This is a genomic window from Streptosporangium sp. NPDC001681 (assembly GCF_040298085.1).
Lineage (GTDB): Bacteria > Actinomycetota > Actinomycetes > Streptosporangiales > Streptosporangiaceae > Streptosporangium.
Map to the genome: position 1 here is coordinate 1 of NZ_JBEOZN010000006.1, position 57,671 is coordinate 57,671.

38 protein-coding genes, 1 pseudogene and 1 riboswitch (1 of these 40 running past the window's edge) are annotated in these 57,671 nt (G+C 70.7%); of the genes and pseudogenes, 23 read left to right on the plus strand and 16 right to left on the minus strand.

What is annotated here, in order from left to right; genetic code table 11:
* Positions 1-277: 277 nt before the first annotated feature.
* Positions 278-1,177 (plus strand): hypothetical protein, encoded by a 900-nt coding sequence (locus ABT130_RS03950; protein ID WP_350929461.1) that lies wholly within the window; start codon positions 278-280, stop codon positions 1,175-1,177.
* Positions 1,178-1,199: 22 nt separating this feature from the next.
* On the opposite strand, the gene ABT130_RS03955 is transcribed toward ABT130_RS03950, so the two are convergent.
* Genes ABT130_RS03955 through ABT130_RS03970 form a run of 4 tightly spaced genes read right to left on the minus strand, consistent with a single transcriptional unit; the run spans position 1,200 to position 5,962 of the window.
* Positions 1,200-2,996 carry a glycoside hydrolase family 127 protein gene (locus ABT130_RS03955; protein WP_350952636.1) on the minus strand — a complete coding sequence of 599 codons (1,797 nt, stop codon included), beginning with the start codon at positions 2,994-2,996 and terminating at the stop codon, positions 1,200-1,202.
* Positions 2,989-3,774 carry a carbohydrate ABC transporter permease gene (locus tag ABT130_RS03960; RefSeq protein ID WP_350952638.1) on the minus strand — a complete coding sequence of 262 codons (786 nt, stop codon included), beginning with the start codon at positions 3,772-3,774 and terminating at the stop codon, positions 2,989-2,991. The genes ABT130_RS03955 and ABT130_RS03960 overlap by 8 nt, the downstream gene beginning before the upstream one ends.
* Positions 3,771-4,703 (minus strand): carbohydrate ABC transporter permease, encoded by a 933-nt coding sequence (locus tag ABT130_RS03965; RefSeq protein WP_350952640.1) that lies wholly within the window; start codon positions 4,701-4,703, stop codon positions 3,771-3,773. Before ABT130_RS03965 ends, ABT130_RS03960 begins: the two co-directional genes overlap by 4 nt.
* On the minus strand, positions 4,700-5,962 hold the full coding sequence (locus ABT130_RS03970; protein ID WP_350952642.1) for an ABC transporter substrate-binding protein: 1,263 nt from the start codon (positions 5,960-5,962) through the stop codon (positions 4,700-4,702). The genes ABT130_RS03965 and ABT130_RS03970 overlap by 4 nt, the downstream gene beginning before the upstream one ends.
* 207 nt (positions 5,963-6,169) lie before the next feature.
* On the opposite strand from ABT130_RS03970, the gene ABT130_RS03975 reads away from it, so the two are divergent.
* Positions 6,170-7,192, plus strand: coding sequence for a LacI family DNA-binding transcriptional regulator (locus tag ABT130_RS03975; RefSeq protein ID WP_350929472.1), 1,023 nt, complete (start codon positions 6,170-6,172; stop codon positions 7,190-7,192).
* Between the two features lie 63 nt (positions 7,193-7,255).
* Here the strand turns inward: ABT130_RS03975 and ABT130_RS03980 are convergent.
* Positions 7,256-8,152: pseudogene (locus tag ABT130_RS03980) on the minus strand (serine hydrolase).
* A gap of 143 nt (positions 8,153-8,295) precedes the next feature.
* Here ABT130_RS03980 and ABT130_RS03985 point away from each other — a divergent pair.
* The 3 genes from ABT130_RS03985 to ABT130_RS03995 all read left to right on the plus strand — a co-directional run bounded on the left by ABT130_RS03985 (position 8,296) and on the right by ABT130_RS03995 (position 11,078).
* A complete protein-coding gene (locus tag ABT130_RS03985) occupies positions 8,296-9,303 on the plus strand; it encodes a LysR family transcriptional regulator (RefSeq protein WP_350929476.1) in 1,008 nt (335 codons plus the stop codon).
* A gap of 524 nt (positions 9,304-9,827) precedes the next feature.
* Positions 9,828-10,040, plus strand: a complete 213-nt coding sequence (locus tag ABT130_RS03990; RefSeq protein ID WP_350952644.1) for a DUF5999 family protein — start codon at positions 9,828-9,830, stop codon at positions 10,038-10,040.
* A gap of 339 nt (positions 10,041-10,379) precedes the next feature.
* A complete protein-coding gene (locus ABT130_RS03995) occupies positions 10,380-11,078 on the plus strand; it encodes a DsbA family oxidoreductase (RefSeq protein WP_350929480.1) in 699 nt (232 codons plus the stop codon).
* Between the two features lie 25 nt (positions 11,079-11,103).
* Here ABT130_RS03995 and ABT130_RS04000 read toward each other — a convergent pair whose 3' ends face one another.
* Both ABT130_RS04000 and ABT130_RS04005 read right to left on the minus strand, forming a co-directional pair.
* Positions 11,104-11,745, minus strand: coding sequence for a thymidine kinase (locus tag ABT130_RS04000; RefSeq protein WP_350929482.1), 642 nt, complete (start codon positions 11,743-11,745; stop codon positions 11,104-11,106).
* A 263-nt stretch (positions 11,746-12,008) separates the two neighbouring features.
* Positions 12,009-12,647, minus strand: a complete 639-nt coding sequence (locus tag ABT130_RS04005) for an SRPBCC family protein (protein ID WP_350952646.1) — start codon at positions 12,645-12,647, stop codon at positions 12,009-12,011.
* 302 nt (positions 12,648-12,949) lie between these two features.
* Here ABT130_RS04005 and ABT130_RS04010 point away from each other — a divergent pair, with 302 nt between their 5' ends.
* The 7 genes from ABT130_RS04010 to ABT130_RS04040 all read left to right on the plus strand — a co-directional run bounded on the left by ABT130_RS04010 (position 12,950) and on the right by ABT130_RS04040 (position 21,964).
* A complete protein-coding gene (locus tag ABT130_RS04010) occupies positions 12,950-13,393 on the plus strand; it encodes a hypothetical protein (protein WP_350929487.1) in 444 nt (147 codons plus the stop codon).
* Between the two features lie 214 nt (positions 13,394-13,607).
* On the plus strand, positions 13,608-15,713 hold the full coding sequence (locus ABT130_RS04015; protein ID WP_350952648.1) for a hydantoinase/oxoprolinase family protein: 2,106 nt from the start codon (positions 13,608-13,610) through the stop codon (positions 15,711-15,713).
* Positions 15,691-17,553 (plus strand): hydantoinase B/oxoprolinase family protein, encoded by a 1,863-nt coding sequence (locus ABT130_RS04020; RefSeq protein WP_350929491.1) that lies wholly within the window; start codon positions 15,691-15,693, stop codon positions 17,551-17,553. Before ABT130_RS04015 ends, ABT130_RS04020 begins: the two co-directional genes overlap by 23 nt.
* A gap of 409 nt (positions 17,554-17,962) precedes the next feature.
* Positions 17,963-18,166: a cold-shock protein gene (locus ABT130_RS04025; RefSeq protein WP_350929493.1), complete on the plus strand. Its 204-nt coding sequence runs from the start codon at positions 17,963-17,965 to the stop codon at positions 18,164-18,166.
* Positions 18,167-18,281: 115 nt separating this feature from the next.
* On the plus strand, positions 18,282-18,941 hold the full coding sequence (locus tag ABT130_RS04030; protein ID WP_350952650.1) for a histidine phosphatase family protein: 660 nt from the start codon (positions 18,282-18,284) through the stop codon (positions 18,939-18,941).
* Between the two features lie 316 nt (positions 18,942-19,257).
* Positions 19,258-20,415 carry a CaiB/BaiF CoA transferase family protein gene (locus ABT130_RS04035; RefSeq protein WP_350952652.1) on the plus strand — a complete coding sequence of 386 codons (1,158 nt, stop codon included), beginning with the start codon at positions 19,258-19,260 and terminating at the stop codon, positions 20,413-20,415.
* Positions 20,416-20,467: 52 nt separating this feature from the next.
* Entirely contained in the window at positions 20,468-21,964 is a 1,497-nt protein-coding gene (locus ABT130_RS04040; protein ID WP_350952654.1) for a carboxyl transferase domain-containing protein, read from the plus strand.
* A gap of 100 nt (positions 21,965-22,064) precedes the next feature.
* On the opposite strand, the gene ABT130_RS04045 is transcribed toward ABT130_RS04040, so the two are convergent.
* Genes ABT130_RS04045 through ABT130_RS04060 form a run of 4 tightly spaced genes read right to left on the minus strand, consistent with a single transcriptional unit; the run spans position 22,065 to position 24,703 of the window.
* The gene (locus ABT130_RS04045) at positions 22,065-22,496 is read right to left on the minus strand and encodes a hypothetical protein (RefSeq protein ID WP_350952656.1); all 432 of its coding nucleotides are present in this window, start codon (positions 22,494-22,496) and stop codon (positions 22,065-22,067) included.
* On the minus strand, positions 22,493-22,954 hold the full coding sequence (locus ABT130_RS04050) for a hypothetical protein (RefSeq protein ID WP_350952658.1): 462 nt from the start codon (positions 22,952-22,954) through the stop codon (positions 22,493-22,495). The genes ABT130_RS04045 and ABT130_RS04050 overlap by 4 nt, the downstream gene beginning before the upstream one ends.
* A gap of 10 nt (positions 22,955-22,964) precedes the next feature.
* Positions 22,965-23,759 (minus strand): carbon-nitrogen hydrolase family protein, encoded by a 795-nt coding sequence (locus tag ABT130_RS04055; protein WP_350952660.1) that lies wholly within the window; start codon positions 23,757-23,759, stop codon positions 22,965-22,967.
* Positions 23,756-24,703, minus strand: coding sequence for a DUF418 domain-containing protein (locus ABT130_RS04060; protein ID WP_350952662.1), 948 nt, complete (start codon positions 24,701-24,703; stop codon positions 23,756-23,758). The genes ABT130_RS04055 and ABT130_RS04060 overlap by 4 nt, the downstream gene beginning before the upstream one ends.
* Before the next feature lie 335 nt (positions 24,704-25,038).
* Between ABT130_RS04060 and ABT130_RS04065 the strand changes: the two genes are divergently transcribed.
* Both ABT130_RS04065 and ABT130_RS04070 read left to right on the plus strand, forming a co-directional pair.
* Complete coding sequence (locus ABT130_RS04065; protein WP_350952663.1) at positions 25,039-25,236, plus strand: FitA-like ribbon-helix-helix domain-containing protein; 198 nt, start codon at positions 25,039-25,041, stop codon at positions 25,234-25,236.
* A complete protein-coding gene (locus ABT130_RS04070; protein WP_350952665.1) occupies positions 25,233-25,613 on the plus strand; it encodes a type II toxin-antitoxin system death-on-curing family toxin in 381 nt (126 codons plus the stop codon). The genes ABT130_RS04065 and ABT130_RS04070 overlap by 4 nt, the downstream gene beginning before the upstream one ends.
* A gap of 90 nt (positions 25,614-25,703) precedes the next feature.
* Here ABT130_RS04070 and ABT130_RS04075 read toward each other — a convergent pair whose 3' ends face one another.
* The 3 genes from ABT130_RS04075 to ABT130_RS04085 form a co-directional block, all read right to left on the minus strand.
* Positions 25,704-26,996: a serine hydrolase domain-containing protein gene (locus ABT130_RS04075; protein ID WP_350952667.1), complete on the minus strand. Its 1,293-nt coding sequence runs from the start codon at positions 26,994-26,996 to the stop codon at positions 25,704-25,706.
* 230 nt (positions 26,997-27,226) lie between these two features.
* A complete protein-coding gene (locus ABT130_RS04080) occupies positions 27,227-28,072 on the minus strand; it encodes an SWIM zinc finger family protein (protein WP_350952669.1) in 846 nt (281 codons plus the stop codon).
* Between the two features lie 46 nt (positions 28,073-28,118).
* A complete protein-coding gene (locus ABT130_RS04085; protein WP_350952814.1) occupies positions 28,119-31,244 on the minus strand; it encodes a DEAD/DEAH box helicase in 3,126 nt (1,041 codons plus the stop codon).
* 209 nt (positions 31,245-31,453) lie between these two features.
* Between ABT130_RS04085 and ABT130_RS04090 the strand changes: the two genes are divergently transcribed.
* From ABT130_RS04090 to ABT130_RS04100, 3 genes are all read left to right on the plus strand, one after another.
* A complete protein-coding gene (locus ABT130_RS04090; RefSeq protein WP_350952671.1) occupies positions 31,454-32,626 on the plus strand; it encodes a pyridoxal phosphate-dependent aminotransferase in 1,173 nt (390 codons plus the stop codon).
* Between the two features lie 43 nt (positions 32,627-32,669).
* Positions 32,670-32,752, plus strand: a riboswitch (ZMP/ZTP riboswitch).
* A gap of 14 nt (positions 32,753-32,766) precedes the next feature.
* The gene (locus ABT130_RS04095; RefSeq protein WP_350952816.1) at positions 32,767-33,681 is read left to right on the plus strand and encodes a bifunctional 5,10-methylenetetrahydrofolate dehydrogenase/5,10-methenyltetrahydrofolate cyclohydrolase; all 915 of its coding nucleotides are present in this window, start codon (positions 32,767-32,769) and stop codon (positions 33,679-33,681) included.
* A gap of 198 nt (positions 33,682-33,879) precedes the next feature.
* Positions 33,880-34,383: a ricin-type beta-trefoil lectin domain protein gene (locus ABT130_RS04100; protein ID WP_350952672.1), complete on the plus strand. Its 504-nt coding sequence runs from the start codon at positions 33,880-33,882 to the stop codon at positions 34,381-34,383.
* Positions 34,384-34,488: 105 nt separating this feature from the next.
* Here the strand turns inward: ABT130_RS04100 and ABT130_RS04105 are convergent, their stop codons facing one another.
* Positions 34,489-36,072 carry an MDR family MFS transporter gene (locus ABT130_RS04105; protein WP_350952674.1) on the minus strand — a complete coding sequence of 528 codons (1,584 nt, stop codon included), beginning with the start codon at positions 36,070-36,072 and terminating at the stop codon, positions 34,489-34,491.
* Positions 36,073-36,153: 81 nt separating this feature from the next.
* On the opposite strand from ABT130_RS04105, the gene ABT130_RS04110 reads away from it, so the two are divergent.
* Positions 36,154-36,714 (plus strand): TetR/AcrR family transcriptional regulator, encoded by a 561-nt coding sequence (locus ABT130_RS04110; RefSeq protein WP_350952676.1) that lies wholly within the window; start codon positions 36,154-36,156, stop codon positions 36,712-36,714.
* Here the strand turns inward: ABT130_RS04110 and ABT130_RS04115 are convergent.
* Positions 36,704-37,600: a cation diffusion facilitator family transporter gene (locus ABT130_RS04115; protein WP_350952678.1), complete on the minus strand. Its 897-nt coding sequence runs from the start codon at positions 37,598-37,600 to the stop codon at positions 36,704-36,706. The two genes, ABT130_RS04110 and ABT130_RS04115, sit on opposite strands and share 11 nt — an antisense overlap.
* Positions 37,601-37,852: 252 nt before the next feature.
* Here ABT130_RS04115 and ABT130_RS04120 point away from each other — a divergent pair, with 252 nt between their 5' ends.
* The 5 genes from ABT130_RS04120 to ABT130_RS04140 form a co-directional block, all read left to right on the plus strand.
* A complete protein-coding gene (locus ABT130_RS04120) occupies positions 37,853-39,589 on the plus strand; it encodes a fatty acyl-AMP ligase (RefSeq protein ID WP_350952680.1) in 1,737 nt (578 codons plus the stop codon).
* 2 nt (positions 39,590-39,591) lie between these two features.
* Positions 39,592-39,864 (plus strand): acyl carrier protein, encoded by a 273-nt coding sequence (locus ABT130_RS04125; RefSeq protein WP_030923661.1) that lies wholly within the window; start codon positions 39,592-39,594, stop codon positions 39,862-39,864.
* Positions 39,861-42,254, plus strand: a complete 2,394-nt coding sequence (locus tag ABT130_RS04130; RefSeq protein ID WP_350952682.1) for an MMPL family transporter — start codon at positions 39,861-39,863, stop codon at positions 42,252-42,254. Before ABT130_RS04125 ends, ABT130_RS04130 begins: the two co-directional genes overlap by 4 nt.
* Before the next feature lie 182 nt (positions 42,255-42,436).
* Complete coding sequence (locus tag ABT130_RS04135; protein WP_350952684.1) at positions 42,437-55,147, plus strand: non-ribosomal peptide synthetase; 12,711 nt, start codon at positions 42,437-42,439, stop codon at positions 55,145-55,147.
* Positions 55,144-57,671, plus strand: the 5' portion of a protein-coding gene (locus tag ABT130_RS04140; RefSeq protein WP_350952686.1) for a non-ribosomal peptide synthetase. It continues 1,264 nt past the right edge of the window; the window shows 2,528 of its 3,792 coding nt (coding positions 1-2,528); the start codon lies at positions 55,144-55,146; its stop codon lies beyond the right edge, outside the window. The genes ABT130_RS04135 and ABT130_RS04140 overlap by 4 nt, the downstream gene beginning before the upstream one ends.

Below are 57,671 nucleotides of genomic sequence, written 5' to 3' on the forward strand. Positions count from 1 at the left end.
ACTCTCCCCACTCTCCCCCCAAATCTTTTTTTTTTTTTTTTTCGCTTTTTTTCTGGTGTTGCTTAACTATTTGTCTCGCCCCCCCCCCCCCCCCCCGGCGGGCCCCCCCCACGGCGGGCCGGTGCGCGACCTGATCATGCCGGCCGGGGTGCTCGGGGCGGTGGCGCAGACCGCTCGGCCACATCGGTGTACCTCGCCGTGTCACCGCAGGACGACGGCACGGCGGTAGCGCCCGGTGACGCTCGCGCCTAAGGATCTCCCGGCGTACCGTGTCGGTATGCGTGAGGGACGTGCGGAGGACGCGAGGACCGAGGCCAGACGACTGATCCGTGACCTACTGGGCGAGGCGCGGCCGGACGCCGCCCTGCTGCTGGGCGAGGCGGGAGCGGCGCTGGGCGCCGACCGTGTCGCGCGTTCCGTCGAACTCGCCCGAGGCGCCCCCCTCACCCGCAGATCCACCGAGCTCGCCGCGCTGGCCGCCCTGCTGGTCGGCACCCGCGAGCTCGGCGAGCGGTGGTGGCGGCGCGAGCGCGGCGGCAAGCTGCCCGCGCCGGACGAGGTGCTGTGGAGCTCCACCGCGATCGAGCCGTGGACCGACCTGACGGTTCTGGAGATGCTCGCCGCCTGGATCGCCGACGACGCGGCGGACGAGACCTGGGGCCGCCCCGCCGCCGTCACCGACCTCAACTCCTGGCAGGCCGAGGACCGGGTCGAACTGCCACCCGACGCGCGCCCCGGCCAGCGGATCGTGGTCTCCTTCGACGCGGGCGGCCGCCTCGACGCGCTGGTGCTGCGCCGGGCGGACAACGAGCTCGGTTCCAACCTCGACTTCGACTCCCTGCGCTACTCCCGTCCCGCCGAGGCCCAGTGGAGCTGGGGCGTCGCCGCGGGGCTGGGCCCGCACCGGCTGGACGAGCATCCCGACCCGTACGAGCAGCCGGTCGACACCGAGGCCGCCGAGACCCTGCACACCTGGGCGCTGCGCCAGGGCGCCTCCGCGGAACAGGCGGGTGCGGTCTGGCGCAACAGGGGCGACGTCATCGCCGCCATCGAGCGGATCGACTGGATGTGGCGCAGCGGCGAGTGGTTCGCCTGGTGGCGCGGGGTCTCGGCGCTGGTCGACGGCGAGCCGGAGCAACTGGCCGCCCGGCTGTGGGAGATCGCCGACGCCTCCTAGATGACCGCCTGCGGCGTGGAGATCAGGTCAGCGGCAGCCACACGCGCATGCTCGCGGGGCCCCGGTTGCCCCAGCGGTGATAGGGGACCAGCCGCAGGGACGTCTGCCGGCCCGCGGCCGCCCGCCGATCGGCCCGGTACGGCCAGGCGTCGTCTTCCGGCGCCGTCAGGCAGGCCGGGACGTCCAGCTCGACGGCCCCGTCGACGTGCCGCTCGACCGGCGTGAGGGGTTCCACCGTGACCTGCGCCAGCGGAGGCTCGTCGCCGGTGGACTCGGCGCAGTAGACGAGCGGGCCGCGTTCGACGGCGGCGCACCCGCGGACCGCGTCCACCCGCCGGTCGGGGAAGGTCCAGCGGGGCCGCATCGGCAGGTCGAGCCGGATCCGGTCTCCCGGCCGCCAGTCGGCCTCGGCCGTGGCGTAGCCGGGCTCGGCCGGATGCGACACGCCGCCGTAGGTCAGGGTCGCGCCCTGGGCCCAGGGCGGTACGCGCAGCGAGATCCGGCCGGCCCGGCCCTCGATGACGTGCGCGGTCACCGTGCCCGACCAGGGGTAGTCCGTCTCGATCCGGAGCGCGAGACCGTCGTGGTGGATCTCGCCGGGCGTGTAATGGTGGATGCGCAGGGCGTCGCCGTCCGCCGCGGCCAGGTAGGCGGGGAGCGAGGCGAGGGTACGGGCGATGTTGTTGGGGCAGCACGACACGTCGAACCAGGGCGAGCGCAGGCCACCCTCGGAACCGTGGTTGACCCCCTCGCGCGGCTCGGCCGGGACTCGTACCTGCAGCGGGTTGACATAGAAGAACGAGCGCCCGTCCAGCGCCACCGCCGTGGCGAGCACGTTGTACATGGTCCGCTCGGCCAGGTCGGCGTAGCGCACGTCGCCGGTGGCCAGCAGCAGCCGGTGCGACAGCATGATCGAGGCGATGCAGGCGCAGGTCTCGGAGTAGGCGCGGTCGGCCGGCAGCTCGAAGTCCTCGCCGAAGGCCTCGTCCGAGTGGTGCGAGCCCACCCCGCCGGTCAGGTGGACGCGCCGGGCGACGGTGCGCTCCCACTGTGTCTCGACCACCCGCAGCAGCTCCGTGTCACCGGTCTCGACGGCCACGTCCACCGTGCCGCAGGCGAGATAGAGGGCGCGCACCGCGTGCCCGCGGAACACCCGCGCCCGCCGTACGGGCAGATCGTCCTGGAAGTACGCGGGATGGAACTGGATCTCACCGAGGGCGGGCCTGCCGCGCCGCTCGACGAACCTGCGGGCCATCTCCAGGTAGCGCTCGGTCCCGGTGACCCGGTACAGCTCGACCAGCGCCGTCTCCACCACGGGATGACCGCAGGTCTCCTCGGTGTCCATGAAGCGGGCGCAGACGTGGTCGGCGGCCCGGCGGGCCACCTCGGTCAGCGTGTCCTCGCCGTGCGCGCGGAGCCGGGCGACGCCTGCCTGGATCAGGTGGCCGTAGCAGTACAGCTCGTGGCCCCACTCGAAGTCGGTGTAGCGCCGCCCGCTCCAGCGGGTGTTGAGGTAACCGTCCTCCTCCTGCGCCCGCGCCACGGTCGCGGCCAGCTCGTCCAGGGCGGGGTGGTCCGACCAGGCCATCCCCTCCAGCAGCTTGTAGATCTCCGAGTCGGAGAACTCCCGGCCCCGGCGGGGAGTCACGCCGCGGAAATTGCCGATCCAGCCGACCCGTTCCATCCACTCCTGGCAGTGGGCGATGACGACCTCGCGGTTGAGCGCCATCCGGTCACCCCAGAAACCCGGGGTGAGCCGTACGGCATCGAGGCCGAGCGGGGACAGTGCCCCCGCCGAGGGCATGACGGGACTAACCACGCAGGGCTCCTGACATGAATCCGCGCACGTAGTGGCGCTGGAGGACGATGAAGAGGATCAGGCAGGGCACGGCCATGACCATGACGCCGGCCTGCAGCATGCCGTAGTCGACGGCGCCGAACGTGCGCTGGGTCATGCTGACCACGGCCACCGGCAGGGTGAAGCTCGCACCGTCGTTGAGCAGGATGAGCGGGGCGAAGAAGTCGTTCCACGAGGCCAGGAAGGCGAACAGGCCGACCGTGACCAGGGCGGGCCGCACCGCGCGCAGCAGGATGCGGGCGAAGGCGCGGAACGTGCCGCAGCCGTCGACGAGGGCGGCCTCCTCCAGCTCGCGCGGGATCGCCTCGAAGGCGTTGCGCATCATGAACAGCGCGAACGGCAGCTGGAACATCACGAAGACGAGCGCGAGCCCGATCAGCGAGTTCTGCAGCCCGATGTAGCCGAGCAGGACGTAGAGCGGGATCAGGATGGTCGCGTACGGCACCATCAGGATCGCCAGCGTGGTGAGGAAGAGCAGGTTCTTGCCGGGGAAGTCGAAACGGGCGAAGGCGTAGCCGCCCAGGGCGGAGACTCCCAGCGTGCCGGCGACGGTCATCGCCGAGACCAGCACGCTGTTGGTCAGGTAGGTGCCGACGCCCTCGCCGAAGCGGGCCATCTCCAGGTAGTTCCCGACCCCGCCGTCGAAGGAGGACCAGCCGCTCCACAGCAGGGGGAACAGGAAGAGCACCGCCAGGGCCGACATCGTGGTGTAGTAGGGCGTTCTCACCGGTCTGCTCACTTCGACCTCCTGAGTACCCGCATCTGCAGGGCGTTGAGCGCGACCAGGGCGACCAGCAGCACGACGGACAGCGCCGCGGCGCCGCCCAGATCGAAGCGGAAGAACGCGTCGCGGTAGACGACCATGACCATGGAGACCGTGCTGTTGTCCGGGCCGCCGTTGGTGAAGATGAAGAACTGGTCGAAGGCGAGCAGGGAGCCGGTGACGCTGAGGACGAGCATCAGCGCGAGCGTGGGACGGAGCAGCGGCAGCGTGATCCTGGTGAAGATCTGCCAACGGCCGGCGCCGTCACTCCTGGCCGCCTCGTAGACCTCGACCGGGATCGACTGCAGCCCGGTGAGCAGGATGAGCATGTTGAACCCGGCGAACCGCCACAGCACCAGCGCGATCGTGGAGAACAGCGCCATGTTCGGGGTTCCGGTCCACCTCACCGGCTCGTCGGTGAGGCCCAGGGCCCGCAGGATCGGGTCGATCGGCCCGAAGTCGTTGTTGAGCATGCCGTAGAAGAGCAGCGCCGCCGCGGCGAAGCCGACCGCACCCGGCAGGAAGAACGCGGTACGGAAGAAGCCGACACCGGGCCTGCGCTCCTGCACCAGCAGGGCCAGGCCGAGCGCCATGGCCGACAGCAGCACGGTCGTGATGGCGGTGTACTTCAGCGTGAAGCCCACCGCGTCGAGGAAGAGGGGATTGTCGGCGATCTTGAGGTAGTTGTCCGGCGCGTTGAACGTCGCCCGGCCGAGCAGCGGCCAGTGGTTCAGCGACATCCAGACGACCAGTGCCAGCGGTGCCAGGAACAGCACGCCGACGATCAGGGCGGTCGGGGCCGCGTAGACCCAGCCCTGCGCCCGCCGGGTCCGCCACCAGGGGGGCGGCGCCGGGACGGCTCCCCGCACCGCCTTCCCGTCATGCCTGGTCAGTGTCACCGTCATTGCTGCAGCGACTTGGTGATCTCGGAGTTGAGCTGGGCGACCTTGCCCGCGTCACCGAACACGGCCTCCCTGGCCAGGCGCAGCCACGGCCCCTGCGGGTCGTTGAAGGTCTGCCCGAACCGCAGCGCGTACGGCGTCCGCCCCTTGGCGACCATGGAGTTCATCAGCACCACCCTCGGGTCCTGGGCGGAGTACTTGTTGTCGGCCAGGTCGGTGCGGGCTGGAATGTCCTTGTTCTTGGCCATGACCTCGACCTGTGCCTCGTCGGAGACCGTCCAGGACAGGAAGTCCCAGGCGGCGTCGGCGTTCTCGCTGGTCGACGAGATGCCGACCGAGTCGCCGCCGACGAAGGTGGACTCTCCGCCGTCGGGGCCGGCGATGGGCGCGACGCCGATCCTCATCTCCTTCGGCATCGAGCCGAGCGTGGTCGAGGGCATCGGCATCACGCCGATCTCCCCCTTGGGGAAGAAACCGGTCCAGGTCGGTCCCTGCTCCTCCTTGGCGGTCGGGCCGGTGACGCCCTTGGCGTAGAGGTCGCGGTAGATCTTGAACACGTCCGTCATGGCGGCCTGGTCGTTGAGCGAGGTCGTGCCCTCGGCGTCCATGACCTGGGCGCCCGAGGCCCACACCGACGGCCAGAAGGTGAACACGTAGCAGCCGCCGCAGTTGCCGCCGAAGAAGGTGCCGTGCACCTTGCCGTCCTTGCCGAGCTTCTCGTCGACGACCGTGGCCTGCTCGGCGAACTCCTTCAGCGTCGTGGGTCCCTTCTCGGGGTCCAGCCCGGCCTTCTCGTACAGGTCCTTGTTCCAGAACCAGACGGACAGGTCCAGGGTGTGCGGGAGCGTGTAGGAGCGGCCGTCCAGCGTGCCCAGCCTGATGTGCGAGGGGGCGAGCTTGTCCTTGTGGGGCAGCGCGGCGATGCGGTCGCTGATGTCCAGGTACAGGCCCTGCGAGGTGTAGTTGGGGACGAAGATCACATCTGCCGCGAACACGTCGGGCAGCTGCTTCGCCCCGGCCGCGGCCGCGATGCGCGGCTGGTAGTTGTCCGTCGGGATGACCGTCAGCTTCACCTGGTTCTTGTGGCTCGCGTTGTACGCCTTGACCAGCCGCTCGCTCTGCGCCTGCGTCGCGGCGCGCGTCCACATGGTGATCGTGGTGGCCTCATCGGCGGGAGCGGCGGTCTTCTCGCTCCCGCCGCAGGCCGCCGCTGTTGTTAGCGCTAACAATACGATGGCGGTCATCCCGGCGCGTGGCTGCATGGTCTTCTCCTCTTCCGGCATCCCCCGCGACGCGCGAAATAGAACTAAAAGGTTTTCGGAAACGTAAAAGAAACATCAGACCGTGTCAATCCCCTGCCGATGGGAGGCTGACCTTGCTGTTGAGTGAGGGTGAGGGCTACTCTCTGGGGGGCCACCATCATGATGGCCGATCCTGCTGACAAGGTATAAAGAAAAGGATTTCGTCAGATGGCTGGCAGGCGGTCACGTGCGGTGACCATCAGTGACGTGGCCTCGCTGGCCGGCGTGTCGATCGCCACCGTGTCCAAGGCACTCAATGGGAAGGACAACGTCAGGGCCGACACCCGGCAGCGCGTGCTCGAAGCGGCCGAACAGCTCTCCTTCCGGCCGAACGCGCTCGCCAAGAACCTGCTGACCGGGCAGAGCCGTACGGTCGGCCTGTTGACCAGCGACAGCGCCGGGAGATTCGGGATCCCCGTCCTTCTCGGCGCGGAGAACGCCTTCGGCGCGGGGGAGATGGCGGTGATGCTCTGCGACGCCCGCGGCGACGTCATCCGCGAGCAGCACCACATCCGCATGCTCCTGTCCCGGCGGGTCGACGGCCTGATCGTGGTGGGGGAGAGCACCAACCCGCGCCCCTCCATCAGCCGTGACCTGCCGGTTCCCGTGGTGTACGCCTACGGTCCCTCCGACGACGCCGACGATGTCTCCTTCGTGCCCGACGATGTGGGCGGCGCGATGCTCGCCGTACGGCACCTGCTGGCCACCGGGCGGCGCAGGATCGCCCATGTCACCGGTCCCACGGACTACAAGGCCGCGATCGACAGGGCCGAGGGCGTGCGGCGAGAGCTCGCCGAGGCCGGTCTCGAACAGGCGGGCGAGACCCTCTTTGGTGCCTGGTCCCAGCGGTGGGGGCGGCAGGCGGCCGAGATGCTGCTGATGGCGCAGCCCGACCTCGACGCGGTGTTCTGCGGCAGTGACCAGATCGCCGCGGGCTTCATGGAGACGGCCAGGGAGCGCGGCCGGCGCCTGCCCGCGGACATCGCGGTGATCGGCTACGACAACTGGGAGGTGCTGTCGGCCGAGACCCGCCCGCTGCTCACCAGCGTCGACCCGAACCTGGAACGGCTGGGGCACACGGCCGCGCAACACCTGTTCGCCGCCATCGACGGGAAGGTCGCCCCCGGCATCCACACCATGCCCTGCCGGCTCGTGATCCGCGACTCCACCGCACCACCCGGCCCTTCCTGATCAGGGTCGCGCGGCCGTCGCGGCATCGGCGGCCGCGCGGGTTCTCGGGCCCGGGGGCGGGACTCATCCGCGGCCGGGGCCGGCGCGTAGCGCGTCGACGGCGACCCGGGCGGCCTGGCCGATCGCCAGGTCGATGTCGATGCGCCGGGTCGCGTGCAGCTGCTCGCTCCTGGCGAACACCGCCACCGCGTATCTCCCGCCGCAGGGATACTCGGCGACCCCCGCCTCCATGTGCAGGCCGGGCAGCGTCCCTGTCTTGGCGGCCACCCGCACTTCCGCGGGGAACCCCGAGGCGATCCGTGTCCAGGAGATCTGCCGCGCCATGTAGTCGCGCACCGCCGCGCACGCCTGCGGCGGTCCCGCCTCGTCGCGCCAGATCAGCCCGAGCAGCCGGGTCATCTCGCGCGCGGTGCTCGAGGTCGTGTGACCGGGGTCGAAGACCCGCAGCGCCTAGACCCGCTCGGCGGGCAGGGTCGGGAAGATCCGCGCGAACTCGGCGTCGTCCCGCGCCCCCACATCCGCGAGCATCGACTCCAGCAACTGCCTGGGCCCGCCGATCACCCGGGTGCGCCCCAGCCCCAGCTCCGCGGCCAGCATCTGGACGGTGTCCAGGCCTACCTTGCGCATCAGCAGGTCGGCGGCGGTGTTGTCGCTGACGGACATGGCGAAGTGGGCCAGGTCGCGGAGCGATATCTCCACGTCGTCCGCGCATCCGGCGGTCCCCCAGCCGCCGAGCCTGTCCCCGGCCGTCACCAGCACGCGCTCGGCCGGGTCGAGCTGGCCGGCCGCGGCCTGGCGGGCGAACTCCAGGACCAGCAGCACCTTGAAGATCGAGGCGATCACCACCTGCTCGTCGGCGCGTACCCCGACCTCACGCCCCCCGGTGATGTCCAGCGCGTGCAGATGACCGTCCAGGCCGGCCGCCGTGAAGATCTCCGCTATCCGTTCCTCTGTCGACACACCCGCAACGCTATCCAGGCCCGCCGGCGGCCCGTGACGCGTGGCGAGCCGGATGTCTGTGAAGCTCGGCCGTCCATGCCCGGGGAGGTCCGATGGACCCCGGGGGATGAAGGCGCGGGTGGACGATCGCCTATCGTGGCGCCGTGGACCTTTCCCGGCACCTGCGACATTTCCTCGTCGTCGCCGAAGAACTGCACTTCGGCCATGCCGCGGAGGTGCTCGGTATCGCCCAGCCGCCGCTCAGCCAGTCGATCCAGCGGCTGGAGCGCGAGCTCGGCGCCGAGTTGTTCGACCGCTCGCGCCGCCAGATCGAGCTCACGGCGGCGGGGCGGCTTCTCGTCGGGGAGGCCAGGCGGTTCCTCGCGGGCGAGGAGCGCCTGCGGACGATGATGCGTCAGGCCGGTGAAGGCGAGCTGGGAACTCTCCGCGTCGGGGTACCTCCGGAGATCCCGGCCGTGACGCTCCACGCCCTGCTGCGGCGCGTCACCGAGGACACCCCAGGGCTACACCTGGAGCTCCATGAGCTCACGGTCCCGGAACAGCTCCGCCGCCTGGCCTCCGCCGGGCTCGACGCGGGCCTCGTGCACCACCCCGTCGACACCCCCGGTCTGCTGTACGGCCCCGTCGTGCAGATCCCGCTGGGCGTGGTGCTGCCACGTACCTCCCCCCTGGCACTGGCGCGGTCAGAACCGCGACCGGAGCGGTCAGGATCGCGGCCATGGGAGATCGAGCTGGCCGAGCTCGCCGGGCACGATCTCGTCGTCTTCCCCCGCGAGACCTCCCCGGCCTGGTACGACCACCTGCTCGACGTCTGCCGCACGAAAGGTTTCTCCCCGGTACGGCTCCGGCACGCCCGCAACCCGGAGTTCCTGCTGGGACTGGTGCTGGCGGGTCACGGGGTGGCGTTCGAGCAGGAGGCGATGGCGCGCAGGGAGCCACGGGTGATCTGGCGCCCCCTGGCCGGAGATCCTCTCCGGCGGGGGATCTGCGTCGCCTGGCCGGAACGGTCGGCCCACCCGGCGGCCACCCGCTTCGCCGTCCTGGCCGCCGAGATCCTCGCCCAGCACGGCACGGCCGGGACACCGCCGGCGACACCCGAGACGGCACCGTCGCTCGGGCCCCGTCCCTGGTCCGTCGTCTACGCTCCTTGACGTCCTCCCGGCCGCATCTCGGCCGCCGGTCCGGTGCGGTGTGACACGAGGAGTTCGACGCCTGTCACATCGCCCCGGCGCCGACCGCGTCCGGCCGCGATTTCCCCGCCACGCTCGGCAGGTTCCGCCTGGTATCGAGGGGACCTCCCATCGCAAAGAATGCTCTACCAGGACAAGACCTCGGCTCTATCGACGATGGGCATGTACGGGTGTAGACAAAGGTTAATTAGCACCAAGAAGGCGACAAATTAACAACTTGTTTGCTCAGGGAACGCCGCTAGAAGATCCCGCGTCATGTTCGGGTCATCGGACAGACGGACGCGGTGACGCCGGCGGGGGGAGTCCGTGGTCGCCACCGGAGCCGCCCACCAGAACCTGGTCGCGTTGGAGCGCACGAAGTGCCGGCGCGGAGGCGAAGGCGAGATTCCGTGAAGCCGATGCGAGGTCGGCCGGGAAGGTCGTCCGCGCCGTCTCCCGCTGAGCCGGGAGTCCTTCCCGCAGACAATCAAGATCGGAGCAAGACCGTGTGCCAGCACATACCCCCCTGTCCGTCCGCGGACGCTTTTGATCATGAGGCGGCGCGTCTCGTGGTCTCTTACCCAGAGCAGGGGTGGGGGCTGCTCTGCAACGGCGTGGTGGTCTTCGATGACACCGGGGAGCTTATGCCCGACGGACGTAGCATTCCCGCCCATCGCGGCATTCCCGCCCATCACAGCCACTGCGTCGGGGCGGCATGAGAGCGTTCGCCGCTCCAGCCTCCCCTGTGGCCGCCGCTGCGGCCGCCGACCCGTCCCCGCACCGGGGGACGGCGCCCCGGCGGCTCTTTTCCGTCCCGGTCCCGGCGCCCGGGGCATGGCAGCCGACCGGCGACCGGCAGCCCGAAAAGGTCGGATGACGATGCGTCGGGTCCACCTCCGCAAGCGGTCACGCTCCGCCGCCTGGCTCACCCTGGACCTGCGGACTCCGGCGGGCAGGCGGCTGCCGTACTGACCGCTCCGTCTCACCGGGTGCCGCGTGGCCGCGGCCGCGGGCGACACCGCGGAATGAGCGGCCCTCCGCACCGGTTACAGCGGTACGTGAAGGTTGAAATCTACTCAGACGTCGTCTGTCCCTGGTGCTACATCGGCCACGCCCGCTTCGCCCGCGCCGTCGAGCGCTACCGGGCCAAGGGCGGGGAGGTGGAGGTCGAGTTCAGGCCGTTCCAGCTCATGCCGGACGCGAAGTCCAACGGCGAGCTCACGCTCACCTGGGCCGCGAAGAAGTTCGGCGGGGCCGAGCAGGCCGCGCAGATGTTCGGGAGGGTGGGCGGGGTCGCCGCGGAGGACGGGCTGGTGCTGGACTTCGACCACGCGATCCAGGCCAACACCTTCGACGCGCACCGCCTCATCCGGCTCGCCGGAGAGCAGGGCAAGGGGGAGGAGGCGCTGTACGCGCTCTTCCGGGCTCACTTCACCGACGGTCTCGACGTCGGCTCGCGGGAGGTGCTCGCCAAGCTGGCCGGGGAGCTCGGCGTACGGGCGGACCTCGACGGTGAGGACGGCGCGGCGGCGGTGCGGGAGGAGCTGGCCCGGGCCCGCGCCATCGGCGTCAGCTCGGTGCCGCTCTTCCTGTTCGAGGGCCAGTTCGCCGTCTCCGGCGCCCAGCCCGAGGACACCCTGCTCGCCGCCCTCGAAGAGGTCGCCGAGCGCACCGGGCAGTCACCGGCCGCCAGGGCGGTCAAGGCCGCCCAGACCGGCGGGGACGCCTGCGACGACGAGGGGTACTGCGCCGTCTGACGACGCCGGGCCCGCGAGGGGGAGGTCAGCCGGGAAGACCGGGCAGGCCGAGCTCGCCGGAGCGGTGGTGGCGGCGGCACAGCACCTGGTAGCGGATCGGAGCGGCGCCGGTGTCGCCGATGACCACCTGCTCGCCGGTACGGGTCATGCTGCCGCCGACCACCCGGGCGTTCAGGCGCCCGGGGCGTCCGCACCAGCACAGGACCTCGACCTGGAGGCGGTTGATCTCGTCGGCCAGCTCGAAGAGCCGCTGGGCGGCGGGGAACATCCGCGAGCGGAAGTCCGAGGCCAGGCCGAAGGCGTAGACATCGATGCCGTAGTCGTCGGTGAGGTCGGCGAGCTGCTCGATCTGGGCGACCGTGTAGAAGCACGCCTCGTCGCAGATGACGTAGTCGATGGGCTGGTGCGCGCGGACCAGGGCCACCAGATCCAGGTCGTCGTCGACCTCGACGGCCTCGCTGCCCAGGCCGATCCGGCTGGTGACCTGCGCGCTGCCCGAGCGGTCGTGTTTGGTGAGCACCAGGCCGCGCCTGCCCTGACGGCCGTGGTTGTAGTTCATCTGCAGGGCCAGGGTGGACTTGCCGCAGTCCATCGGGCCGAAGTAGAAGCGCAGCACCCCGTCCCGGGAGACGGCGGGAACGGCGGAGAGGGCAGACGTTTCGGTCACGGGGCGCCAGCCTAGTACTTCTGGCGCGGTCAGCGATCTCCACCCCTGGTGACCGGTTTGTCGCTTTCGTTGACCGTACGATCCCCGTGGTGCCGGGGAGTCGACGGGGCTCGCCCGGCGGGTGAGCCCCGTCGGCCGGTGAGTGCGGACGAACGCCTCCCGGATGGAGTCGACAGATCCCGTTGAGGACGCCGTGGTCGGTCGGCGGCCGGTCGGCGCAAGGGCCGGACCCCATCGGGAGGCGTTCACCTACATCCTCACGGTCAGAGCAGGCCGCTCTCGATCGCCGCCTTCAGGCCCGCCTGCGTCGCCTGGTGGGAGGAGACGCCGTTGGTCACGGTGAAGTCGATGAGCAGGATGCTCGCCTCGAAGGTGAGGTGCTCGGTGACCCGCGTCCGCCCGTCGCCCAGGTCGGTGAAGACGATCTTCTGGTGCGTGACGACGTTCGGCAGCGTCCAGGTGTCGGTCTCGTAGTAGAGGTCGTCGCGGTGGACGCGCTGCTGCGCGTGCGTGTTGCTGGTGACCGGCAGCCCGGCGACCGGGATCTCCTCGACCGCGGTGAAGTTGACGTAGCGCGTTCCTGGCTCGTTCCAATCCGCGTGCGTGACGACCCGCTTCAGGAACGAGTGCATGCCCAGATGGTTGTTGATATTGGAGTAGGCGTCGAACACGTGCTGCACCGGGGCGTTGATCTCGATGGAGACATCACGTTTGACCTGCTTCCTTCCCGTTATCGGCAGGGGAGCGGTCAGGCACTCGTAGAACCTGTAGGTGTTCCAGGCGATCTGCCACTGGGCGGCGAGCAGCGGGTCGGTGTCGGCGCGGGCAGGGCTCGTGAAGGCGGTGAGGAGGAGGGCGGCGGCGGACAGCGGGGCCACGAGAAGCCGGAAGAGCTTTGTCATGGATACCTCAGGAGAAGAGGGGGAGGTGATGAAAGTCTTCTACCGCATCCGATCATGGTTTCCACGTTCCGAACACAGATCGTGATCTTCATGTTTTGTAACGGTCCATCCTCGGACATCCGCCTGAAAGGTCATGGTCTGCGACCGAGGGTGAAAGACGGGAGGTACGAGGGGGTTTGGAGGGAAGATCTGCTGGTAGGAGTGGGTGGTCCCTGGCTGGCATAGCCTGACTGGGCTTGACTTGGCTTGACCGTGAAAAGCGTGGGAGATTCCCTTTGGCATATCGGAAAGTGGGAGAACCAGTGACGACCACCAACAAGACCGTTCCACCTCTCGGCAAGACCCCGGCCACCCTGACCTCCGGCCCCTCCGCGGAGACCGCGGAGATACCGGTGGCGCTCGCGGCGATGATGAGCGAGGACGAGGCCGTCGCCGCCCAGGCCGAGGCGGCTCGCTGGCGGTACGGGTTCTACGTCGTCATCGTGGGGCTCGTGGTCATCCTGATCGGCTTCGCGGTGATCACGCTGCGCGGGGGTGACACGACCGCGCCGTTCGCCGGGCTCGTCGGCGTCTCGGGTGCGATCATCGGCGCCTACTTCGGCGTGCAGATCGGCCAGTCCGGCAAGGACAGGGTCGAGGCCGAGCTGCGCCGTACGAACGAGATCGCCATCCGCCTCGCCGCCAAGGTCCACGCGCACGACGCCGACTCGGTGATCAACACCACCATGGGTCCCCGGCGCCGCTAGAACAGGCACCGCGGACCTCCAGCGGGGCCGGCCTCCGGACGACCTCCGGCAGGGCCGGCCTTTCGCGTCTCCGCGGCCAGGTCCGGCTCCTGCGGTCCCGGACGTCCACCGGTACTCACCCCTCCGCTCCCGCCAACACTGCCCAAGGATCGGCCGTAGCTTCGGCAGGGTCCGCCGATTTGCGGATTCGCCGGGACTGGGTAGACACGGGGGCATGCGCAGCGTCCGTATCGGGGTCGACACCGGGGGCACGTTCACAGACGTGGTCGCGGTGGACGAGCAGACCGGTGAGATCACCACGACCAAGACTCCCTCCACCCCCGCCAACCCGGCCGACGGGTTCATGGAGGGGGTATGGAAGGTCCTCAGAAAGGCGGCCGGGGCCGAGGAGGTGACCCTGGAAGCCGTGTCGGCGGTGGTGCACGGCACCACGGTCGCCACCAACCAACTCCTTGAGGACCGTATCGCCGACCTGGGCTTCGTCACCACCGAGGGCTTCGAGTTCATCCTGGAGATCGCCCGCCAGAGCGTGCCCGACGGCTACGGCAACTCCTACTTCTGGGTGAAGCCGCCCCGCATCGTCCCGGTGCACCGGGTCAGGACCGTCGGCGGGCGCCTGGACCACACCGGGGCCGAGGTGCGGCCGTTCGACGAGGAGCAGGCCGTCGAGGCGGCCCGGTGGTTCCGTGATCGCGGCATCACCGCGATCGGCGTCTGCTTCCTGCACTCGTACGCCAACCCCGCCCACGAACTGCGCATGCGGGAGGTCCTGGAACGGGAGCACCCGGATGCCGTCGTCTCGATCTCGTGCGACGTGCTGCGCGAGTACCGCGAGTACGAGCGCTCGGTCACCACGCTGGTCGACGCCGCGGTCAAACCGACGATGCGCCGCTATATCGCCAACCTGGCCGAACGTCTGGAGGCGGACGGCCAGGAGGGCGAGACGGGGGCCGCGCGTGCGGGCGAGCGCCTGCCGTTCTCCGTCATGAAGAGCAACGGCGGTGTGCTCTCCGCAGCCGAGGTGGTGCACCAGCCGATCACCACGGTGCTCTCCGGACCGGCCGCGGGCGCGCTCGGCGCCGCGCTGATCGCCGCCACCGCCGGGCACCCCTCGGTGATCACCCTGGACGGCGGCGGCACCTCCACCGACGTCGCGGTGGTCGTCGACGGGGAGCCGTCGCTGACCACCGAGGGCAGCATCGGCCGCTACCCCTGCAAGATCCCGATGATCGACATCGTGACCGTCGGCGCGGGCGGCGGCTCCATCGCGTGGATCTCCCCGGAGGGCACGCTGAAGGTCGGGCCCAAGTCCGCGGGGGCCGACCCGGGGCCACTCTGCTACGGCCGGGGCGGCACCGAGGTCACCGTCACCGACGCGCACGTCTTCCTCGGCCGGGTTCCGGCGCACCTGCTCGGCGGGGAGATCCCGCTCGACGCCGACGCCGCCCGGCAGGGGATCGAGGCGCTCGCGGGCAAGATCGGACTGACTCCCGAACGGACCGCGGCGGGCATCCTGGAGATCAGCGCGTTCAACCAGTCGAACGCCATCCGCCAGATCACCGTCAAGCGCGGCCTGGACGTGCGCGACTTCCCCATGGTCGCCTTCGGCGGCTCGGGACCGCTGCTGGTCTGCAGGCTCATCGACATCCTCGGCCTGCCCTCGGTGATCGTCCCGCCCGACCCCGGCAACGTCTCGGCGTTCGGGCTGCTCACCGTGGACGTCAAGAACGACTACGTGCGCACCTTCGTCACCCGCGACCTCTCGCTCGCGGCCGCCGCGGAGATCTTCGGTGAGCTGGAGGGACAGGCGGCCTCGGCCCTGGACCGCGAGGGCTTCGCCGGAGAGGCGCACGTCTACGCGCGAAGCGCCGACCTGCGCTACTACGGCCAGGCCTACGAGGTCAGGGTGATGGCCCCGGCCGGACCGCTGGACGAGGCGTGGCGGGCCGAGGTGCTGGACCGCTTCCACACCGAGCACCACAAGCTCTACGGGTACGGCTACCGTGACGACCCCCGGCACGGCGTCGAGTGGGTCAACCTCCGGGTCTCCGGTATCGGCCCGATCACCCGCCCCGCCATCGGACGCCGGCCGCACGGTACGAGCCGGCCCGAGCCGGTCGCCTTCCGCGAGGTCTGTTACGACGAGTGGGGCAGCACCCCGATCCACCGCCGCGCCGACCTGGCGGCCGGAGCGGAGATCAGCGGTCCCGCGGTCATCGAGGAGTACGGCTCCACCCTGCCGGTTCACCCCGGCTTCACCGCGACCATGGACGAGTTCGGAAACCTGGAGGTGCGCCGTGCAGCGAACGACAACGGCTGAATCGACGAGCGCGGCCGACCCGGTGCTGGTGGAGATCGTCGAGGGAACGCTCGCGTCCGTGGAGATGGAGGTCGAGACGGCCATCGCCCGTACCGCCCGCTCGCCCATGATCCGCGACGCGCACGACTTCCGCGCGGGCATCCACGACGTACGGCTGCGCAAGCTGACCGGCAGGTCCTACTCGGCGCTGGTCCAGCCGATCGTCAGGGACTTCCCGACCGCCGAGATGAAGCCCGGCGACGTGTTCTTCCACAACGACGTCTACCTGTCCGAGGGGGGCATCGGGCACCTGCCCGACCTGTGCGTGACGGTCCCGGTCTTCCACGGCGGGGAGGTCGTCGCCTTCGTGCAGGCGTTCGGCCACCACGACGACATCGGCGGAGGCGTGCCCGGCTCCATGCCGAGCAACGCGCGCAGCGTGTTCGAGGAGGGGCTGATGGTCCCGCCGATCAAGCTGTGGGACGAGGGCGTGCCCAACCGGGCGGCGCTCACCATCATGACCCGGAACTCGCGGATGCCCGACTCACTGGCCGGAGACCTGGACGCCGAGTGCTCGGCCTGCCTGATGGGCGCGCGGCGGCTGGGCGAGCTGTTCGACCGGTACGGGCGCGAGGCGGTCGAGGCGTGCTTCGACGCGATCATCTCCAACACCACCGAGACGTTCCGCAGGGAACTGCTGGCCAAGATCCCCGAGGGCACCCACGTGTGGGAGGACTACGCCGAGCACGACGGCGTGGACTCCCCCCGCCTGCACACCCAGCGGATGACCCTCACCGTCGACCATTCGGCCCAGGTGCCGCTGGTCATGGACTTCACCGGCACCTCGCCGCAGGCCAAGGGGCCGATCAACCACGCGGGCGACTACGCCGACGGGGTGTTCCTGAAGAAGTGGCTGGCGCCGATCCTGCGCAACCTGGCCGACACCCCCGAGCGGATGGCCGAGCTGGACGTCAACGAGGGCGTCGTGCCCCTCATCGAGATGCGGTTCCCGGAGAAGGGCACCCTGCTCACCCCGATCTTCCCGGCCCCCACCAACGCCCGTACCTTCGTGATCCTGCGCCTGCTGGGCGTGCTGGCCGGGGTGCTGGCCAAGGCGACCGGCGGCCGGATGCCCGCCGACCAGGAGACCATCCGCTACACCGGCGTCTACGGCGACGGCCTCGATGGCACCCCGTACCTGATGCGCGAGGTCCTCGGCGGCGGTTCGGGCGGCCGGTGGTACGCGGACGGGGAGGACACCATCCACGTGGTGCCCGACTCGCGCAACATCCCGGTCGAGTTCGCCGAGTCCCGCTGGCCCTTCCGGGTCGAGCGGCTCGGCCTGGCCCGCGACTCCGGCGGTCCCGGCCTCTACCGGGGCGGTCTCGGCTACGACAAGCACCTGCGGATGCTCCGCGACGCCTCGTTCATGTCCATCGCCGACCGCTCGATCCTGTCCTGCTGGGGGGTGAACGGCGGCCGGGCCGGAAAACCCTTCGTCGTGGAGATCGACGGGACGGAGATGGAGGGCCTGGTGGACGACTCGCCGGTCCGCGCGGGTGAGATCATCCGGGTCCGCACCACCGGCGGTGGCGGCTGGGGTTCTCCGCTGGACCGCGACCCCGCCCTGGTGGCCGCCGACGTCCGCGACGGCAAGGTCTCGGCCGACGGCGCCCGCGACGACTACGGGGTCATCCTGTCCGGCTCGCAGGACGATCCCCAGGTGGACGCCGAGGCGACCGAGATCCGCCGCGCGGAACTCCGCGCCCTGGTCACCGACGACGCGCCCTTCTTCGATCGGGGCCCTGGCTTCCCCTCCCTGTCGGGCGGCCTGCCGCACGCGGAGGTGGACTTCAGGTAGTCGAGCGGGTGTCCTCCTCGGGTACCGCCCGCATCGGCGTTCCGCGCCGAGAGCCCCGGCGGAGGTCACCCCCGGCCTCGCCTCACGGTCCGTATCAGGTCGCTCGGGAGATGAGAGACACCCCGCCACGACGGCCGTGAGGACCACGGCTGGCCCGTCCTGGCGATCGGCTTTCCCCTCCCCCGGCAGCACGCCGGAGGAGGGGCCCGACGAGTTCGTGTGCCGGGTCGTGGTGGTGCTAAACTGTGGGTAGTTGCGGTTGTGGTACCCATGAAACTCTGTGTGCACCTGAAGGTCATCCGTCAGGTGCATTTTTGTTTTCCCGGTCATCTCCGGATGGGCTCATCGCGGCGACGCGGGATCCGCGCGGTGCGGATTCCGGCTCTGCCCCCTATCGAAGGAGAAGGTTATGGCTACGGGAACCGTGAAGTGGTTCAACTCGGAAAAGGGCTTCGGCTTCATCGAGCAGGACGGCGGCGGCGCCGACGTCTTCGCTCACTACTCCAACATCGCCGCCCAGGGCTACCGTGAGCTGCAGGAGGGCCAGAAGGTCTCCTTCGACGTCACGCAGGGCCAGAAGGGCCCGCAGGCCGAGAACATCGTTCCGGTCTGACGTAGCACCAGCACGGCAAGGGCCGGGGCCCGCATCCTTCGAAGGGTGCGGGCCCCGGCTCGTTTCGTGCCCGGCGCTCCTTGCCCGCTGAGCGAGAAGGCGTTTTCATGAGGGAATGCCGCTGACGATCACTGTGGTACGACATGGTCAGAGCGAGTCCAACGTGGCCTTCGAGGAGGCCTTCCGCGCGGGCCGGGCGGTCGTCCTGGAGCGCCCCGACTCCGAGGCCGAGCTGACTCCGCTCGGCAGGGAGCAGGCCACCGAGCTGGGGCGGCACCTGGCGGCAGGGGATCCGCCGGAACTCGTGCTGTGCTCGCCGTACCGCAGGACCGTGCAGACCTGGGAGCTGGTCGCCGCCGAGCTGGGTGCGGACCCCGAGATCCGGCTGGAGCCGAGGCTCAGGGACCATGACATGGGACGTTGGTCGGGGATGAACCTGCTCGCGCTCAGGGAGAGGTTTCCCGGTGAGTCGGAGAACCTGGTGGCACGCCTGTACGGCGGCTTCCGGCCCCCGGAGGGGGAGAGTTTCCCCGATGTCGCCGGTCGGATACGCGAGGTGATCGAGGAACTGCGTGCCGGGCACGCCGGGCGCCGGGTTCTCGTCGTCGCGCACGACTCGGTCGTGCTGATGTTCAAGCACGTGATCGAGGATGTCCCGATCGACTCCGTCGAGGCGTTCGGCCCGGTCGGCAACGCCTCGGTCTCGGTGTGGCGCGGAACCAGGCCCGAGGTCTTCAACGAGGTGGGCCACCTGCTGGGGACACGGCCGCGGTAATGCTCCGCTCCGGCCCGGACCTCACGGCCCCACCCCGCCAGGTACCGGTATGAGGGATCATGGGATTCCCTCATCCGGGTATCGTGCCAGTCTCGTGACTCCTCCGCGCCCCGAGGGGAGCGGCTTCTCGCTTCCCTCGGCCGAGGTAGGCGACGGCCAAGCCCTGACCGTTTCAAACACCGGAACCATAACAGGGAGGCGATTCACCTGCCGGGTAAACCCGGCAGCCCCCTCACTAAACATGATGGGGGATCATGGCAAGTGGGCCGGGAACAGAGGAAGCGTTTCTCCGGCCGCCACGTATCGGAGGTTGATCTTGCAGGGAGCACTCGGCGACATCGTCGTTCTCGATCTCTCTCGTGCGCTCGCGGGTCCGCACGCCACGCAGATGCTCGGCGATCTGGGTGCTCGGGTGATCAAGGTGGAACATCCCGGGGGAGGTGACGAGTCCCGGGGCTGGGGCCCACCGTTCGTAGGCCCTGATAGTGATATTTCTACTTATTTCCTGGCGGCCAACCGGAACAAACAGTCGATCACCCTCGACCTCAAGTCCGCCGAGGGCAAGGCGCTGATCGAGCGCCTGGTGCGGCAGAGCGATGTGCTGGTGGAGAACTTCCGCACCGGCGTCCTGGACCGGCTGGGCTTCCCCGTCGAGCGGCTGCACGAGCTCAACCCCCGCCTGGTCATCCTGTCGATCACCGGCTTCGGCCATGACGGCCCGGAGGGCGGCAGGCCGGGGTACGACCAGATCGCGCAGGGCGAGGCCGGGCTGATGAGCCTGACCGGCCCGTCTGCCGACGAGCCGTACCGGGTGGGCGCCTCGATCGCGGACCTGCTCGGCGGCATCCACGGCGCCTACGGCGTGCTGGCCGCGCTGTACGAGCGGGAGCGGACCGGGCGGGGCAAGGTCGTGCGGACCTCACTGCTGGCCGCGGTGACCGGGGTGCACTCCTACCACGGCACGGCCTGGACCGTCGGCGGCCAGGTGCCCGTCGCCAACGGTAACCACCACGCCTCCATCGCCCCGTACGGGGCCTTCCACTGCGCCGACGGCATGATCCAGATCGCGGTGGCGAACGACGTGCAGTGGCGCAAGGTCGCCACCCTGCTGGAGATAGATCCAGATATCGCGAAATATGCCACGAACAGGGAAAGGTTTGCGCATCGGGACGAGCTGATCGCGGACATGGAGCGGAGGCTCACGAAGCACGACAGGGCGCACTGGCTGGCCGCGCTCGGCGAGGCCGGGGTGCCCGCCGGGGCGATCAGGTCCATCGACGAGGTCTACGCCTGGGAGCAGACCCGTTCCCAGGGGCTGGTCGTCGAGGTCGACCACCCCGTGCTCGGCACCATCGAGCTGCCGGGACCGCCACTCCGCTTCGACGGCGACCTTCCCATGCGCCATACCGCCCCGCCCGCCCTCGGCGAGCACAACGACGAGGTCCTCGCCTGGCTGAGGGAGCGTGAGCGTTGACAGGCAGGCGGACCTCTCCGCACACCCAGCCGCCACCCCGCGGGGCGCGGATATGACTCCGGCGCGACCCGACGCGCGGACCCTGATCGACACCTTCCTGGACCCCGGGACCTGGATCTCGTGGGACGAGCCGCCCGCCGACCCCTCCCAGCCCGGCTCGGGGTACGCCGAGGAGCTGGCCGCGATCCGGGCCAGGACGGGATACGACGAGGCGGTGGTCTCCGGGGAGGGCCTGCTCGACGGGCGCCGGGTGGCGATCGTCGCGTGCGAGTTCTCCTTCCTGGCCGGCTCGATCGGGGTGGCCGCCGCCGAGCGGCTCACCGCCGCGATCGAGCGGGCCACCGCCGAGCGGCTCCCGCTGCTGGCGGCCCCCGCCTCGGGCGGCACCCGGATGCAGGAGGGCGCGATGGCCTTCGTCCAGATGGTGAAGGTCACCGCCGCCGTGGCCGCGCACCGCGCCGCGGGCCTGCCGTATGTCGTCTACCTGCGCCATCCCACCACCGGTGGCGTCTTCGCCTCCTGGGGCTCGCTGGGGCACGTCACCGCGGCCGAGCCGGGCGCGCTGATCGGGTTCCTGGGGCCGAGGGTGTTCGAGGCGCTGCACGGCTACCCGTTTCCCGAGGGTGTTCAGGTCGCCGAGAACCTCTTCGCCCACGGCCTGGTCGACGCCGTGGTGTCGGCCGAGGACGCCCGGCGGGTCGCCATCCGGGTGCTCGCCGTGCTGTGCGCCCCCCGTGAGGGGCTGGATCCGGGTCCCGAGCCGGACGAGTGGATCCCGGTGGTCCAGGCGTGGGACGCGATCAGCCGCTCCCGCCGCGACGACCGCCCCGGCGTGCGGGCACTGCTCAAGCTCGGAGCCTCCGAGGCCACCCCGCTCAACGGCACCGGTGTGGGCGAGCACGATCCCGGGCTGATCCTCGCCCTGGCCAGGTTCGGCGAGGTCCCCGCGGTCGTGCTCGGCCAGGACCGGCGGCACCAGCGGATCGACGCCCCGCTCGGTCCGGCCGGGCTCCGGGTCGCCAGGAGGGGGATGCGCCTGGCCTCCGAGCTGGGGTTGCCACTGGTCACCGTGATCGACACCGCCGGGGCCGCGCTCTCCAGGGCGGCGGAGGAGGGCGGCCTGGCCGCCGAGATCGCCCGCTCCGTGGCCGACCTGGTGATGCTCGACGCCCCGACCGTCTGCCTGCTGCTGGGGGAGGGCGCGGGCGGCGCCGCCCTCGCGCTGCTCCCCGCCGACCGGGTGCTCTGTGCCCAGCACGGCTGGCTGTCTCCGCTCTCCCCGGAGGGAGCGTCGGCGCTGCTGTACCGGAGTGTCGACTTCGCCCCGGAGATCGCCGAGGCCCAGGGGGTGAGATCCACGGACCTGCGCCGGGACGGCCTCGTCGACCGGATCATCCCGGAGTTCCCCGACGCCGCCTACGAGCCGGAGGCGTTCTGCCGCCGGGTCTCGCGGGCACTGGAGTACGAGATCGCGACCCTGCTGGGGCAGCCCCCCGCGGACCGCCTCGCCGCCAGGCTCTCCCGCTACCGCCGGCTCGGCGTGGGCTGAGCGGGCGGCGGCGACGGGACGACGGCGGGTCTCCACCCCGGCCGCGCGTCGTGACAGGTCACCTGGGAGCCCTCAGGTGGGATGTCAGGCGCGAGGGGGGTCACGGCTCCGAGAGCACCGGGGTGAGCGGGACCGGCAGGCGCTCGATCCGCACGGAGAAGACCTCGTCGCGGGGGACGACCACCTCGTACGCCCCGTGGTCGACCATCCAGTAGCCCAGGGCCTCGGCCTTCACCCCGCTGTGCCCGGTGTAGGCGATGTGCAGGCTCTCCTCACCGTTCTCCTCGGAGACGTCAAGGACCAGGCAGGGCTCACCGCCGAACGCGCCGACGGTGCGGACCAGCACCAGCCAGTCGAGGTCCTCGCGCGCGACGACCAGCCGCCAGTAGCCGGAGGCCGCCTCGAAGCCCGGCCGGGCCTCCTCGTTGAACAGCACCACCTCGGTGGTACCCGGGCCGAGGGCGGCGGCGTACGTCCGGCCGGAGTAGCGGGCGGCGAACCCCGAGGCCACCGGCTCGATCTCGGCGCTCATGAGGCGGGCCGCCAGCTCAGGCCGTCGTAGCAGCCGAAGAGGCGCTCCTCGCCGTCGGTCACGTGGATGATCTCGGCCCCGGCGGGGATCGGCATGGGCGTGGTGTGGAACTGCGGCACGACGTGATCCCGCGAGGTGGTGAAGCCGTTCCCGGCGAAGGGCGGTGAATCGTTCCAGTCACCGCCCATGTGCGGGCCGTACGGCACGACGTAGGCGTCCATGTCGCGGGCGTACCAGCGCATCAGATAGATCTCCGGGACGGTGGCGGTCAGCTCCGAGCCGTCGAACCCCAGGTCGAGACCGGCGAAGAGCTGAGCGGGGGTGGTCAGCCGCGCGCAGTCCTGAACCCGGTACACGTATCCGGAGATCACGGTGCGTCTGCCGGCCAGATAGGGCACGAGCAGCCGAGGAGGTATGACCTTCTGCATCTGCGTTCTACGCCCAGGTGGATCACTCACGGTCGGCATTTTACGATCCACCGGCCCGGAGTCGCCGGTGTTCCAGGCACGGCAGGGCATTCCGGGTGGCAATCGTGATCTGGGAGTCGAATTCGCATATCTGTACGCCGGGTCCGGGGCCCATATCGGTGCGTACCACCCCCATCGGGTCGACCAGCATGCTCCGTCCGATCCCGAAGTTGTCGCGGGCCTCCGGATTCGGCGCCTGGCCCACGGCCGCGACCCAGGTGGTGTTCTCGATCGCCCGGGCCCTGACGAGGGTGGTCCAGTGCTCCTCCTTCATCGGCCCGGAACCCCACGCGGCGATCACCGCGAACAACTCGGCCCCGGCGTCCACCAGGGCTCTGGTCAGCTCGGGGAAGCGGATGTCATAGCAGGTGACCAGGCCCACCCGGAGCCCGGCCAGCTCCACCACGACCGGCGTGTCGCCCGGCGCGACCAGCTCGGATTCGCGGGCGCCGAAGGAGTCGAACAGGTGGATCTTCCGGTAGGCCGCCTCGATCGAGCCGGTGGGGCCGATGGCGACCGCGGTGTTGTGGACCCGGTGATCACCGGGCTCGAACACCCCCGCGATCACCGAAAGGCCGTGCTCCCGTGCGGCTTCGGCCAGCCCGGTGACGAACGGTCCGTCCAGCGGCTGGGCGAGGTCGGTGATTCTCCTGCCGTACCGGGTGAGCGTGGCCTCCGGGAAGATCGCCAGCTCGGCGCCGCCCGCGGCGGCCTCGCCGAGGGCCGTGCGGGCACGATCGAGGTTGGCGGCGGGGTCTTCCGAGACCGGGATCTGGCAGAGGGCGATGCGCGTCACGGGTGTGACCCTATCCGTCGGTTCGGCACTCGTTCCATCCACGTGAGGCTCCGCCACGCCCATTCCAGCGGTCCGTACCTGAATCTGGCCAGCCACGCCCGGCTGAACAGCACCTGAAACACCAGGACGGCGACCGAGAGCGCCACACCGGCCAGCCGGGTCGCATCCGAGGTGAGCAGTGGCAGGAAGAGCAGGATGATCGGTGTGCTCATCAGGTAGTTGGTCAGCGCCATCCGGCCGAGCGGCGCCAGAGCCGCCAGCAGCGGGTCACGCAGCCGGGTCCGCAGCAGAAGCAGCAACCCGGTGCAGTAGGCCGTGGCGGCGGCGAGCCCGGCGGCCGGGTAGACGGCCCGGTTGAAGAGGACGGGGTCGCCCGCGATGCGTACCCAGAGCCAGGTGAGCGCCACGCCCAGCACCACGCTCGCCGCGAACGCGAACGGCAGCAGCCACTCGGGCGGCGGCCGCTGCATCATGGCCATGCCCAGCACGAACAGCCCGGGGACGAGGATCACCCCGCCGCCCTGGTGTACCGCCCAGGCGGTGAGGGCGACGCCCAGCAGCACCACCGCGGGCTGCGGGAAGAACGAGGCGGGCAGCAGGATCAGCGCCCCGAAGATCGCGTACGGCAGGAGCACCTCGCCGGGGTTGACGATCTGGTGGAGCGCGCCCAGCGCCGCGAGCACCGCCAGCCTGCGCAGCAGCACGGCCCGGGGGCTCTCGGTCCGCTCGGCCGCCGACTGGAGGAAGAGGACGAAGCTCAGCCCGAACAGGAACGAGAAGATCGGATAGAACCTGCTCTGCAGCAGGTTGTCGATCACCCAGTCGACCGCGTTCTGGCCTGGGTTCCTCAGCTGGTCGCGGGTGTGCTGCCAGGTGTTGACCAGCATGATCCCGCACACCGCGAAGCCGCGGAGCGCGTCGAGCTCGTGGAATCGTCGGGTCACAGGAAATAGACGTATCACCCCATAATCAACTATGCATAGATGATCTCCCCCGTAAGCCCTCTCGGAGGTGTGGCGATCGCCGCCCGCGCGAACCCGCGAGCGGGACATCACCCCGGTACCGCGACACCATCGCGGGGTTCTCGGCCGGTTCGGCTCTCCCCGGGTGACCCTGGTCAGGCGGTGATCCCGGCCCGCTGACCGGCTGGACCGGGGATGTGAAGTCCTTGCCGGATGTCGTCCGGTAAAACGAGTCGCCACTCTGGGTAACGACTTATATCCTCTCGGTTGTGGTATCGCTGTGATACCGGATTCGCCGTACGGTGGGAGGCATGGCTATGACATTGCGGCTCTCCGACGAGCAGACCGAAGCCCTCCGGCGACGCGCGGAGCGAGAGGGGCGGAGCATGCAGCAGGTGGTGCTGGCGGCCGTGGAGGAATACCTGGTGCGCCATTCCGATGACGAGGAGGTTCATCGGCTCGGCGTGGAAGCGGTGCGCCGATGGAAACCCGTTCTTGATCGGCTCGCCGAATGACCCGTTGTCTCACGGTGGAGCAGGTTCTCGATCTCGCGGAGTTGGCCTTCGGGGCTACGCCGGAACTACGCGACCTGGGTCTGCTCGATTCCGCCGTGCACAGGCCCCAGGCGTCCATGTTCGGGCAGGAGGCATATCCGGACCTGTTCGCCAAAGCCGCGGCCCTGCTTCATTCACTGGCCGCCAATCATCCGTTCGTGGATGGAAACAAGCGGGTGGCGTGGGTGGCGACGGTCGTCTTCCTGGCATGGAACGGGAGGGCGATCGACACCGGCGATGACGAGGCTTATGACCTCGTCATCGCCGTCGCCTCGGGCAAGCTCACCGAGGTCGATGAGATCGCCGATGTGCTCCGGAGCTTCGCCGTGACCGTTTGAGGCGGGCCCACCCCGCCGCCGGCCGGTGGCGCCCCGTTGGGCGGGGAGGGGCCGGGCGCGCCCAACCGCCGTCCCCGCCTCGGGAGGTTGCTACCTCTTGACGCGCACCTGGTCGGCCTGGAAGGGCGTCCAGGTGCCGATGCCCCTGGCGGAGGGAGTCGCCGGGCCGCACAGGGCCTGGAGCAGGTGGCCGCCCATCGCGTAGTCGATCGGATGCGGCACGACCCGGCCCCCGTCGATCTCGTTGTACTTCGTCAGGTTGACGCCGATGGAGAGCCGGCGGCCACCGTCCTCGCGGGCCAGGGCGTAGGTGACCATCCCGAACACGCCGCCGCTGTGTCCCCAGACCCGCCCGCAGGGCGTGTCCTCGTTGTAGACGCCGAGGCCGTAGTTCATCACGACGTTGCCCAGCCCGTCGGTGACCGGGACCGTGGTCTTCATCTGGGCGAGCTCGGCGGGCCGCAGGATCTTCCCGTCCAGCAGCAGGCGGTAGAACCGGTTGAGGTCGTCCATGGTCGACACCAGCGCCCCGGCCATGCCGAACCAGGACGGGTTGTAGACGCTGTAGTCACGCGGCGGATCGATCAGCCCGTAGAAGGACTCGTACGCCTTGGAATGTGGACCGAGGATGAACGGGGTGCGCGGGAAGTACGTCCCGCGGAGCCCGGCCTTGCGGATCACGTGGTCGGTGACGTACCGCTCGGGATCGGTGCGGGTGACCTTCCGCAGCAGCAGTCCGGCGATCACGTAGTTGGTGTTGGAGTAGGCCCAGGACCGCCCCGGCTCGTTCGTGGGCGGGGACTCCAGGCCGATCCTCGCCAGTTCTTCCGGCTGGGCCGTGCGGAGCCGGTTGTCGTCCACGCTCTGCGTCGATCCCACGAGCAGCGAGGGGAAGGCCCCGGCAATGTAGTCGGCGATGCCGCTGGTGTGGTTCAGCAGCATCCGTACGGTGACCTGCCTGCCCCGTTCGCCAGGGATGAGGTCGGGGAGATAACGTGCGATCGGCGCGTCCAGTTCGATCCGGCCCTTCTCGACCTGCTGGAGAATCGCCACGGCGGTGAACGTCTTGGTGATGCTCCCGACCCGGTGCGGCATCTCCGGCCTGACCGGACGTCCGGTGTCCACGTCGGCCACTCCGGCGGCGCCGCTCCACCGCGCGGGCCCGTTGCGGACGTCGGAGTAGACGCCGTACATCCCCGCGTCCCTGATCGCGTCGAGGCTCTGCCGGAGGGCCCGATGGTCAAGACCCGCCTCGGTCGCGGCAGGCGAGGGGTCTGCCGTTGCGGCGACGGCGGGTGCGGGGAGCACGGTGACGCACGCCAGGAGTAGCCCGAGCCCGGAGATCGCCTGCCGTCGAAGGGAGCTTCCTGCGCGTGTTCTCATCAACAACCACCGCTTTCAGGACGGGATCACGATAAAATGATCTTTGCAATCATTTCGTGATGTGCCAATTCCCTCACAGGTAAGGCGCCGGCCGCCTGCCGGAGGGAAGGGGGTGTGCGCGAAGAGGCGGGGACGCGGCAGGCGGTGTCATCGGCCGTGGCCGAACGCCTGGAAGGTCCTCCAGGTGACAACGAGGAGGCTCGTCGGCTCGCCGAATGATCGGCGCCGGGTCAGGTGCCGTCGGTGAAGGCTCGGTAGGCGGGGCGGAGGAGGTCCAGGATGGGGATGTGCCGGGCCTTGATCTGTGGCGGGTCGAGGGTGCGCAGTAGCAGGTCGGGTGGGGGGACGGGGAGGCCGGTACGGTCGCGGAGCCGGGCCGGGGAGACACTCGGCTCGTAGAAGGCGGTCAGCCGGTCGGTGAACGGTACGTCGTCCACGTCGAACAGTCCGGGTCTGTTCTCGCCGGAGCCGGAGCCGGGCGCGGTGGTGCCGCCCGCCTCGCGGAGGGCGTCGAGCAGGGCGTCCCTGGCGATGCCCCGCCAGGCCAGCACCAGGAACGGGTCGTCGTCGAACCTCTCGGCCAGCACGTACAGCACGGCGGACAGGTGTTTGCAGGGGAAGCCCCAGTCGGGACACGAGCAGGTCATGTCCAGGTCGCCGGTGTCGGGGAAGAGCGGCAGGCGGCAGGCGCGGAAGGCGTCCTCGATCTCCGGCGGCATCTCGCCGGCGAGCAGCTTGGCCCGGTAGAGGGCCTGGGCGGCCAGCGCGTCGGTGAGCTTACGCCACTGGTCCGCCCGGTAGGGGGTGATCTGGATCTCGACCCGGTACGGGGTGCGCCGAGACCCCTGGACCCGTGCCGTGACCAGCCCCGGCCCGAGCTCTGTGTCGAGGACCTGGCCGGAGCGGGCGTACGAGCGGCCCCGGCCGAGCCTGCCCGGGTCGCAGACGTCTTCGAGGATGTCGATGAACCGGCGCGACCACCACCGCTCACCGATCGAGCCCCGCTTGCTGCGGACCCGGATGCCGCCCTCGACCCGGATCGGCACGGACGGCTCGAACCAGCCGCTCCTGCTCATGACGCCTCCTCGCGGACCCGTACCGGAAACGCGCCGCGCCCGCTCATCAGACGGCCTCCGGTCCGAGACGGAACAGCTCGTGTAGCCGGTCGGTGGACAGGCCGGTGATCCAGTCCTCGCCGGTGCCGACGACGCTCTCGGCGAGCGCCTGCTTGCGCTCGATCATCTCGTCGATTCTCTCCTCCAGGGTGCCGACGCAGATGAACTTCCTGACCTGCACGTTCCTGGTCTGGCCGATCCGGAACGCCCGGTCGGTCGCCTGGTTCTCCACGGCGGGATTCCACCACCGGTCCACGTGGATGACGTGGTTGGCCGCGGTCAGGTTGAGCCCGGTGCCCGCCGCCTTGAGCGAGAGCAGGAAGAGCATCGGTTCGTCGTCGTCCTGGAACCGCTCCACCAGCGCGTCCCGCTGTCTCTTCGGCAGCCCGCCGTGCAGCCAGAGCACCGGGCGGTCCAGGTGCGCCGAGAGGTACGGCTGGAGCAGCGTGCCGAACTCGGCGTACTGGGTGAAGACCAGAGCCTTGTCGCCCTCGCCGACGATCTCCTCCGCCAACTCCTCCAGCCGGGCCAGCTTCCCCGACCGGCCGGACAGCCGCGAGTTGTCCTTGAGCAGGTGCGCCGGATGGTTGCAGACCTGCTTGAGCTTCAGCATGGTCGCGAGCACGTTGCCGCGCCGCTCGATGCCCTCGCTGCCGGCGATCCTGTCCATCATGTCGGTGACCACCGCCTGGTAGAGGGTGGCCTGTTCGGAGGTGAGGGTGCACCAGACCTTCATCTCCATCTTGTCCGGCAGGTCGGAGATGATGGTCTTGTCGGTCTTGAGGCGCCGGAGCACGAACGGCCCGGTGGCGCGCCGGAGCGCGGTGGTCGCGGTGGCGTCGCCGTCCCGCTCGATCGGCTCCTGGTAGCGCTCCCGGAACGCCCTGGCCGAACCGAGCAGGCCGGGGTTGCAGAACTCCATCAGGGACCAGAGTTCGGCCAGGTGGTTCTCGACCGGCGTGCCGGTCAGCGCGAACCTGCTCCTGGCCGGCAGCGCCCGTACGGCCTGTGCCTGCCTGGCGGCGCTGTTCTTGATGGCCTGCGCCTCGTCGCAGACGACCCTGGCCCAGGAGAGGCCGGCCAGCGTCTCACGGTCCCGCAGGGCGGTGCCGTACGTGGTGAGGACCAGGTCCGCCCGCTCCACCCGCCGGGCGAGTTCCGTCCCGCGCAGCCTGGTGGTGCCGTGGTGCAGGTAGACCTCCAGCGAGGGGGCGAACCTGGCGGCCTCCTTCTGCCAGTTGCTGAGCAGCGACATCGGGCAGACCAGCAGGGTCGGCCCCGGCCGCACGCCCGTCGCACGCTCGTTGAGCAGCAGGGAGAGGGTCTGCGCGGTCTTTCCCAGGCCCATGTCGTCGGCGAGGATGCCGCCGAGCCCGATCTCGGACATGAAGCTGAGCCAGGACAGCCCGCGCTCCTGGTACGGCCTGAGCACGCCGTGGAAGTCGGCCGGAGTCGTGATCGGCACGAGGCGGCGGTCGGCCTCGCCGGACAGCAGGTCGCCGAGGAGACCGTCGGCGTCCACCCCGACGACCGGCAGTTCCTCGTCACCGCCGTGGATGACCTCCTGGATCACCTCGCCGACGGTCATCTCACCCGATCGGCGCCGCTCGACGGCTCTGAGCGCGGCGGTGAGCTGCCGGTCGTCCAGCTCGACCCAGCGGCCCCGCACCCGGACCAGCGGCACCTTGAGCCTGGCCAGCTCGGCCAGCTCCTCCTCGCTGATCGTCTCGTCGCCGATCGCCAGGTCCATCCGGAAGTCCACCAGCTGGTGCAGCCCGAAACCCTGGTCGGCCGCCGCGCCAGGACCGGTCGGCTGCGAGCGGGCGGTGAGCTTGAGGCCGAGCCTCGTGGTGCCGGCCCAGGCGGGCAGTTGCACGCCGAACCCGGCGGCCTGCAGGAGCGGGGCGGCCTGACGGAGAAACGCGAACGCGCCGGCCGTGTCGAGGACCAGCTCGGAAGGACGGCGATCGCGCAGCGCCTCTCCCACCCTGGGGTAAAGGCGTGCCGCCCGGCCGAGCCCGGCGAGCAGCGCCTCGTCGGGACGCCCCGGCAGGCCGGGGACGGTCTCACCGGCCCAGATGAGCGGCGCGGGAAGGTAGAGGCTCAGGTCGTCCGAGGACTGGAGGGCGAACTCCAACCGCCAGCGGGAGCCGTCGGGTGGCGGTGCCGGACGGCCGCCGTACTCCGCGACGAGGTCGCGGGCGGGCTCGGGCTCCGGGCCGCTCTCGGGCTCGGTCAGCCGGAAGCACACCCTGACCGGGCCGTCGAGCCGGTGCGCGGAGTCGAACCACTCGCGGAGCGGCCCGGCCAGCTTCTCCGCCGAGGTCCGGGTCAGCCCGGGAAGCGCGGCGTCCGCACCGGTGAGGGCGACCATCCAGCGGTCCGGGAGGGGAGCGCGCGGTCCCGGCCGGTGCCCGCCGAGCAGGCGGTCGGGGAGCGCCCGCCGTACCGCGGCGTCGGTGAGGCAGGCCACGGCCTCGATCAGCACGTGGGCCGAGGGCCGCTCCTCGACGACGGCCCGGCAGACGGGCGGCATCGCGGCGGCCAGTTCACGGAAGCGGACCGCGTGGGGACCGGTCAGTACGGGACGCCACCGGGCCGCGTAGCCCGCGTCCTCGGCGACGAGCTGTGGCAGCACCCGGCCCCGGCGGATCAGATCACGGGCGTACGCCGCGACGACGGCGAGATAGCGCAGGGAGGCGCCGGGGACCGGCGCCCGGTCCTCTCCGTCGGGGAACTCGTCGGGCTCGTACCTCTCCGCCGGCAGACGGGTCATCTCGTCCACGGCGTCGAGCAGGCTCAGTGCCGCGCCGGGCTCGATCAGCAGGGCGGGCACCCGCCAGCGGCCGATCTTCGGCTGCCGCGCGCCGATCTCGATCCCGGACTCGGCGGAGGGCAGCGGGCTCCGCGCGGAGCCGGGCAGCAGCAGGACGAGCTCTTCGGGGACGGCCTTGCCCACGGCCGCCGCCGCGATCTCTCCCCAGAGTGGCACCCCGCCCGCCAGGCCCGTCGCCGGGGCCGCGAACGGATGCGGCCGGACCTTCGCCCGAGAGGCGCTCCCGGCGGAACCGCCCGGATCCTCACCCCACAGCGCCAGCCTGTCACCGACCCAGGCCCCATGGACGACCAGCACCGCCAAGCCCCCTCCTCGCGCCACGAAAGACCGTAACAGCTGTGGCGCGGCGGGTGGCCCTCGTCCGCGGAGCGCCAGGTGGCCGGTGCCCGTCTCGCGCACCGACGACTCCGGCGGTATGCGAGGTGAAGTGATCGGTTGATCCGCGCCGGCGCCGTACCCGCACGGTCGCGGACGAGTGATCCGGGGCGCCGATTACGCTGGGGCGCGTGGACGATCCTCTGGTGACACGGATGCGCGGGTTCGGCACGACCATCTTCGCCGAGATGTCGGCGCTGGCCCTGCGGACGGGTTCGATCAATCTGGGGCAGGGCTTTCCCGACACCGACGGGCCCGCGGCGATGCTGGAGCGTGCGGTGTCGGCGATCCGCGAGGGCGCGAACCAGTACCCGCCGGGGCCGGGCGTGCCCGAGCTGCGCCAGGCTGTCTGTGAGCACCACAAGGACCACTACGGCCTCTCCTTCGACCCCGACGGCGAGATCCTCGTCACCGTCGGCGCCACCGAGGCCGTCGCGGCGGCGATCCTGGCGCTCTGCGAGCCAGGGGACGAGGTGATCGCGTTCGAACCGTACTACGACTCCTACGCCGCCTCCGTCGCCCTCGCCGGAGCGGTGCTCCGCCCGGTCACCCTGCGCCCCGTCGAGGGCCGCTTCACCTTCGACCCCGCCGAGCTGCGCGCCGCGGTCGGACCGCGCACCCGCGTCGTCCTGGTCAACTCCCCGCACAATCCCACCGGCACGGTCCTCACCCGTGCCGAGCTGGACGAGATCGCCCTGCTCTGCCAGGAGCGCGATCTGATCGCCGTCACCGACGAGGTCTACGAGCACCTCACCTTCGACGGCGTCGAGCACGTCCCGCTGGCCACCCTGCCCGGCATGCGGGAGCGGACCGTGATGATCTCCTCGGCCGGCAAGACCTTCTCGGTCACCGGCTGGAAGACCGGCTGGATCTGCGGCCCGGCCGAGCTCGTCAGGGCCGCGCAGACCGTCAAGCAGTTCCTCACCTTCACCGCCGCCGCGCCCTGGCAGCTCGCCGTCGCCCACGGCCTCCGCCACGAGCTGGACTGGGTCTCCCGTCTCCGGGCCGACCTGGAGTCCAAGCGCGACCGGCTGGCGGCGGGGCTGACCGCGGCGGGCTTCGAGGTCTACCGCCCCGCGGGCACCTATTTCGTGCAGACCGACATCCGCCCCCTCGGCTTCACCGACGGCCTCGCCCTGGCCCGGGAACTGCCGTCCCTGGCGGGCGTGGTCGCCGTCCCCACCCAGGTCTTCTACGCCCGCCCCGAGCGGGGCAGCCACTTCGTCCGCTTCGCCTTCTGCAAGAGGGACGAGGTCATCGATGAGGCGGTGAGCCGCCTGGCCCGGCTCGGCACCCCCTCCTGACGGGTGGGGCGGTTCGACCTGGAGGATGCCGATCGGGCATCCTGGAGGGAGACGCGACTGGCGGCAAGGGGATGGCATCAACCATCGGGGAGCTCGCCGTGGGAGTCGACCGCCTGGGCGCCCACGCCGAGAGGACACGCATGTCCCAGCCCGTTCGAAACGGCTCAGACGGCTCGGAGTCCGAGAGCGCGCCGTCCGCCCGGCTGCTTCCCGGCGGCCCGGTCGCGCACAGCATCCTCGCCGACGTGGCCGCGCGGGCGGCCGCGCTGACCCGCGGGGGCGTCACCCCCAGCCTGGCGACGGTTCTCGTCGGCGACGACGACGCCAGCGCCGGATACATCCGGATCAAGCAGCGGCAGGCCGCCGAGCTCGGGTTCGCCTCGCCGCACGAGCACCTGCCCGCGAGCGCCACCCAGGCGGACCTGCACGCGGTCATCACCGCGTTCAACGACGACCCGGCGGTGCACGGGCTGCTCGTGCAGCACCCCGTCCCCAGGCACCTCGACTACGACCGGGCCCTGCAGGTCATGGATCCCGACAAGGACGTCGACGGCATGCACCCGCTCAACATCGGGCGGCTGGCGCTGGAGCTTCCCGGTCCGCTGCCGTGCACGCCCGCGGGGATCGAGGCGCTGCTCGCCTACTACGACATCCCGGTCGCCGGTCGGGAGGTGGTCATCCTCGGGCGCGGGGCCACGCTCGGGCGGCCGCTGTCGATTCTCCTCGCGCAGAAGCGCCCGACGGCGAACGCCGCCGTCACCGTGGTGCACACCGGGGTGAGCGACTGGCCCCGCTACACGCGCCGCGCCGACATCCTCGTCGCCGCCGCGGGTGTGCCGGGCATCATCCGGCCCGAGCACGTCAAGCCCGGTGCCGTCGTCATCGGCGGCGGCGTGCGCTACGAGGGCAGGCGCCTGCTGCCCGACGTCGACGAGTCCTGCGCCCAGGTGGCCGGGGCCATCACCCCCAGGGTCGGCGGGGTCGGGCCCACCACCGTCGCGATGCTGTTCCGCAACGCGATCATCGCGGCCGAGCGCGCGACGGCCTCCAGCTGAGTTCCCCGGTGGCCTCCCCAGGGGGAGGCCACCGGGTGGCCGCGTCCCGCGAAACGCCGGCCGGTCGTGTCGCCACCCCGAAACCGATCTCTCTGCGTGTACGTTCTGCTGCGGAGAGTGGCCATCGGGGGCGGGGGTCTTCCGAATGGTGCACGTCGCTCTCCAGTCCCGTAACCCGCAGGAAGGAGAGCATCGACGATGCGACGGAGATTCAGGGTGCTGGCGTCGGCGGCGGCGGTCGCGCTCGGTTGCGCGGGGTTCGTCCCCGGTGCGGTGGCCGCCTCGAGTTCGGCGTCCGCCGCCTGGGGGCCCATCCGCAGTCACCAGAACTGGCGCTGCCTGGACGCCGATCTGGGCACCATCGGCCCGAACGGCACCAAGGTGCAGCTGTGGGGATGCAATGGCTGGGACAACCAGTCCTGGAGTTATGACGTGTCCAGCCACACGATCCACAGCAAGGAGAACGGGCGCTGCCTGGACGCGGACCTGGGAACCATCAACGCGAACGGCACCAAGGTGCAGCTCTGGGACTGCAACGGCTGGGCCAACCAGAAGTGGATCTACGACGCGACGAGCCACACGATCTACAGCATGTACAACGGGCGCTGCCTGGACGCCGATCTGGGCACCATCGGCTCGAACGGCACCAAGGTGCAGCTGTGGAACTGCAACGGCTGGGCCAACCAGAAGTGGACGCTCTGACCGCCGTCACTCTCGGGCGGCGGGACCGCATCCTGTCCTCCCGCGCGCCGGAGCCCGGGGCCGGCGGAGAGTGGGCCGGCCCCGGGCGGTGCAGGGGGAGGTTCGCTACCTGCCGACGGTGACCGGCGGGGCGGCCGGATCGGCGGTGGGCGGGGTGGCGGACCGGGCCGAGCGCAGCGGGATCTCCTTGATCATCAGGATGGTCACCGCGGCGAGGGCGGCGATCGGGACGCCGACCAGGAAGACCGCGCTCATCGCCCGGGTGAAGGCCTCCAGGATGATCTCCAGGACCGGTGCGGGGAGCTTGTGGATGGCCTCGGGGGAGCCGAGGCTGGGGGTCGTGCCGCCGCTGAGCGGCAGCTTCGCGGCCTTCGCCAGGGAGATCAGCTCCGCGGTGAGGCGGTTGGCCAGGATCGCGCCGAAGGCGGCGACACCCACCGCGCTGCCCAGGGAGCGGAAGAACGACACGCCGGAGGTCGTCGAGGCGAGGTCCGCCCTGGACACCGCGTTCTGTGCGGCCAGGATCAGGATCTGCATGGTGGCGCCGAGCCCGATGCCGAGCACCGCGTTGTCGATGCCGACGAGCAGCAGCGAGCTGTCGACGTGCAGGCGCGACAGGAGGAACAGGCCGACCCCGACCAGCAGCATGCCCACCGCGGGGAAGATCTTCCATCGGCCGGTTCTGCTGACGAACCTGCCGACCGCGATCGAGGAGACGAGCAGGGCGAGCACCAGGGGAAGGGTCATCAGGCCGGAGCCGGTGGGGCTCATACCCTTGACGATCTGCAGGTACTGGGGCAGGAACATCAGCGCGCCGAACATCGCCGCGCCGACCAGCAGGGAGGCGATGGAGGTGAGCACGAAGGTGTGGTTGCGGAACAGGTGCGGGGGCAGGATCGGGTCGGCCGCCCTGCGCTCGGCGACGACGGCCAGGCCGAACATCACCAGGCTGAGCGCGCCCAGGCCGTAGGTCCATGAGGAGTTCCAGCCGAACTCCTTGCCGCCGAGGGAGAGCAGCAGCATCAGCGCGGTGGTGCCGCCGGTGATGAAGGTCGCACCCCACCAGTCGACCTTGGTGTCGCGGCGGGTGAAGGGCAGCTTCAGCACCTTCTGGATGACGACGAACGCGACCACGGCCAGCGGCACGCAGATCCAGAACGTCCAGCGCCAGGACATGTTGTCCACGATGAACCCGCCGAGCAGCGGGCCGGCCACCGTCGAGACGCCGAAGACCGCGCCGATGTAGCCGGAGTAGCGGCCGCGCTCGCGGGGCTCCACCACGTCGCCGAGGATGATCTGCGGGAGCGCGGCGAGACCACCGGCGCCGATGCCCTGCACCGCTCTGGCGGCGATGAGCTGGCCCATGTCCTGGGAGAACCCGGCGGCGACGGAGGACACCGCGAAGACGACCAGGGCGACCTGGAACATGAGCTTGCGGCCGTAGAGGTCGGAGACCTTGCCCCAGATCGGGGTGGAGGCGGTCATGGTCAGCAGGGTCGCGCTGGCCACCCATGCGAGCTGGTCCTGGCCGCCGAGCGTGCCGACGATCGTCGGCAACGCGGTTCCCACCACGGACGTCGAGATCATCGACGTCAGCATGGCGAGCATCAGTCCGGCCAGAATCTCCAGCACCTGTCTGTGGGTGAAACTCGGTGCGGCCTCGGCCTGGATCTGTTGTTCGGTCGGCATGAACCGTCCCCCAATGCATGTAGAGTACATATTAAGTTAGTAGACGCTTGTTTACTCGTCAAATCTGGAAGGATTGCGTAGGTGGATGAGACACGGCAGCGCGACAGGGAGGGCACCAGGCGGCGCATCCTCGACGCCGCCCGCCGACTGTTCGCCGACCTCGGCTACGACCAGGTGACGATGCGGATGATCGCCGCCGAGGCGGACGCCAACATAGCGCTGATCAACCGTTACTTCGGCAGCAAGCGAGAGCTGTTCGCCGAGGTGCTCGCGATGCAGGGACGTTTCCCCGGCGTCCTGGACTTCCCCGAGGAGGAGCTTCCGCGCCGCCTGGCCGAGTACATCGCCGAGCGGCTCCGCTCAGACCAGGCGAGCCCGGTGATGGCCGCGCTCATCCGGTCGTCCAACTGCCCGGAGATCCACGATCTCATCCGGGACCGGGTCAGTTCGGCGATCCTGGAGCCCCTGTCGGCAAGGCTCTCCGGCCCCGACGCGGCCTTCCGGGCGAGGATCGCCACCGCGCTCATCACCGGGACCGGCACGATGCGCCAGCTCTACGGCCCCGAGTCGAGCGACGTTCCCGACCGTGAGGCGGTGATCGCCCGGCTCACCGCGGTCTTCGAGGCCTGCCTCAGCCAGTGATCATGCGGCATGCCGTGCCGGGGACGTGGTCGACCTGCAGTGTGGTGTGGTCGATGTGGAAGCGCTGGTGCAGCAGCTCGGCCAGCTCGCGGCGGACCTGGTGGCAGTCGCCGCCGGGCATGACGGTCACGTGCGCGGAGAGCGCGGGGAAGCCGCTGGTCACCGTCCACACGTGCAGGTCCTCGACACCCGTCACGCCCGTGTGGGCGATGATCGCGGCGCTCACCTCGGCCGGGTTCACCCCGTCGGGCGCGGCCTCGAACAGGATGCGTCCGGCGTCGCGCAGCAGGCCGTAGGCCGCCTTGGCCATCAGGGCCGCGACGACCAGGGCGGCGATCGCGTCGGCCCGGCCCCAGCCGGTGAGCCAGACGACCGCGCCGGCGATCGCGGTGGCCACGAACGCGTACAGGTCGTTGAGGATGTGCTGGAACGCGCCCTCCACGTTGAGGCTGCTCCGGTCGGCCCTGGCGATGAGCCACGCGGCGACGGCGTTGACCGCGATCCCGGCCAGGGCGGTGCCGAAGACCAGGGCTCCGGCGACCTCGGGCGGCTCGATGAGCCGCCGCACGCTCTCGTAGACGAAGTAGGCGACGAGGGCCACGAACGTCAGCCCGTTGACGGCCGCGGAGAGGATCTCGGCCCGCTTCCAGCCGAAGGTGTAGGCGCCGCGGGCAGGGCGGGCCGCCATCCTCATCGCCACCAGCGCGAGCGCGATGGCGCCGGCGTCGGTGAGCATGTGCCCGGCGTCGGAGATCAGCGCGATGGAGTTGGCGGCGATGCCGATGACGACCTCGACCGCCATGAAGGCGAGCAGCAGGGCGAGCGCCGCTGCGAGGTAGCGGCGGTCGGCGTCGGCGCGGTGCCCGTGGCCATGCCCGTGACCCATCGTAAGATCCATTCTGTCAACACCTGAACACCTGCTCATATATTAAGCAAGGTGAGCCTAACCCGGCAAGACGCAGCTCCGTCCATGCCCCCGCGCGTGCCCCCGTACACGGACTCCTGGGGCGGAAGCGGGGAGGGGGGAAGATACTAACTTTCGGCGTAAAACCGGGTGAGAGCTTGTGCGGCCCAGGCCTGGGACCGGCTGATCTTTCCTCCTATGTTGGGGTCTCTTGCCATCATGGGAGATGACCAGATGTCCTTTGTGCAGTGGGTGCGTGCGCAGGTGGACCGGCACGGGCACGAACGGTCCTACACCTTCGTGGCGGACCACAGGGGCGAGCTCGTCGAGCAGGACCGTCTGACCTTCGCCGACCTGGACGCGCGGGCCAGGTCGATCGGCGCCTGGCTGGCGGGGCGGCGGATGGCGGACCAGACGGCGCTGCTGCTCCACCCGGCCGGTCTGGAGTTCCTGGCGGCATTCCTGGGTTGCCTGTACTCCCGGGTGGTCGCGGTGCCCTCGCCGCTGCCGCAGACCGATCCCCGCGCACTGGAGCGCGCCGAGGGGATCATCAAGGACGCCGACGTGCGGCTGGTGCTCACCGACTCGGCCAATCTGGACATGCTCGATGCCTGGCTGCGCGACGTCGGCCTGGACGGCACCGTCGAGTGCGTGGCCACCGACGCCCTCGACCTCCCCGACCCCGATGACTGGACGATGCCCCGGATGGGGCCCGACACCCTCGCCTACATGCAGTACACCTCCGGTTCCACCAGCGAGCCCAGAGGCGTCATGATCACCCATGCCAACCTGCTCCACAACGAGGGGGAGATCTGGCGGGCGATCGGCTCGCCCAAGGTGGGCGTCGGGGTGGGTTGGCTGCCGCACTACCACGACATGGGCCTGGTCGGCATGCTGCTCCAGCCGATCTACGCGGGCGGCGACCTCTACTTCGCCTCGCCGATCGCCTTCGTCATGCGCCCCGCGCTCTGGCTGGAGATGATCAGCCGATACCGGGCCGGATACACCGTCGCGCCGAACTTCGCCTACGAGTGGTGTGCGGCCCGGGTCACCGACGCCCAGGTGGCCGGGCTCGACCTGGCCGGCCTGCGCTTCGCGCTCAACGGGGCCGAGCCGGTGCGTACCGGCACGCTGCGCGCGATGGTGCGCCGCTTCGGAGCCGCGGGCTTCAGCGAGAAGGCATGGGTCCCGGCGTACGGCATGGCCGAGGCGACCCTGGTGATCACCGCCACCCCGCTGGGGCACGGGCCGACGGTCCGCGGGTTCGACGCCGCGGCGCTGGAGCGGCACGAGGCGGTTCCGGTGGAGAACCCGGGAGAAGGCGTGGAACTGGTCGGTTGCGGGCGGCCGATCAGCATGTCCGTGCACGTCGTCGATCCCGGCACCGGAACCGAGCTGCCGCACGGGCGGGTCGGGGAGCTCTGGGTACGCGGGGAGAGCGTCGCGCGGGGGTACTGGCAGCGTGAGGAGGCGACCCGCGACGCCTTCCGCGGACGCACCGCCACGGGCGAGGGGCCGTTCCTGCGGACCGGGGACCTGGGCTTCCTGCTGGACGGCGAGCTGTACGTCACCGGCCGCATCAAGGACGTCGTCATCGTCAACGGGCGCAACCTCTATCCCCAGGACCTGGAGGAGGCCGCCCGGCAGGTGCACCCGTCGCTGGGGGCCGGGGCGGCCTTCGGGGTACGCGCCGAGGGCGAGCACGTGGTGCTCGTCCAGGAGATTCGCGAGCGGGGCCTCGACGCCCCCGCGGAAGAGCTGGCCCGTGGCGTGCAGGGCGAGCTCGCCCGTTCCTTCGGGCTGCCGTCGATGAGCGTCGTGCTGGTCAGGCGCGGCGGAGTGGGCAAGACCACCAGCGGCAAGATCCAGCGCTCACGCACCCGTGACCTGCTGCTGAACGGATCGCTGCCCGTCGTCCACGCCGAACTCACGGCGGCCGTCGCCGCGCGCGTCCGATCAGAAGGAGTGTGAACATGTCCGCCGACGCCGGGATCGCCGCAGACCTGGACATCATCCGCGGCTGGCTGGGGGCGCGGGTGGCCTCCTACGTCATGCGCTCACCGGAGGAGATCGACCCGCTGGTGCCGGTCGCCCAGTACGGCATGGACTCCGTCTACTCGCTCAGCCTCTGCGGTGACATCGAGGCCGAGTACGGGCTGGAGATCGAGCCGACCATGGCCTGGGAGCACCCGACGGTCGCGGCCATGGCCGACCACCTGCTGGGACGGCTGAGCACGGGCCGATGAACGGGGCGTCGCCGGCCGGGCTGCTGTGCGGGCTGCTGTGCGGGCGGCGCACGAAGTGGGTGGTGCTGCTCGTCTGGCTGGGCATCGTCGTCGTGGCCGCCTCCCTCGCCGGGCGGCTGGAGTCGGTGCAGCAGGACGACATCGCCGGATACCTCCCGGCCGGCGCGGACTCCGCGCAGGCGGTCAGGCGCATCCTCGGCATGCAGGGGGAGAATCTCTCCCCGGCGACGATCGTCTACGAGCGGCGGGGCGGTCTCGGCGAGGCCGACGACGCCGAGATCGCCAGGGACGTCAAGGCGCTGGCCGGGGTCCCCGGGGTGGTGGCCGAGATGCCCACCCCCACCGGCGGCAGGACCTTCGGGCGTGCGGAGTTCGACAGGGAGCTCGCACCGTACCGGGACGCCCGAGGACGGCTGCCCGCGCAACTGCGGATGGTCGAGCAGAAGTTCCGGGCGCCCAGGCTGACCAGGACGATCAAGTTGATCGCCACGCAGCGGTCCGGGGACGGCGAGGCGGTCCAGGTCGTGGTGATCGTCAGGGACCAGGGCGGCAGGGAGACCGCCGAGATCGTCGACCGGATCCGCCACGTCGTGGACGAGGGCCGCCCCGCGGGACTGGCCGCGCACATCACCGGCATGGTCGGATTCCAGGCCGACGCGCTGGCCGTGTTCTCGACGGTGGACAGCGACCTGCTGCTGGCCGCGATGGGCGTGGCCGTGATGGTGCTCCTGATCACCTACCGCAGCGCGGTCCTCTGGCTCTTCCCGCTGGGAACGGTGCTGGTCGGGCTGGCCGTCGCGATGGGGGTGAACTACCTGCTCGCCGCCACGGGCGCGATCACGGTCAGCAGCGTGGCGGTCTCGCTGCTCATGGTCCTGGTGATCGGCGCGGGCACCGACTACGCGCTGCTGGTCATCGCCCGCTACCGCGAGGAGCTGCGCAGGCACGCCGACCGGCACGAGGCGATGGCGGTCGCGCTGCGCAGGGCCGGGCCCGCGGTGGTGGCGAGCGCGGCGACGGTGGTCGCCGCGCTGCTCTGCCTGGTGGTGGCCGAGCTCAACTCCACCAGGGGACTCGGGCCGGTCTCCGCGGTCGGGGTGACCAGCGCGATGCTCGCCATGATGACCCTGCTTCCCGCGGTCATGGTCGTCTTCGGGCGCTGGATCTTCTGGCCGCTCGTCCCGCACCACGACCCGGACGCCGAGGAGCACCCCGCCGACCACGGCAGATGGGGCGCCCTGGGCAGGAGGATCCAGGTGAACCCCCGTCTGGTGTGGGTCGTCACGGTCATCGGGCTCTGCCTGTGCGCGTCCGGGCTGGCCTCCTACCGGGCGGGCGGGCTGGGCAACGCCGACGTCTTTCTCTCCAGGCCGGACTCGGTGGTCGGGCAGGAGGTCGCCGAGCGGCACTTCCCCTCGGGCGAGGCCGACCCGGTCCAGGTGGTAACCACCGAGCAGTACGTCAGGGACGTGGTCGTGGACACCGCGCAGCGGCCCGAGGTCACCGCGATCTCGCTGGGCGCCGCGGGCAACGGCGACATCCTGCTCAACGTGACGGTACGCGGAGGCGACGGCGAGGAGGCCGAGCAGCACGAGGTGCTCGCCCTGCGCGACCGGCTGCGGGCGGTCGCCGCCCCGGACGTCAACGTGGGCGGCAACGTGGCGCTCATCGCCGACCTGGAGCGCGGCGCGCAGCGGGATCGGGTGGTGATCATCCCGCTGGTGCTGCTCGTGGTCTTCGCGGTGCTCGCGGTACTGCTGCGCTCGCTCATCGCGCCCATGCTGCTGCTGGCCACCGTGGTGCTGTCGTTCCTGGCCACGCTGGGAATCAGCTCGCTGGCGTTCGCGCACCTTTTCGGCTTCGCCGGGGTGGACCAGGGGTTCGTCCTGCTGCTCTTCGTCCTGCTGGTGGCGCTGGGCGTCGACTACAACATCTTCCTCATGCACCGGGTTCGGGAGGAGGCGCACCGCTACAGCACGGCGCACAGCGCGATCCTCGGTCTGGGCGCGACCGGCGGTGTGATCACCTCGGCGGGAGTCGTGCTCGCCGGCACCTTCGCGGTGCTGGTGGTGCTTCCACTGACGCAGACGGTCCAGATCGCCTTCGCGGTGGCCGTGGGGGTGCTGCTCGACACGATGATCGTCCGTTCCGTACTGGTGACCGCGCTCACCCTGGACGTCGGCGACGTCGTCTGGTGGCCGAGCCACCTGGCCAGGGGCACACGCTGGTGGCACCGCGGACCGCGCCCCTACCGGCCCCCTGCCTCGGCGATCAGGCCGCGGGTCATGCTCAGGCCCCGGCGGCTCGTGCGCCCCCGCGTGGTGCTCGGATCCGGCAAGGTCGCTTTGAGAAAGAGCGAAAAAACGGGAGGCGAGTTTAGCGGTAAATGATAAAAGGCATTATTGCGAGGCAGATCACACCTGTGATTTACTTGCCGGTAATAAACGTGGGGGTGGATCGCCGCACACAATGCGTTTCTGCCCCTTCGAGGTGCTAATAAGCACCCGTCAGGCATTTTCCGGCCCAGATGGAAAGCGTGGCGACGGTGTTCAGCAAGAATTCCCTCCTGCCATTGTCTGCAGCGCAGAGTGGAATATGGGACGCCCAGCGGATTATCCCTGGCGAACCGCTCTGCATTGCCCAGTACATAGAGATCTCCGGCCCGGTCGATCCGGAGGTCTTCGCCGCGGCCGTGCGACTCGCCGCCGGGGAGGTCGACGCCGTTCACGTACGGATCATCGGTGGCGAGACCGAGGAGACGGGCCGGGTCGGTCAGGTCGGTCAGGTCGTCGAGGAGTGCGAGGTGCCGTGCCCGTTCCTCGACCTCAGCGGGGGAGAGCCCGGCGACGGGGGACTCGGTGCGGAGCGGGCCGCTCTGGAGTGGATGCGCAAGGACCTGCGTTCGCCGTTCCGCGAGGACGCGCTCGTGGCCACCGCCCTGATCCGGATCGCGCCCGACCGCCACCTGTGGTATCTGCGCTGCCACCACGTGGTCATGGACGGCTACAGCGGGCCGATGATCGCCCAGCGTCTCGCCGAGGTCTACACCGCGCTGGTCGACGGCCGCGCCCCCGGCCCCGGCGGTTTCCAGTCGCTGGCCACGTTGCTTGAGGAGGACGCCGCCTACCGCGCCTCCGACCACCTCCAGGCCGACCGCCGCCACTGGCACGGCAGGCTCGCCGATCTGAGCGCGGTCCCCGCCCTCTCCTCCGGCGCCGCCGCCACGTCGCGGTTCAACCGGCGGAGCGCCACGCTGGGGGAGCACGACACCGCCGCGCTCACCGAGGCCGCGCTCTCCCACGGTACGGCCGTCTCCGGGTTCATGATCGCGGCGATCGCGGCCTTCGTTGGGCGCCTCACCGGCGCCCGCGAGGTGGTCCTCGGGCTGGCCGTCACCGCCAGGACCACGCCCGCCGCCCGGCGAACGCCGGGGATGCTCTCCAACGTGCTCCCGCTCCGCCTGGCGGTCTCCCCGGAGACGACCTTCGGCGAGCTGTCCGCCCAGGTCACCCGGGAGGTCGGGCGGCTGCTGGTGCACCAGCGCTACCGGTACGAGGACCTGCGCCGCGAACTCCGCGGCACAGTGGGCGACCGGCTGTTCGGCCCGGTGGTCAACATCATGCGGTTCGACTACGACCTGAGGTTCGCCGGTCACACCGCCGTCGCGCACCCGCTCTGCACCGGGCCCGTCGAGGACCTGTCGATCAACCTCTACGACGGCTCCGACGGGCGCGGAGTCCGCATCGACTTCGACGGCCACCCCGACCTGTACGGCGAGGACCTGCTGGCCGACCATCACGGCCGTTTCCTGCGCTTCCTCACCCGCGTCGTCCAGGCGGCCCCCACCGCCCGCGTCGGCGCCGTGGAACTCCTCGACGAGGCCGAGCACACGCTCCTGGCCGACTGGGGCGCCGCGCCGCGCGAGGTGCCGCCGGGCACGGCCGTCTCCCTGTTCGAGGACCGGGTGCGGCGCGCTCCCGGTGCCGTCGCCGTCGTCGCGGGGGACACCGAGATCACCTATGCCGAGCTGAACGCGCGGGCCAACCGGCTGGCCCACCATCTCATCGCCCTCGGCGCCGGGCCCGACCGCTATGTGGGTCTGTCGGTGCCCCGCTCCCTCGACATGACCGTCGCCTTCCTCGGCATCCTCAAGTCCGGCGCCGCCTACCTCCCCCTCGACCCCGACCATCCGCCGGAGCGCCTGGCGACGATGCTCGCCGACGCCGCCCCCTCCGCCGTGGTGACCCGCGCCGACGCCGGGTTCCACGCGCCGCCCGGCGTCGAGATCGTCCAGCTGGACACCTGGACCGGCGACGGCCTGCCCGCCACCGACCCGGTGACCGGGCTGCTGCCGGAACACCCGGCCTACGTCGTCTACACCTCCGGATCCACCGGCCGCCCCAAGGGAGTGGTGGTGACCCACGCGGGCCTGCCCGCGTACGCGCGCACCGAGATCGACAGGTACGCGGTGACGGAGAACAGCCGGGTCCTGCAGTTCGCCTCGATCGGGTTCGACGGGGCGGTGCTCGAGTGGCTGATGGCCCTGTCGGCGGGCGCGGCGCTCGTTCCGGTGCCCGCCGGGGTGTACGGCGGCGAGCCGCTCGGCCGGTTCCTCGCCGAGGCACGCGTCACGCACGCGTTCGTCACCCCCGCCGCGCTGGCGACGGTCCCGGTCAGACCGCTCCCCGGGCTGCGGACCCTGCTGGTGGGTGGCGAGGCGTGCCGCCCCGAGCTGGTCCGCCGCTGGTCCGCAGGGCGCCGGATGATCAACGTTTACGGGCCGACGGAGACCACGGTCGTCGTCACCTGCAGCGACCCGCTGACCCTCCCCGGCGAGACCCCGATCGGCCGCCCGGTCTACGACGCCCGCCTGCACGTGCTGGACGCCGGACTACGCCCGGTCCCGCCGGGTTCTGTCGGGGAGCTGTACGTCTCGGGACCCAGCCTGGCGCGCGGATACCTGAACCGGCCGGGGCTGACCGCCGAGCGGTTCGTCGCCGACCCCTTCGTGCCCGGCGGGCGGATGTACCGCACCGGCGACCTGGTCCGCTGGGGTGCCGACGGGCAACTCCACTACGTCGACCGCGCCGACCAGCAGGTGAAGGTCCGCGGTTTCCGGATCGAGCTGGGCGAGATCGAGGCGGTACTGGCCGCGCATCCCGGCGTCGAGCAGGCGGCCGTGCTGGCCCGCCGTGACCGGGGGCCCGAGCAGGGGGGAGACCTGCGGCTGGTCGGGTACGTGGTCGGTGGCGCGGGCGCGGAGGAACTGCGCGGGCACCTGCGGCGGTCCCTGCCCGAATACATGGTGCCCGCCGCGATCGTGACGCTGGACGAGATGCCGCTGACCGCCAACGGCAAGCTCGACCGGCGTGCCCTGCCGGAACCCGCGGGGGAGACCTCGGGGCGGGAGCCCGCGACCGACCGCGAACACCTGCTGGCCGGGCTGTTCGCCGAGGTCCTCGGCCTGCCCAGGGCCGGGGCCGACGACGGGTTCTTCGACCTGGGCGGCGACAGCATCCTCGCCATCCGGTTCGTCTCCCGAGCACGGGAGGCCGGGCTCGCGCTCACTCCGAAGCAGGTCTTCCAGCACCAGACCCCCGAGGCCCTCGCCCTCGTCGCCCTCGCCGCGGAGGAGCCCGCGGACGGCACGGATCCGGCGGGTGACGGCACGGGAAGCGTCGACGTCACCCCGATCATCGCCTGGTTCGCCGAGGGCGAAGGGCCGATCGAGGGATTCAGCCAGAGCGCGGTGCTCCGGGTACCCCCGGATCTCGGCCTCGACGACCTGACGGCCGCCGTCCAGGTCGTGCTGGACCGTCACGACGCGCTGAGGCTCCGGACGTCCACGCCTCCGGCGGGTGCCGGGGCGTGGGGGCTGGAGATCGCCCCGGCCGGAGCGGTCCTGGCAGCGGACTGCGTACGCCGGGTGGAGGTCTCGAACGTTCCGGACGAGGCGGCCGGCGAGGGCCTCGGTGTCGTGCACGGTGCGGCCGGCAGTGTTCCCGGTGTTCCCGGTGTTCCCGGCGGGGACGGTGCACGGGTTCGGGACGTGTCGGACGAGACGGTGGCCGGGTATGCCGAGCGGGTCCGGGGTGAGCTGGATCCCGGCGCCGGACGGATGGTACGGGTCGTGTGGTTCGACGCGGGCCACGAGCGGTCCGGACGGCTTCTGCTGGCCATCCACCACCTGGCCGTCGACGGCGTCTCCTGGCGGATCCTGCTGCCCGACCTTCTCACGGCCTGGAGCGCCGGGAGAGAGGGCACCGAGGTACGCCTGCCCGAGCCCACCACCTCCTTCCGCACCTGGGCGCGTCTGCTCCAGGCCGAGGCAGTGAACCCGGTACGGGTGGCCGATCTTCCCGCCTGGACCGCGCTCCTCGCGCCGTCCCCGCCGGTCTCACCGGCGCGGGCCGTGTCCTCGGGCGCTTTCGTCCCCACGACCGATGGCTCACTCCTTCCCGCCGCGCCGGTACGCGAGCGGGGAACCTGGGGGAAGCGGCGGGAGATGGTCGTGGAGCTCTCCGCCGACGTGGCGGGGCCGCTGCTGGGCGGCGTGCCGGGTGCCTTCCACGGGAACGCCGACGACGTGCTGCTCGCCGGGCTCGCGGCGGCGGTCGCGAGGTGGAGCGGGCGGCGTTCCGTACTCGTCGACCTGGAAGGGCACGGCAGGCAGGAGGTCCTCCCCGGCGTGGACCTGTCCGCGACCGTGGGCTGGTTCACCGCCGTGCACCCCGTCAGGATCGACGCGGGCCCCGTTGACTGGGCCGATCTCAAGAACGGAGGCCAGGCCGCGGGCCAGGCGGTCAAGCGGGTGAAGGAGCAGCTCCGCGCTCTTCCCGACCCGCTGGGCTATGGCCTCCTGCGTTACCTCAACCCTGACACGGCACCCGCACTCGCCGCACTGCCCCAGCCGGAGATCGGTTTCAACTATCTCGGCCGGATCACCTCCTCCGGGCTGGACTGGGAGCCCGTAGCCGGAGGGCTGTCCGGCGGCCAGGATGCCGCCGCCCCGCTCAGGCACGGCATCCAGATCGACGCGATCGCCCTCGGTGACGTCCTCCGCGTCACCTGGACCTGGGATCCCACCCGCCACGCCGACAACCGGATCGCCGAGCTGGCCGCCGCCTGGTCGGAGGCTCTGACCGGCATCTCCCGGCACGCCGGCGGCGGCCTCACCCCCTCCGACGTCGCGGTGCCCCTCACCCAGGACGACCTCGACGAGCTCGGCCCCGGCCTCCAGAACGTCTGGCCGCTCGCCCCGCTCCAGCACGGCCTGTTCTTCCACTCCCTGCTGGAGGTGGACGTCTACACCGCTCAGCTGACCCTGGACCTGAGCGGCCCACTCGACGCGCCACGGCTCAGGGCCGCCGCGGAACGCCTGGTCCGCAGGCACCCCAACCTCCGAACCTCCTTCGAGCTGCGCGGCGACCCGGTGCAGCTGGTGCACCGGCGGGTGGAGGTGCCGTGGCGGGAGGTGGCGGGGACCGACGCCGAGACGGTGGCCGCCGAGGAGCGGGCCCGGCGGTTCGACCTGTCCCGGCCACCGCTGCTCCGTTTCGCGCTGGTACGGCTCGGACCCGGCAGGCATCGGCTGATCCTCACCAACCATCACATCCTGCTGGACGGCTGGTCGACACCGCTGCTGGCGGCCGAGCTGTTCGCGCTGTACTCAGGCCGGGAACCCGCCCCCGCGCCGCGGTACGAGAACTACCTGGCCTGGCTGGCCGGTCGGGACGGCGAGTCCACGCGGCGGGCCTGGGAGCGCGCGCTGGACGGTTTCGACGAGCCCGCCCTCGTCGCCCCGCACGCCCCCGCCGAGCCGGTCGCGCCCGCCAGGGTCACCGCCGAACTCGACGACGGCCGGACCAGGGCGCTCACCGCTCTCGCCCGCACGCACTCCAGCACGCTCAGCATCGTCATGCAGGCCGCCTTCGGCCTGCTGCTCAGCCGGCTGACCGGCCGCCAGGACGTCGTCTTCGGCGGTACGGTCTCCGGCCGCCCGCCCGAGTTGCCCGGGGTCGAGCGCATGGTCGGCCTGTTCATCAACACCCTGCCGGTCCGGGTCCGGCTCGACCCCGCGGAAACCCTGGGTGACCTGCTGCGCAGGCTCCGCGACGAGCAGGCGGAACTGCTGCCCCACCACCACGTCGGCCTTGCCGAGATCCGGCGCGGCCCCCTGTTCGACGCGCTGCTGGTGATGGAGAACTACCCCGTCGACTCCCGTACGGCGATCGGCGACCTCGACCTGACCTCGGCGGACGTGACCGACGCGACGCACTACCCGATCACGCTGCTGGTCGTGCCGGGGGACGTGCTCCGTTTCCGGCTGCAGTACCGGCCCGACGTGTTCACCGAGGCGGAGGCCGCGGCTCTGCTCGACCGTTTCCTGAGCCTGCTGGCCGAACTGGTCGCCGAACCGGACACCGCCGTCGGCCGTCTCGACGGGTTCTCCCCGGGTGAGCGCGAGCTCGTGCCACACCACTGGAACGACACGGCCGCGGACGTGCCCCGCACCACGCTGGCCGCGCTGTTCGAGGCCCAGGTCGCGCGGACGCCGGACGCGACGGCGCTGGTGTTCGAGGGGGGCGAGCTGAGCTACGCGGCGTTCAACGCGCGAGCCAACCGGCTGGCCCGTCTGCTGGTGGCCGAGTACGGGGTGGGAGCCGAACGAGTGGTGGCGCTGATGCTGCCCAGGTCACCGGACCTGCTGGTCGCCATGTACGCCGTGATCAAGGCGGGCGCCGCCTACCTGCCGGTCGACCCGGAGCTTCCTGCGGCGCGGATCGCGTCGATGCTGGAGGACTCACGGCCGGTTCTGGTGATCGACGGTGACTGGCTGGGCCGTGCCGACGCCTCCGGGTACCCGGCTTCCGATCTCGGTGTGCCGCTCGTGCCGGAGCGTCCGGCGTACGTGATCTACACCTCCGGCTCGACGGGGCGGCCCAAGGGGGTCGTGGTCACCCACGGTGCGATCGTCAACCGCCTGCTCTGGGCCCAGTCCGAGTATCGCCTGGGTCCGGCGGACCGCGTTCTGCAGAAGACGCCGGCCGGATTCGACGTGTCGGTCTGGGAGTTCTTCTGGCCGCTTCAGACCGGCGCCACCCTGGTCGTCGCCAGGCCGGACGGACACCGGGACCCGTCCTACCTCGCCGGGCTCATCGGCTCCGAACGCATCACGGTCCTGCACTTCGTCCCTTCCATGCTGGCCGCCTTCCTGGAGGCGGTGCCCTCTCCTGGTTCGCCGGAGGTGTCCGGAACGGGTACGGCTCTTCGGCTTCTCATCTGCAGCGGTGAGGCGCTGCCGCCCGCACTCGCCGACGAGGCGGCGGCCCGGCTGGGGGTGCCGGTGCACAACCTCTACGGCCCGACCGAGGCCGCGGTCGACGTCACCTTCTGGGAGCACCGTCCCGGCACGGAGACCACCTCCGTGCCGATCGGTCACCCCGTCTGGAACACCCGTCTCCACGTGCTGGATTCGTGGCTGCGGCCGGTTCCGGCCGGGGTGGAGGGGGAGCTGTACCTGGCCGGAGCGCAGCTGGCGCGAGGGTATCTGGGTCGGGCCGGGTTGACGGCGGAGCGGTTTGTGGCGTGTCCGTTTGGTGGGTCCGGTGGGCGGATGTATCGGACGGGGGATGTGGTTCGGCGTCGTGGTGATGGGGTTGTGGAGTTCGTGGGGCGGGTTGATCAGCAGGTGAAGGTGCGGGGTTTTCGGATTGAGCTGGGTGAGGTGGAGGCGGTGTTGGCCCGGCATGGGTCGGTGTCGCGGGTGGCGGTGGTGGTGCGGGAGGACCGTCCGGGGGATCGGCGGTTGGTGGCGTACGTGGTGGCCGCTCAGGGCGGGGACGTGGTGGATGTCGCTGAGTTGCGGCGGTTCGCGGGGGAGGTGTTGCCGGAGTTCATGGTGCCGTCGGCGGTGGTGGTGTTGGAGGCGTTGCCGGTGACGGGGAACGGGAAGCTGGATCGGACGGCGTTGCCGGCTCCTGAGGTGATTTCGGAGTCGGATCGGGGGGCGCGTTCGGTGGTGGAGGAGCTTTTGTGTGGGGTGTTCGCGGAGGTGTTGGGGGTGGAGCGGGTGGGGGTGGGGGATTCGTTTTTCGCGCTGGGTGGGGATTCGTTGCTGGCGATGCGGTTGGTGGGTCGGGTGCGGTCGGTGCTGGGGGTGGAGGTTTCGGTCCGGGCGGTGTTCGAGGCACCGTCGGTGGCGGGGTTGGCGGCGTGGATCGGCGGGATCGGCGGAGGTGGGGTGCGTGGAGGGGTGGTGGCGCGGACGGGGGCCGGGGTGGTGCCGTTGTCGTTCGGGCAGGGGCGGTTGTGGTTTTTGAATCGGTTGGGGGTGGGGGCGGGGGTTTACAACGTGCCGGTGGTGTTGCGGTTGGTGGGTGGGGTGGATGTGGGGGTGTTGGGGGTCGCCCTGCGGGATGTGGTGGGTCGGCATGAGAGTTTGCGGACGGTGTTTCCCGAGGTGGACGGGGTGGCGTGTCAGCAGGTGCTGGACACCGCGGAGGTGCCGTTCGACCAGGTGCGTGTCGGGGAGAGCGAACTGGCCGACGAACTGCGGGCCTTCGCGGGACGCGGTTTCGACCTGGAGGTGGAGCTGCCACTGCGGGTGAGGCTGTTCACCCTGAACTCGGGTGAGCATGTGCTCGCTCTGGTGTTGCATCACATCGCGGGTGATGGGTGGTCGATGGCGCCGTTGGCGCGGGATGTGCTGGCGGCGTATGTGGCGCGGTCGCGGGGGGTGGCGCCGGGGTTCGTGCCGTTGCCGGTGCAGTATGCCGATTACGCGGTGTGGCAGCGGGAGTTGCTGGGGTCGGAGTCGGATCCGGGGAGTTTGGTCAGTGCGCAGGTGGCGTTCTGGCGGTCGCGGTTGGCGGGGTTGCCCGAGGAGTTGGCGTTGCCGTTCGATCGGCCGAGGCCCGCGGTCGCCTCCCACCGGGGCGGCACGGTTCCGGTGACGGTGGGGGCCGAGACGGGGCGGCGGCTCAGGGCGTTGGCGCGTGAGGCGAACGCGACGGTGTTCATGGTGGTGCAGGCCGGGTTGGCGGCGTTGCTGACCCGGTTGGGGGCGGGTTCGGATGTTCCGATCGGTTCGGTGGTGGCGGGTCGTATGGATGAGGCGTTGGACGATCTGGTGGGGATGTTCGTCAACACGTTGGTGTTGCGGACCGATACCTCGGGGAATCCGGCTTTTCGGGAGTTGGTCGGGCGGGTGCGGGAGGTGGATCTGGCGGCGTACGGTCATCAGGATCTGCCGTTCGAGCGGTTGGTGGAGATCGTCGCTCCGGTTCGTTCGATGGCCCGCCACCCCCTCTTCCAGGTGGCCCTGGCGTTCCAGAACAACCCTGCCCCGGTGCTGGAGGTCGACGGTCTCGACATCCGGCAGGAGCCGCTGGACCTCGGTGTCGCCAGGTTCGACCTGCTGATGTCCCTGACCGAGACGGGCGATGGCCTGACCGGTGTCGTCGAGTACGCCGCCGATCTGTTCGATCGGGTGACGGTCGAGGACATGGTGGTGCGGTTCGGGCGGTTGCTGGAGTCGGTGGTCGCCGATCCGGATGTCCGGTTGAGCGATATCGATCTGCTGGATGAGGCCGAGCGTGAGGTGATTCTCGGTGAGTGGGCGGGGCGGGGGGTGGTGCCTGCTGGGTCGACGTTGGTGAAGGAGTTCGAGGCTCAGGTGGCGGCTTCGCCGGATGCGGTGGCGGTGGTGTGTGGCGGGGTGGAGGTGTCGTATGGGGAGTTGGATGCGCGGGCGGGGGTGTTGGCGGGGGTGTTGGTGGCTGCGGGGGTGGGGCCGGAGCGGTTGGTGGTGTTGGTGGTGCCGCGGTCGGTGGAGTTGGTGGTGGCGGTGGTGGCGGTGGTGAAGGCGGGGGGTGGGTATGTGCCGGTGGATCCGTCGTATCCGGTGGAGCGGGTGGCGCGGATCGTGGGGGATGCGGCTGCGGTGGTGGCGGTGGTGGTGCCGGGGACGGAGGGGGTGTTGCCGGCGGGGATGGCGCGGGTGGTGCTGGACGGTTCAGGCATCGTGGCGGGTGCGGGGCCGGTGGGAGATGTCCCGGCTTCGAGTTCGGCCTCAGGCCCGGTCTTGGCTCCGCTTCCGGCCTCGGCCCCGGCTTCGCCTGCGGCCCCGGTTTCCGTTGGGGGTCAGGGGGTTCTTCCTGGGCATCCGGCGTATGTGGTTTTCACGTCGGGGTCGACGGGGCGTCCGAAGGGTGTGGTGGTTTCGCAGGGGAGTGTGACGCGGTTGCTGGCGTCGACTCGGGAGTGGTTCGGGTTTGGAAAGTCTGATGTGTGGGTGTTGTTTCATTCGTATGCGTTTGATTTTTCGGTGTGGGAGTTGTGGGGGGCGTTGTTGTCGGGTGGTCGGTTGGTGGTGGTGTCGTTTGAGGTGAGTCGTTCGCCGGTGGAGTTTTTGGGGTTGTTGGTGGAGTGCGGGGTGACGGTGTTGAACCAGACGCCGTCGGCGTTTTATCAGTTGATGGCGGCGGAGCGGGATCTGGGGGGAGTGGAGCTGTCGTTGCGGTATGTCATCTTCGGCGGGGAAGCGCTGGATGGTGGCCGTATCGCCGAGTGGCATGGTCGTGGGATCTCCCTGGTCAACATGTATGGGATTACCGAGACGACGGTGCATGTCACTTATGCGCCGCTGGATGTGGACAGTGCGGCCGGATTGATCGGGGTGGGGATTCCGGATTTGCGGTTGTATGTGTTGGATGAGTTTTTGCGGCCGGTGCCGGTGGGTGTGGTGGGGGAGTTGTATGTGGCGGGTCCGGGGTTGGCGCGGGGTTATGTGGGCCGGGCGGGTTTGACGGCGGAGCGGTTTGTGGCGTGTCCGTTTGCTGGTTCTGGTGGGCGGATGTATCGGTCGGGGGATTTGGTGCGGTGGGGTCGGGGTGGGGGGTTGGAGTATGTGGGGCGGGTTGATCAGCAGGTGAAGGTGCGGGGTTTTCGGATCGAGTTGGGGGAGGTGGAGGCGGTGCTGGCGGCGCATCCGCTGGTGGCGGATGTGGCGGTGGTGGTGCGGGAGGACCGGCCGGGGGATCGGCGGTTGGTGGCGTACGTGGTGGAGGCCGCGGCGGACGCGAGGGTGGAGTCGGCTGGTGGCTCGGCTGGGGATGGGAGGGCGTCGGGGGTATCGGGTGCGCCCGCCTTCCCGGATGTTGCGGGCCCGTCGGGTGTGCTGGGTGCGGAGCCGTCGGGCATGTCCGGTGCACTGGCTCCGTCGGCCCTGTCGGGTGGGTTGGATGTGGGGCGGTTGCGGCGGTTCGCGGGGGAGGTGTTGCCCGATTACATGGTGCCGTCGGCGGTGGTGGTGGTGGAGGTGTTGCCGTTGACGGGGAACGGGAAGCTGGATCGGGCGGCGTTGCCGGCGCCTTCGGTGGTGGTGTCGGGTGGGGGGCCGTTGTCGGTGCGGGAGGAGGTGTTGTGCGGTCTGTTCGCCGAGGTGCTCGGGGTCGAGCGGGTGGGGGTGGATGACGGGTTCTTTGATCTGGGTGGGGACAGCATCGTGGCGATTCGGTTGGTGGCTCGGGGGCGTGCGGCGGGGGTGGTGTTCTCGCCTCGGGATGTGTTCCGGTATCAGAGCGTGCGGGAGTTGGCCGCGGTCGCGGTCGAGGAACGGCAGCAGCAGGGTGAGCCGGAGGGGGCGGGGATCGGCTGGTTCCCCGAGACCCCGATCATGGCCTGGTTACGTGACCTGACCGGGCCGATCGGTGACTTCAGCCAGACGGTCGTCCTGCAGGTTCCTCCCGGGCTGGGGCTGGATCGTCTGATCTCCGCGGTGCAGGTGGTGCTGGATCACCATGACGTGTTGCGGTTGCGGGTGTCGGCGGAGGGGGGGTACGAGGTCGCTTCGCGGGGGGCGGTGGTGGCGGACGGGTGTGTGCGCCGGGTGGAGGTGTCGGGGGATCTGGCCGCCGTGGTGGCCGAGGAGGCGGTCGTCTCGCGGTCGGGATTGGATCCGGTGGCCGGGCAACTGGTCCGGGTGGCGTGGTTGGACGCCGGATCGGAGGTGTCGGGCCGGTTGGTGGTGACGGTGCATCATCTGGCGGTGGACGGGGTGTCCTGGCGCATCCTGCTGCCGGACCTGTTCACCGCCTGGCACGCGACCGGTCAGGAAACGGTCCCGCAGGTGGCGGTTCACGAAGGGGTCGCCCAACGATCGGTCCCGGGAAAGACGGCGGCGCACGAAGGGGCCGGTCAGGAAGCGGCTCCGCAGGTGGCGGTTCACGAAGGGGTCGCCCAACGATCGGTCCCGGGAAAGCCGACAGCGCACGAAGAGGGCACCCGGCAAGATACGACCGCTCAAGAAGGGCTCCTTCAGGGAGCGATCGCTCAGGTGAGCGTCCCGGTGCTGGAGCCGGTGGCCACCTCCTTCCGTACCTGGGCACGCCGCCTGCACGACGAGGCGGCCCGCAGGACCGGCGAGCTCGACCACTGGACCCGCACGCTCGGTGGCGGCACCGGGCGGCTGGACCCGTCCACGGACACCTTCGCCACCCAGTGCCACCTCACGCTCGAACTTCCCGCCGATGTCACCGTTCCGCTGCTCACCCGGCTCCCGGCGGCGTTCCGCGGCCGGGTCAACGACGTGCTGCTCGCCGGGCTCGCCCTGGCCGTGACCCGCTGCACCGGGCGGCGGGAGGTCCTGCTCGACCTGGAGGGGCACGGCCGTGCGGAGATCTTCCCCGACGTCGACCTGTCCAGGACCGTGGGCTGGTTCACCACCATCCACCCCGTCAGGCTCGACGCGGGCCCCGCCGACTGGACCGACCTTTCGGGTCCCACCGCCGCGCGGGCGATAAAACGGGTCAAGGAGCAGCTCCGTGCGACTCCTGGCGAAGGCATCGGTTACGGCCTGCTCCGCCACCTCAACCCCGTCACCGCGCGGGAACTGGCCCGCTGGCCCGTACCGGAGCTGGCTTTCAACTACCTCGGCCGCGTCGAGGCCGCCACAGGTGCGGACTGGTCCCCGGCGCCTGAGTCGGAGGCGGTGGGCGGAGGGCACGCGGCCGACCTCGCGCTCCCGCACGCGCTGGAGGTCAACGCCCTCACCAGGGACCTGCCGGACGGGCCGCGCCTCTCGGCGACCTGGTCGTGGGCCGGGCGCTTGTACGGCGAGGAGCAGGTCAGGGAACTGGCCGAGGCGTGGTTCACCGCCCTCACCGGCCTGTCCCGACACACCGGAGACGGCCTGACCCCGTCGGACCTGCTGATTTCCATCGGCCAGGAAGAGATCGACGCGTTCGCGGCGGAACTTGACGCGGAGTGGAGCGCACGGTGAGCCAGCTTGAGGACATCCTGCCGTTGTCGCCGCTGCAACAGGGCCTGTTCTTCCACGCCCTGTTCGACGAGGCGGCGCCCGACGTCTACACCGCGCAGCTCGTGCTGGAGCTGGAGGGCGCCCTCGACGTCCCCGCGCTGCGGGACGCGGCCTGTCGGCTGGTGCACCGTCACGCCAACCTGCGGGCCTCGTTCCGGCAGCGGGCGGGGGGCGATCCCGTGCAGCTGGTGCACCGGCGGGTGGAGGTGCCGTGGCGGGAGGTGGCGGGGGCCGACGCCGAGACGGTGGCCGCCGAGGAGCGGGCCCGGCGGTTCGACCTGTCCCGGCCGCCGTTGATGCGGTTCGTGCTGGTACGGAGTGGTCCCCGGAGATACCGGCTGGTTTTCACCAACCATCACATCCTGCTGGACGGCTGGTCGACACCGCTGCTGGCGGCCGAGCTGTTCGCGCTGTACTCGGGCCGGGAACCCGCCCCCGCGCCGCCGTACCGCGACCATCTGGCCTGGCTGGCACGCCAGGACCGGGCCGCCGCGCGGGAGGCGTGGTGCCGTGCCCTGGACGGGGTCGCCGGGCCGACCCTCGTCGCCGCGGACCTCGCCACCCGGACGCCGGTGAATCCCGGATGCGTCCGAACCCAGCTCGACGAGGATCTCACCGGCCGCCTCGGCTCCGTCCTGCGCGCCCGATCGCTCACCCTCAACACGGCGGTCCAGGGGGCCTGGGCTCTGCTGCTGGCCCAGCTGACCGGCCGCGACGACGTCGTCTTCGGCGGTACGGTCTCCGGCCGCCCACCCGAGCTGCCCGGCGCCGAACGCATGATCGGACTGTTCATCAACACCCTGCCGGTCCGGGTCCGGCTGCACCCCGCCGAGACCCTGGCCGGGCTGCTCGAACGCCTCCAGGCGGAGCAGGCCGAGCTGTTCGCCCATCACCACCTCGGCCTGTCCGACATCCAGCGCGCCTGCGGGCTGGGACAGCTCTTCGACACCATGACGGTCCTGGAGAACTACCCTCTCGACACCGCGACCCTGAACGGCCGTTCCGTGGAGGCGGGCGTGGGAGCGGGACCTCGGCTCGCGGGCGCCTCGGGCAGCGACGCGACCCACTACCCGCTGGCCCTGGCGGTCGTCCCCGGTGAGCGGCTCTCCCTGCGACTCGACCACCGCCCCGACGTCGTTCCCCACGCCGAGGCCGCCAGGCTCCTGGACAGGCTCGTCCTTCTTCTCAAGGCCGTCGCCACCGACCCCGAGCTGCCGCTCGCCCGGCTCGACCCGCTCTCCGCCGACGAGCGCGTCCGGATCCTTGACGAGTGGAACGGCCCCGAACCCCCGCCCGTGCCCGGGGCCGCGACGACGATCGCGGGTGCCTTCGCCGAGTGGGTGCGGCGGACACCGGACGCCGAGGCCGTCGTCGGCGACGGTTTCTCCCTCAGCTACGCCGAGCTGGACGGCCGGGCCAACCTGCTGGCTCGCCGGCTGGTCAGGCTGGGCGTCCGCGCTGAGACGCCGGTCGCGGTCCTGCTCGACAGGTCCGCCGACGTGGTCGTGACGACCCTGGCCATCGCCAAGGCGGGGGGAGCCTACGTCCCGATCCACCACGGCCACCCACCGGACCGGATGAGCTGGGTGATGGCCGACACCGGCGCTCCGGTACTGGTCACCGACCGCACTCCCGGATTCGAGCACGCCGCCGAGGTGGTCCGGGTGGACGAGCCCGTCCCGGCCGATCCGGCACCGCCGGAGCCGCGGGTCGAGGTTCACCCCGAGCATCTCGCGTACGTCATCTACACCTCGGGTTCGACGGGAACGCCGAAGGGGGTCGCGGTGCGCCAGCGCGACGTCGTGGCCCTGGCCGCGGATCGCAGGTGGGAGCGGCACCGGCGGGTGCTGATGCACTCGCCGCACGCCTTCGACGCCTCCACCTACGAGATCTGGGTGCCGCTGCTCCGTGGCGGTACCGTCGTCGTCGCGCCGCCGGGCGACCTCGGGCCCGACGCGTTCGCCGGCCTCGTCGCCAGGCACCGCCTGACCGCGCTGTTCATCACGACGGCACTGTTCAACCTGGTCGCGGAGGAGGCGCCGGGCACGTTCGCGCCGCTCGCCGAGGTCCTCACCGGAGGTGAGGCCGCCTCGGCCGCGGCCATGCGCCGGGTACTGGCGGCCTGCCCGCGGACCCTGCTCGGCCATGTCTACGGGCCCACCGAGACCACGACGTACGCCACCCACCACCCCGTCTCCGCTGTCTCCCGCGTCGGCACGCCGCCCATCGGGCGGGCCATGGACGGCATGCGCGCCTACGTGCTGGACGGCTTCCTGCGGCCGGTCCCGCCGGGGGTGCCGGGCGAGCTGTACCTGGCGGGCGCCGGGCTGGCCCGCGGTTATCTCGGTCGCCCGGCGCTGACCGCGGAACGGTTCGTCGCCTGCTCGTACGGCGGGCGGATGTACCGGACCGGGGACGTGGTCAGGTGGTCGGCGGACGGCGTGCTGGAGTACCTGGCCCGTGCCGACCGCCAGGTCAAGATCCG

What these genes read in the sequence shown, in the direction of transcription:
- ABT130_RS03950 (WP_350929461.1), top strand. Translation starts at nt 278, where the DNA reads ATGCGTGAGGGACGTGCGGAGGACGCGAGGACCGAGGCCAGACGACTG.
- ABT130_RS03965 (WP_350952640.1), bottom strand. Translation starts at nt 4,703, where the DNA reads ATGACGGTGACACTGACCAGGCATGACGGGAAGGCGGTGCGGGGAGCC.
- ABT130_RS03970 (WP_350952642.1), bottom strand. Translation starts at nt 5,962, where the DNA reads ATGCAGCCACGCGCCGGGATGACCGCCATCGTATTGTTAGCGCTAACA.
- ABT130_RS03975 (WP_350929472.1), top strand. Translation starts at nt 6,170, where the DNA reads ATGGCTGGCAGGCGGTCACGTGCGGTGACCATCAGTGACGTGGCCTCG.
- ABT130_RS04005 (WP_350952646.1), bottom strand. Translation starts at nt 12,647, where the DNA reads ATGACAAAGCTCTTCCGGCTTCTCGTGGCCCCGCTGTCCGCCGCCGCC.
- ABT130_RS04015 (WP_350952648.1), top strand. Translation starts at nt 13,608, where the DNA reads ATGCGCAGCGTCCGTATCGGGGTCGACACCGGGGGCACGTTCACAGAC.
- ABT130_RS04025 (WP_350929493.1), top strand. Translation starts at nt 17,963, where the DNA reads ATGGCTACGGGAACCGTGAAGTGGTTCAACTCGGAAAAGGGCTTCGGC.
- ABT130_RS04030 (WP_350952650.1), top strand. Translation starts at nt 18,282, where the DNA reads ATGCCGCTGACGATCACTGTGGTACGACATGGTCAGAGCGAGTCCAAC.
- ABT130_RS04040 (WP_350952654.1), top strand. Translation starts at nt 20,468, where the DNA reads ATGACTCCGGCGCGACCCGACGCGCGGACCCTGATCGACACCTTCCTG.
- ABT130_RS04045 (WP_350952656.1), bottom strand. Translation starts at nt 22,496, where the DNA reads ATGAGCGCCGAGATCGAGCCGGTGGCCTCGGGGTTCGCCGCCCGCTAC.
- ABT130_RS04065 (WP_350952663.1), top strand. Translation starts at nt 25,039, where the DNA reads ATGACATTGCGGCTCTCCGACGAGCAGACCGAAGCCCTCCGGCGACGC.
- ABT130_RS04070 (WP_350952665.1), top strand. Translation starts at nt 25,233, where the DNA reads ATGACCCGTTGTCTCACGGTGGAGCAGGTTCTCGATCTCGCGGAGTTG.
- ABT130_RS04075 (WP_350952667.1), bottom strand. Translation starts at nt 26,996, where the DNA reads ATGAGAACACGCGCAGGAAGCTCCCTTCGACGGCAGGCGATCTCCGGG.
- ABT130_RS04080 (WP_350952669.1), bottom strand. Translation starts at nt 28,072, where the DNA reads ATGAGCAGGAGCGGCTGGTTCGAGCCGTCCGTGCCGATCCGGGTCGAG.
- ABT130_RS04095 (WP_350952816.1), top strand. Translation starts at nt 32,767, where the DNA reads ATGTCCCAGCCCGTTCGAAACGGCTCAGACGGCTCGGAGTCCGAGAGC.
- ABT130_RS04100 (WP_350952672.1), top strand. Translation starts at nt 33,880, where the DNA reads ATGCGACGGAGATTCAGGGTGCTGGCGTCGGCGGCGGCGGTCGCGCTC.
- ABT130_RS04105 (WP_350952674.1), bottom strand. Translation starts at nt 36,072, where the DNA reads ATGCCGACCGAACAACAGATCCAGGCCGAGGCCGCACCGAGTTTCACC.
- ABT130_RS04115 (WP_350952678.1), bottom strand. Translation starts at nt 37,600, where the DNA reads ATGGGTCACGGGCATGGCCACGGGCACCGCGCCGACGCCGACCGCCGC.
- ABT130_RS04120 (WP_350952680.1), top strand. Translation starts at nt 37,853, where the DNA reads ATGTCCTTTGTGCAGTGGGTGCGTGCGCAGGTGGACCGGCACGGGCAC.
- ABT130_RS04125 (WP_030923661.1), top strand. Translation starts at nt 39,592, where the DNA reads ATGTCCGCCGACGCCGGGATCGCCGCAGACCTGGACATCATCCGCGGC.
- ABT130_RS04130 (WP_350952682.1), top strand. Translation starts at nt 39,861, where the DNA reads ATGAACGGGGCGTCGCCGGCCGGGCTGCTGTGCGGGCTGCTGTGCGGG.